Origin of the sequence: Breoghania corrubedonensis, assembly GCF_003053845.1 — a bacterium.
Taxonomy (GTDB): domain Bacteria; phylum Pseudomonadota; class Alphaproteobacteria; order Rhizobiales; family Stappiaceae; genus Breoghania; species Breoghania corrubedonensis.
In genome coordinates, this window is sequence record NZ_QAYG01000001.1 from 1,089,899 (window position 1) to 1,145,335 (window position 55,437).

At 64.1% G+C, this 55,437-nt stretch carries 58 protein-coding genes (2 of these 58 only partly in view); 13 read left to right on the forward strand and 45 right to left on the reverse strand.

Annotated features, from left to right (window positions below):
- From C8N35_RS04750 to C8N35_RS04760, 3 genes are all read left to right on the forward strand, one after another.
- Positions 1-332: the end of an NAD-dependent succinate-semialdehyde dehydrogenase gene (locus C8N35_RS04750; protein WP_107988414.1), read on the forward strand. 1,105 nt of this gene lie to the left of the window's left edge; 332 of the gene's 1,437 nt are visible here — the last part of the coding sequence; its start codon lies beyond the left edge, outside the window; its stop codon occupies positions 330-332.
- A 165-nt stretch (positions 333-497) separates the two neighbouring features.
- Positions 498-1,223 carry an HAD-IA family hydrolase gene (locus C8N35_RS04755; protein WP_210203383.1) on the forward strand — a complete coding sequence of 242 codons (726 nt, stop codon included), beginning with the start codon at positions 498-500 and terminating at the stop codon, positions 1,221-1,223.
- A 172-nt stretch (positions 1,224-1,395) separates the two neighbouring features.
- On the forward strand, positions 1,396-2,397 hold the full coding sequence (locus C8N35_RS04760; protein WP_170122023.1) for a CobW family GTP-binding protein: 1,002 nt from the start codon (positions 1,396-1,398) through the stop codon (positions 2,395-2,397).
- Positions 2,398-2,447: 50 nt separating this feature from the next.
- Here C8N35_RS04760 and C8N35_RS04765 read toward each other — a convergent pair whose 3' ends face one another.
- The 7 genes from C8N35_RS04765 to C8N35_RS04795 all read right to left on the reverse strand — a co-directional run bounded on the left by C8N35_RS04765 (position 2,448) and on the right by C8N35_RS04795 (position 10,473).
- Positions 2,448-3,326, reverse strand: coding sequence for an ABC transporter permease (locus C8N35_RS04765; protein WP_107988417.1), 879 nt, complete (start codon positions 3,324-3,326; stop codon positions 2,448-2,450).
- A 227-nt stretch (positions 3,327-3,553) separates the two neighbouring features.
- On the reverse strand, positions 3,554-4,615 hold the full coding sequence (locus tag C8N35_RS04770) for an ABC transporter substrate-binding protein (protein WP_107988418.1): 1,062 nt from the start codon (positions 4,613-4,615) through the stop codon (positions 3,554-3,556).
- 134 nt (positions 4,616-4,749) lie between these two features.
- The gene (locus C8N35_RS04775; protein ID WP_107988419.1) at positions 4,750-5,799 is read right to left on the reverse strand and encodes an ABC transporter ATP-binding protein; all 1,050 of its coding nucleotides are present in this window, start codon (positions 5,797-5,799) and stop codon (positions 4,750-4,752) included.
- 4 nt (positions 5,800-5,803) lie between these two features.
- Positions 5,804-6,661, reverse strand: a complete 858-nt coding sequence (locus C8N35_RS04780) for an ABC transporter permease (protein ID WP_245926655.1) — start codon at positions 6,659-6,661, stop codon at positions 5,804-5,806.
- Positions 6,658-7,911: a metal-dependent hydrolase family protein gene (locus tag C8N35_RS04785; RefSeq protein ID WP_107988420.1), complete on the reverse strand. Its 1,254-nt coding sequence runs from the start codon at positions 7,909-7,911 to the stop codon at positions 6,658-6,660. The genes C8N35_RS04780 and C8N35_RS04785 overlap by 4 nt, the downstream gene beginning before the upstream one ends.
- Before the next feature lie 44 nt (positions 7,912-7,955).
- On the reverse strand, positions 7,956-9,161 hold the full coding sequence (locus tag C8N35_RS04790; protein ID WP_245926656.1) for a metal-dependent hydrolase family protein: 1,206 nt from the start codon (positions 9,159-9,161) through the stop codon (positions 7,956-7,958).
- A gap of 94 nt (positions 9,162-9,255) precedes the next feature.
- Positions 9,256-10,473 carry a M24 family metallopeptidase gene (locus C8N35_RS04795; RefSeq protein WP_107988422.1) on the reverse strand — a complete coding sequence of 406 codons (1,218 nt, stop codon included), beginning with the start codon at positions 10,471-10,473 and terminating at the stop codon, positions 9,256-9,258.
- Positions 10,474-10,793: 320 nt separating this feature from the next.
- Between C8N35_RS04795 and C8N35_RS04800 the strand changes: the two genes are divergently transcribed.
- The 3 genes from C8N35_RS04800 (at position 10,794) to C8N35_RS04810 (ending at position 13,949) form a co-directional block, all read left to right on the forward strand.
- Entirely contained in the window at positions 10,794-11,561 is a 768-nt protein-coding gene (locus C8N35_RS04800; RefSeq protein ID WP_107988423.1) for an IclR family transcriptional regulator, read from the forward strand.
- 218 nt (positions 11,562-11,779) lie between these two features.
- A complete protein-coding gene (locus C8N35_RS04805; protein WP_245926657.1) occupies positions 11,780-13,558 on the forward strand; it encodes an ABC transporter ATP-binding protein in 1,779 nt (592 codons plus the stop codon).
- A gap of 91 nt (positions 13,559-13,649) precedes the next feature.
- Entirely contained in the window at positions 13,650-13,949 is a 300-nt protein-coding gene (locus C8N35_RS04810) for a hypothetical protein (RefSeq protein WP_107988425.1), read from the forward strand.
- Between the two features lie 126 nt (positions 13,950-14,075).
- Here C8N35_RS04810 and C8N35_RS04815 read toward each other — a convergent pair whose 3' ends face one another.
- The 4 genes from C8N35_RS04815 to C8N35_RS04830 all read right to left on the reverse strand — a co-directional run bounded on the left by C8N35_RS04815 (position 14,076) and on the right by C8N35_RS04830 (position 17,340).
- Positions 14,076-15,464 (reverse strand): DUF2254 domain-containing protein, encoded by a 1,389-nt coding sequence (locus tag C8N35_RS04815; RefSeq protein WP_107988426.1) that lies wholly within the window; start codon positions 15,462-15,464, stop codon positions 14,076-14,078.
- Positions 15,465-15,651: 187 nt separating this feature from the next.
- Positions 15,652-15,912 carry a DUF7218 family protein gene (locus C8N35_RS04820; protein ID WP_107988427.1) on the reverse strand — a complete coding sequence of 87 codons (261 nt, stop codon included), beginning with the start codon at positions 15,910-15,912 and terminating at the stop codon, positions 15,652-15,654.
- Positions 15,913-15,937: 25 nt separating this feature from the next.
- The gene (locus tag C8N35_RS04825; RefSeq protein WP_107988428.1) at positions 15,938-16,216 is read right to left on the reverse strand and encodes a hypothetical protein; all 279 of its coding nucleotides are present in this window, start codon (positions 16,214-16,216) and stop codon (positions 15,938-15,940) included.
- Between the two features lie 23 nt (positions 16,217-16,239).
- On the reverse strand, positions 16,240-17,340 hold the full coding sequence (locus tag C8N35_RS04830) for an AI-2E family transporter (protein WP_210203384.1): 1,101 nt from the start codon (positions 17,338-17,340) through the stop codon (positions 16,240-16,242).
- Positions 17,341-17,584: 244 nt separating this feature from the next.
- On the opposite strand from C8N35_RS04830, the gene C8N35_RS04835 reads away from it, so the two are divergent.
- The gene (locus tag C8N35_RS04835) at positions 17,585-17,782 is read left to right on the forward strand and encodes a CsbD family protein (protein WP_107988429.1); all 198 of its coding nucleotides are present in this window, start codon (positions 17,585-17,587) and stop codon (positions 17,780-17,782) included.
- Positions 17,783-17,908: 126 nt separating this feature from the next.
- On the opposite strand, the gene C8N35_RS04840 is transcribed toward C8N35_RS04835, so the two are convergent.
- Positions 17,909-18,706, reverse strand: a complete 798-nt coding sequence (locus C8N35_RS04840) for a response regulator (protein ID WP_107988430.1) — start codon at positions 18,704-18,706, stop codon at positions 17,909-17,911.
- 136 nt (positions 18,707-18,842) lie between these two features.
- Between C8N35_RS04840 and C8N35_RS24350 the strand changes: the two genes are divergently transcribed.
- Positions 18,843-19,055, forward strand: a complete 213-nt coding sequence (locus C8N35_RS24350; RefSeq protein ID WP_107988431.1) for a NepR family anti-sigma factor — start codon at positions 18,843-18,845, stop codon at positions 19,053-19,055.
- A 249-nt stretch (positions 19,056-19,304) separates the two neighbouring features.
- Here C8N35_RS24350 and C8N35_RS04850 read toward each other — a convergent pair whose 3' ends face one another.
- The 4 genes from C8N35_RS04850 to C8N35_RS04865 form a co-directional block, all read right to left on the reverse strand.
- Positions 19,305-19,820, reverse strand: a complete 516-nt coding sequence (locus C8N35_RS04850; protein WP_107988432.1) for a Dps family protein — start codon at positions 19,818-19,820, stop codon at positions 19,305-19,307.
- Positions 19,821-19,910: 90 nt separating this feature from the next.
- Positions 19,911-20,357, reverse strand: a complete 447-nt coding sequence (locus C8N35_RS04855; RefSeq protein ID WP_107988433.1) for a hypothetical protein — start codon at positions 20,355-20,357, stop codon at positions 19,911-19,913.
- Between the two features lie 5 nt (positions 20,358-20,362).
- Positions 20,363-20,698, reverse strand: coding sequence for an ElaB/YgaM/YqjD family protein (locus C8N35_RS04860; RefSeq protein WP_107988434.1), 336 nt, complete (start codon positions 20,696-20,698; stop codon positions 20,363-20,365).
- A gap of 203 nt (positions 20,699-20,901) precedes the next feature.
- Entirely contained in the window at positions 20,902-21,888 is a 987-nt protein-coding gene (locus C8N35_RS04865; RefSeq protein WP_107988435.1) for a PRC-barrel domain-containing protein, read from the reverse strand.
- Positions 21,889-22,478: 590 nt separating this feature from the next.
- On the opposite strand from C8N35_RS04865, the gene C8N35_RS04870 reads away from it, so the two are divergent.
- Positions 22,479-22,658: a DUF1328 domain-containing protein gene (locus tag C8N35_RS04870; protein WP_107989092.1), complete on the forward strand. Its 180-nt coding sequence runs from the start codon at positions 22,479-22,481 to the stop codon at positions 22,656-22,658.
- A gap of 257 nt (positions 22,659-22,915) precedes the next feature.
- Here the strand turns inward: C8N35_RS04870 and C8N35_RS04875 are convergent, their stop codons facing one another.
- The 5 genes from C8N35_RS04875 to C8N35_RS04900 all read right to left on the reverse strand — a co-directional run bounded on the left by C8N35_RS04875 (position 22,916) and on the right by C8N35_RS04900 (position 27,362).
- The gene (locus C8N35_RS04875) at positions 22,916-24,592 is read right to left on the reverse strand and encodes a sensor histidine kinase (RefSeq protein ID WP_107988436.1); all 1,677 of its coding nucleotides are present in this window, start codon (positions 24,590-24,592) and stop codon (positions 22,916-22,918) included.
- The gene (locus C8N35_RS04880) at positions 24,579-25,157 is read right to left on the reverse strand and encodes a sigma-70 family RNA polymerase sigma factor (RefSeq protein ID WP_107988437.1); all 579 of its coding nucleotides are present in this window, start codon (positions 25,155-25,157) and stop codon (positions 24,579-24,581) included. The genes C8N35_RS04875 and C8N35_RS04880 overlap by 14 nt, the downstream gene beginning before the upstream one ends.
- A gap of 1 nt (position 25,158) precedes the next feature.
- The gene (locus C8N35_RS04885) at positions 25,159-25,347 is read right to left on the reverse strand and encodes a NepR family anti-sigma factor (protein ID WP_245926658.1); all 189 of its coding nucleotides are present in this window, start codon (positions 25,345-25,347) and stop codon (positions 25,159-25,161) included.
- Positions 25,348-25,702: 355 nt separating this feature from the next.
- Positions 25,703-25,894, reverse strand: coding sequence for a PLDc N-terminal domain-containing protein (locus C8N35_RS04890; protein WP_107989093.1), 192 nt, complete (start codon positions 25,892-25,894; stop codon positions 25,703-25,705).
- Positions 25,895-26,471: 577 nt separating this feature from the next.
- Entirely contained in the window at positions 26,472-27,362 is an 891-nt protein-coding gene (locus C8N35_RS04900; protein ID WP_107988440.1) for an alpha/beta hydrolase, read from the reverse strand.
- A gap of 338 nt (positions 27,363-27,700) precedes the next feature.
- Between C8N35_RS04900 and C8N35_RS04905 the strand changes: the two genes are divergently transcribed.
- On the forward strand, positions 27,701-28,564 hold the full coding sequence (locus C8N35_RS04905) for a GNAT family N-acetyltransferase (protein ID WP_107988441.1): 864 nt from the start codon (positions 27,701-27,703) through the stop codon (positions 28,562-28,564).
- Positions 28,565-28,602: 38 nt separating this feature from the next.
- Here the strand turns inward: C8N35_RS04905 and C8N35_RS23825 are convergent, their stop codons facing one another.
- The 14 genes from C8N35_RS23825 to C8N35_RS24150 form a co-directional block, all read right to left on the reverse strand.
- Positions 28,603-28,749: a hypothetical protein gene (locus tag C8N35_RS23825; protein ID WP_170122024.1), complete on the reverse strand. Its 147-nt coding sequence runs from the start codon at positions 28,747-28,749 to the stop codon at positions 28,603-28,605.
- A gap of 275 nt (positions 28,750-29,024) precedes the next feature.
- A complete protein-coding gene (gene lpdA / locus C8N35_RS04910; protein WP_107988442.1) occupies positions 29,025-30,428 on the reverse strand; it encodes a dihydrolipoyl dehydrogenase in 1,404 nt (467 codons plus the stop codon).
- Positions 30,429-30,492: 64 nt separating this feature from the next.
- The gene (locus C8N35_RS04915) at positions 30,493-31,248 is read right to left on the reverse strand and encodes an SDR family oxidoreductase (RefSeq protein WP_107988443.1); all 756 of its coding nucleotides are present in this window, start codon (positions 31,246-31,248) and stop codon (positions 30,493-30,495) included.
- An 88-nt stretch (positions 31,249-31,336) separates the two neighbouring features.
- Positions 31,337-31,951 carry a LysE family translocator gene (locus C8N35_RS04920; RefSeq protein ID WP_107988444.1) on the reverse strand — a complete coding sequence of 205 codons (615 nt, stop codon included), beginning with the start codon at positions 31,949-31,951 and terminating at the stop codon, positions 31,337-31,339.
- 113 nt (positions 31,952-32,064) lie between these two features.
- A complete protein-coding gene (gene odhB / locus C8N35_RS04925; protein ID WP_107988445.1) occupies positions 32,065-33,297 on the reverse strand; it encodes a 2-oxoglutarate dehydrogenase complex dihydrolipoyllysine-residue succinyltransferase in 1,233 nt (410 codons plus the stop codon).
- 91 nt (positions 33,298-33,388) lie between these two features.
- Entirely contained in the window at positions 33,389-36,388 is a 3,000-nt protein-coding gene (locus tag C8N35_RS04930) for a 2-oxoglutarate dehydrogenase E1 component (RefSeq protein WP_107988446.1), read from the reverse strand.
- Between the two features lie 311 nt (positions 36,389-36,699).
- Positions 36,700-37,608: a succinate--CoA ligase subunit alpha gene (sucD, locus tag C8N35_RS04935; RefSeq protein ID WP_107988447.1), complete on the reverse strand. Its 909-nt coding sequence runs from the start codon at positions 37,606-37,608 to the stop codon at positions 36,700-36,702.
- Entirely contained in the window at positions 37,609-38,139 is a 531-nt protein-coding gene (locus C8N35_RS04940; protein ID WP_107988448.1) for a hypothetical protein, read from the reverse strand.
- 6 nt (positions 38,140-38,145) lie between these two features.
- The gene (sucC, locus tag C8N35_RS04945) at positions 38,146-39,339 is read right to left on the reverse strand and encodes an ADP-forming succinate--CoA ligase subunit beta (protein ID WP_107988449.1); all 1,194 of its coding nucleotides are present in this window, start codon (positions 39,337-39,339) and stop codon (positions 38,146-38,148) included.
- Positions 39,340-39,507: 168 nt separating this feature from the next.
- Positions 39,508-40,470, reverse strand: a complete 963-nt coding sequence (mdh, locus tag C8N35_RS04950) for a malate dehydrogenase (RefSeq protein ID WP_107988450.1) — start codon at positions 40,468-40,470, stop codon at positions 39,508-39,510.
- A 176-nt stretch (positions 40,471-40,646) separates the two neighbouring features.
- On the reverse strand, positions 40,647-41,792 hold the full coding sequence (gene zapE / locus C8N35_RS04955) for a cell division protein ZapE (protein WP_107988451.1): 1,146 nt from the start codon (positions 41,790-41,792) through the stop codon (positions 40,647-40,649).
- A 189-nt stretch (positions 41,793-41,981) separates the two neighbouring features.
- Positions 41,982-42,407 (reverse strand): carboxymuconolactone decarboxylase family protein, encoded by a 426-nt coding sequence (locus C8N35_RS04960; protein ID WP_107988452.1) that lies wholly within the window; start codon positions 42,405-42,407, stop codon positions 41,982-41,984.
- Positions 42,408-43,312: 905 nt separating this feature from the next.
- A complete protein-coding gene (locus C8N35_RS04970) occupies positions 43,313-44,143 on the reverse strand; it encodes a DUF7662 domain-containing protein (RefSeq protein ID WP_107988454.1) in 831 nt (276 codons plus the stop codon).
- Positions 44,144-44,424: 281 nt separating this feature from the next.
- On the reverse strand, positions 44,425-45,069 hold the full coding sequence (locus C8N35_RS24150; protein WP_107988455.1) for a protease inhibitor Inh/omp19 family protein: 645 nt from the start codon (positions 45,067-45,069) through the stop codon (positions 44,425-44,427).
- A 238-nt stretch (positions 45,070-45,307) separates the two neighbouring features.
- Between C8N35_RS24150 and C8N35_RS04980 the strand changes: the two genes are divergently transcribed.
- From C8N35_RS04980 to C8N35_RS04990, 3 genes are all read left to right on the forward strand, one after another.
- Positions 45,308-45,694: a VOC family protein gene (locus tag C8N35_RS04980; RefSeq protein ID WP_210203437.1), complete on the forward strand. Its 387-nt coding sequence runs from the start codon at positions 45,308-45,310 to the stop codon at positions 45,692-45,694.
- 105 nt (positions 45,695-45,799) lie between these two features.
- Positions 45,800-46,234 carry an arsenate-mycothiol transferase ArsC gene (locus tag C8N35_RS04985; RefSeq protein ID WP_107988457.1) on the forward strand — a complete coding sequence of 145 codons (435 nt, stop codon included), beginning with the start codon at positions 45,800-45,802 and terminating at the stop codon, positions 46,232-46,234.
- Between the two features lie 168 nt (positions 46,235-46,402).
- The gene (locus C8N35_RS04990; RefSeq protein ID WP_107988458.1) at positions 46,403-47,224 is read left to right on the forward strand and encodes a MipA/OmpV family protein; all 822 of its coding nucleotides are present in this window, start codon (positions 46,403-46,405) and stop codon (positions 47,222-47,224) included.
- 363 nt (positions 47,225-47,587) lie between these two features.
- Here the strand turns inward: C8N35_RS04990 and msrA are convergent, their stop codons facing one another.
- The 10 genes from msrA to C8N35_RS05040 all read right to left on the reverse strand — a co-directional run.
- A complete protein-coding gene (msrA, locus tag C8N35_RS04995) occupies positions 47,588-48,241 on the reverse strand; it encodes a peptide-methionine (S)-S-oxide reductase MsrA (protein ID WP_107988459.1) in 654 nt (217 codons plus the stop codon).
- A 112-nt stretch (positions 48,242-48,353) separates the two neighbouring features.
- The gene (locus tag C8N35_RS05000) at positions 48,354-48,728 is read right to left on the reverse strand and encodes a VOC family protein (protein WP_107988460.1); all 375 of its coding nucleotides are present in this window, start codon (positions 48,726-48,728) and stop codon (positions 48,354-48,356) included.
- Positions 48,729-48,858: 130 nt separating this feature from the next.
- Complete coding sequence (locus tag C8N35_RS05005) at positions 48,859-49,638, reverse strand: succinate dehydrogenase iron-sulfur subunit (protein ID WP_107988461.1); 780 nt, start codon at positions 49,636-49,638, stop codon at positions 48,859-48,861.
- Between the two features lie 43 nt (positions 49,639-49,681).
- A complete protein-coding gene (locus tag C8N35_RS05010) occupies positions 49,682-50,539 on the reverse strand; it encodes an FkbM family methyltransferase (protein WP_210203385.1) in 858 nt (285 codons plus the stop codon).
- A 36-nt stretch (positions 50,540-50,575) separates the two neighbouring features.
- Complete coding sequence (gene sdhA, locus C8N35_RS05015) at positions 50,576-52,435, reverse strand: succinate dehydrogenase flavoprotein subunit (RefSeq protein ID WP_107988462.1); 1,860 nt, start codon at positions 52,433-52,435, stop codon at positions 50,576-50,578.
- Positions 52,436-52,439: 4 nt separating this feature from the next.
- Positions 52,440-52,814, reverse strand: a complete 375-nt coding sequence (gene sdhD / locus C8N35_RS05020; protein ID WP_107989095.1) for a succinate dehydrogenase, hydrophobic membrane anchor protein — start codon at positions 52,812-52,814, stop codon at positions 52,440-52,442.
- A 25-nt stretch (positions 52,815-52,839) separates the two neighbouring features.
- The gene (sdhC, locus tag C8N35_RS05025; protein WP_107988463.1) at positions 52,840-53,238 is read right to left on the reverse strand and encodes a succinate dehydrogenase, cytochrome b556 subunit; all 399 of its coding nucleotides are present in this window, start codon (positions 53,236-53,238) and stop codon (positions 52,840-52,842) included.
- 249 nt (positions 53,239-53,487) lie between these two features.
- Complete coding sequence (locus C8N35_RS05030; RefSeq protein WP_107989096.1) at positions 53,488-54,162, reverse strand: sulfate transporter family protein; 675 nt, start codon at positions 54,160-54,162, stop codon at positions 53,488-53,490.
- 120 nt (positions 54,163-54,282) lie between these two features.
- The gene (locus C8N35_RS05035) at positions 54,283-55,206 is read right to left on the reverse strand and encodes a substrate-binding domain-containing protein (RefSeq protein WP_107988464.1); all 924 of its coding nucleotides are present in this window, start codon (positions 55,204-55,206) and stop codon (positions 54,283-54,285) included.
- A 40-nt stretch (positions 55,207-55,246) separates the two neighbouring features.
- Positions 55,247-55,437, reverse strand: partial view of a methyl-accepting chemotaxis protein gene (locus C8N35_RS05040; protein ID WP_107988465.1) — the 3' end only. 1,483 nt of this gene lie beyond the right edge of the window; 191 of the gene's 1,674 nt are visible here — the last part of the coding sequence; the start codon falls outside the window, past its right edge; the stop codon is at positions 55,247-55,249.

The window sequence follows — 55,437 nt, forward strand, 5'->3', positions numbered from 1 at the left end:
CGGGCGCGACCACGGACATGCGACTTGCGGGCGAGGAGACCTTCGGGCCGGTGGCACCGATCTTCCGGTTTGAGACCGAGGAAGAGGCGCTGGAGATCGCCAATGGCACGCCCTTCGGGCTCGCCGCCTATTTCTTCACCCGCGACATGGCTCGTGCCTTCCGCTTCGGCGAGGCGCTGGAATTCGGCCTTGTCGGGCTGAACACCGGCGTCGTCAGCCACGAGGTCTCGCCGTTCGGCGGGGTCAAGTCCTCGGGCCTTGGCCGCGAAGGCGCGCAGGAAGGCATTGAGGAATATCTCGAAACAAAGGCTTTCCATTTCGGCGGTCTGTGACCGACATGCTCCCGGCCCGCCTTCGCCTCGCTGCCGCAGCGTAGGCGGGCCGACGATCCTTGATCCGACGTCCCAAAGTGTCTGCCAGCTATCCAATTTGCGCGGCTCTCGTTAGGATCGGCGTTGTTTCGGCCGAGCCTGAAAGAGGGAAGAGACCAGATGCGGATGCCTTCGCATACGCGCGCGATCGATGCCGTGCTGCTGGATATGGACGGAACGATCCTGAATTCCATCAAGGCGGCCGAGCGCGTATGGCGCACATGGGCGGAGCGCCGCGGCATCGACGTCGACGCCTTCTTGCCGACGATACACGGCGTTCAGGCGGTGGAGACGATCCGGCGGCTCGGCCTTGCGGGCATCGATCCGCAGAACGAAGCCGCCGAAATCACGAAAGCCGAGATCGAGGATGTCGACGGGATCGAGCCAATCGCCGGCGCCGCCGCCTTTCTCGCCATGCTGCCGCACGACAAGTGGGGCATCGTGACCTCCGCGCCCCGAGTGCTGGCGCTGCGCCGGATCAAGGCCGCCGGATTGCCCCTCCCGCCGTTACTGATTTCAGCCGAGGACGTGAAGCGCAGCAAACCGGCCCCCGATGGTTTCATGCACGCGGCCGAAAGGCTCGGGACGCTCGCGCACAGGTGCCTGGTGATCGAAGACTCCCCGGCCGGAATCGCCGCCGCGGCGAGTTCCGGAGCCCAGGTTCTGGTCGTCACAGCGACGCACCACCGGCCGATGGAGATCCGGCACCCGGCGATAACGGACTATCGCGATCTCGCTCTGGAACGGCTGCCGGACGGTGCGCTCTCGATCAGCCATGCCGGTGGCCCCAGCGAGTTGCCGGACCGTCTGTCCTGTGTCCTTCCCCCCTGCGCACCGCACCCGGCCGCGTGACGCCGGAAACGCCCTGCCCCGGTGCGCGCAGGCGGAAGAAGCCATGCGTCGGCCAGGAGGCCAAAGGGGCGCCGGACTTGGAACACCGGAAAAGTCGTATAGAATTCATGCGATCAGGTGCGATGCGCGCCTCCCGCCAGATGCCTCCCCGCAAGCCCCTCCCGGAGACCTCATGACCCGATCGACATCGCCCGTTCCCGTCACCATCCTGACCGGTTTTCTGGGCGCGGGGAAAACGACGCTGCTGAAGCGCATCCTCGATGACCCGCAAGGCGTGCGCTACGGCGTGCTGGTCAACGATTTCGGCGCCATCAACATCGATGCCGATCTGGTGGTGGAAAGCGCCGCAGATCAGGTGTCGCTGTCGAACGGCTGCGTGTGCTGCTCGATCCAGTCGGATCTGGTCGAGGCGATCGACGGGCTTCTGGCGCGCGACCCGGCGCCGGAGCGCATCCTGATCGAGGCGAGCGGCGTCTCGCGACCGTTGCCCATCGCCGACACGCTGGAGGCGCCGGAACTCAAGGGCCGCGCCGTACTCGACGGCATCTTCTGCCTCGTCGACGGCGAGGGCTTTGCTGATCTGGATTTCGCGGCGACCGAACTTGCCATCGAGCAGGTGACGGGGTCCGACGTGGTGCTTCTCAACAAGGTAGATGCCGCGAGCGAAACACAGCTCGCCGCTGTCGAACAGACGCTGAAGGGCCCGCTACCGGCGCTTCGGCTCATCCGCACACGGTTTGCGGAAATTCCGCGCGAGGTGCTTTTCGGTGCGCATATGGGCGCGCGGACAGAGCCGCATCACGGGCACGAGCATCATCACGATCATGATCACTGCACCGATCTCCACTGCACGCACGAGCATCACCACCACGATCACGCCGACGAATTCGAGGCGTGGAGCTGGCAGAGCGCGCAGCCAGTGGATGCGGATCGGTTGCGCGCGAGCCTTCGCGCGTTGCCCGCAAGCCTGATGCGGGCCAAGGGCATCTTCCGCGCCGAGAGCGCGGGCGAGCGGCTGGTGTTCCATCTGGTGGGAAAGCGCGCGCGTACCACGCGCGAGAAGGAGACCCCGCCGGCGGTGAGCTCGCTTGTCGCCATTGGCCGGCGCGGCAGCTTCGACGGTGCGGAGCTGACGCGGCTGATGGATGCGTGCGTGGCGGCCCCCCGGCCCTGAATTCCCGTATTCGTCGGGAGCAAGCGGCCAAGACGCCGGGCGTCTCCGCCCTACCCCCGGAAGCGCTGCCGCGTGGCGAGGCCGGCGGCGACGGTGAGTGCCAGCGTCGTCACCGTCAGGATGAAGGCGACGGCGGCGGCGAACGGCCAGTTGTTGAGCTGGAACTGCGAATAGACCAGCGGCGCCATCATGTGGAAGTCGGGACCGCCGAGCAGGACCGGCGTCGCGTAGGCGTTCATCGCCAGGATGAAGGTCAGGATCACACCGGCGGCGATGCCGGGAAGCGCCATCGGCCACAGCACGCGGCGCGCCATCGTCAACGGGCCGGCGCCCAGTGAGAAGGCAGCTTCCTCCAGATTGCGGTCGATGCCCTCAAGCACGCTTTGCAGCGTCAGCACCATGTAGGGCAGGTTCACCGCGATGATGCCGACAATGACCGCGGTCTCGGTGAACATGATTTCGGTCGGCGCGTTCGTGATGCCGAGCTTCATCAGCATGACGCTCAGAAAGCCCCGGCTGCCGAACAGCGTCATCCAGCCGGCCGCGCGCACGGCGTTGCCGACAAAGAGCGGGATGACGACGCCGATGATCAGCAGGTTCTTGTAACGCACCCGCGTGCGCGCCAGCACATAGGCGAGCGGAAAACCCAGCACCAGACAGATGAGCGTACACAGCAGCGAGATACGCAGCGTCGTCCAGAAGATCTGGAGATAGAAGGGATCGGAGAAGAACTTCAGGTAGTTCTCGGGCGAGAACGCCTCGATCATCAGCATGCGCGGGTCGTAGCGATTGAAGCTGTAGCGCAGCAGAATGAGCATCGGCGCGATGACGCCGAAGGCGACGATGATCGTCGCCGGCCCGATCAGCGATGACGCGCTGATCAGAACCGGGCGGGAGCGGGTGGCGGGATTGGCCGCGGCGGCTGTCATCGCTCAGGTCTCCGAAACGCAGAAAAGCGGGTTACGTGCATGAGGGGAAAAGCGAAGGAGCGGGCAGGAGAAGCCTTTGACGCTCCGCCCTTTCCGCCGTCATCCCCCGGCAAAGTCCGGGGGATCCGCTCAGCCCTTGGCATGCTTGGCAGTCGGCCATGGATCACCCGGACTTCGCCGGGTGATGCCGATGGGGAGAATGGAGCAAGTGTCGGGATGCGATCCCGTCAGGCCTTGAACTCCTTGTCCCACCATTCCTTCATTTCCATGTCGTGCTCCAGGATGAAGCCGAAATCGGGCGTGATGAGCTTGTCGATCTCCGACTTGGAGAAGCCGATGCGCTTGTTGAGCTCTGCCGGAATCTCGGCATTGTCGACGGTCGGGTTGTAGCCCATGTCGTGCGCGAAGGCCTCCTGTGCGGCAGGCTCCATCATCGCGTTGATATAGGCGTGGGCGCCATCCACGTTGCGCGCGTTCTTCGGGATCGCAAAGCCGGTCACATAGGACAGGCCGCCTTCGGCGGGAGCATTGGAGGCGACGTTGATGCCCGCATTCTGCCACTGCACGGTGCGTGCCTTCCACATGATGCCTGCGGTGATCTCTTCGCTCTTCAGCCCCTGCGCGAACGATTCATTGGTCGGATAGATGCGCGCGCCGGCCTTGCGGCATTCCAGCAGCAGCTTCTTGCCCGGTTCCAGATCGGTCTGCGACCCGCCGGCGGCCAGCGCCGCGGCCAGCAGGGTGTACTGGTACTGGATGTCGATGAAGCCAAGCGCGGCGCCGAGTTCCGGGTTGAGCGCGTCCGCATAGCTCTTGGGCGGGGTCTTGGTCTTGTCCGGATTGAAGACCGGCACCATCGCCGAATAGATCTGGCCCGCGCCGTATTCGTATTTCATCGAAGGCAGCAGGTGCTTGGCGTTCGGGAGCTTGGAGTAGTCGAGCGCCTGCGTCAGTCCCTGCTGGTAGACCTGATACATGTTGGGGCCGGTGAGGGCCTGGAGATCGGTGGAGCCGCGCGGCAGGCGGCGCTCGGCCATCATCTTGGCGCGGCGTTCCGGATCGCCCTTCTGGTCCTGGATGACCTCCCATCCCTTGGAGATGAGGAAGGGCTTCTCGATGTTCTTGTTGAGCAGACGCGCGTAGTCGCCGCCCCAGGTGCCAACGACGATCGTGCCGGCGGCACGCGCCACCGTCGGCATGCCGAGAGCGGCCATGCCGGCGACGCCGGCCATTGCCTGAAGCACGTGGCGGCGGTCCATGCCGCCGGCCTTGCGGATCTTGTCACTCATGTGTCGATTCCCTCTTGTGTCGGCTTAGCGCCTTGAAGGCTGGTGCAGGTGAACGCCCCCATCGGCTTGTGGCGGGGGCCGCGGCGGGGGGTGCACCGGTCCGGCCCGCCGGTCCTCCCCTCTCGTTTTCGTATCTATTGAGCCGGAAAGACGGAGGCTGTGGACGACCAGCCGACATGGACGGCCTCGCCCACGTCGGGCAGTTCGTGCCCCTCGTGATTGGGAAGCTGGGCGATGACCTGATCAGCCTCCGACAGCTTCACGTGAACGTCGATCAGGCTGCCCATGTAGGAGACGAAGGTCACCTGGCCGGGGAAGACGTTTTCCATACCCTGAAGCGGCTGTTTGGACAGGTGAACGCGCTCCGGCCGTAGCGCCACGACCGCATCGCCGACGATCTCGCGGCCGCAGACGATCTCCAGCCCGCCGGCGCTTTTCAGCGTGGTCCCGTGCATGCGACCGCGGATGAAGGAGGAGCGGCCGACGAAATCGGCGACGAAGCTGTCGGCCGGATGCTCGTAGAGATCGCGCTGGGAACCGACCTGGCGGACCTGGCCATCCTTCATGACGACCAGTCGGTCGGCCATGGTCAGCGCCTCTTCCTGGTCGTGGGTGACCATCACCGTGGTGAGGCCGAGGCGCTGCTGCAGCGAACGGATCTCCACGCGCACGTCATGGCGCAGCTTGGCGTCGAGGTTCGACAGCGGTTCATCAAGGAGCAGTACGTCGGGATGGAACACCAGCGCGCGGGCGAGCGCGACGCGCTGCTGCTGGCCACCCGACATCTGGCGCGGCAGGCGGTCCGCCAGATGCTCGAGCTGGACGAGTTGCAGCGCTTCGCTGACGAGGCCCGGGATCTCGCTCTTCGGGGTGGAGCGCATCTCCAGCCCGAAGGCGACGTTCTGCGCCACGCTCATGTGCGGGAACAGCGCGTAGTTCTGGAAGACCAGCCCCGCGTTGCGCTTCCACGGCGGCAGGCGGGTGACATCGCGACCACCGATATGGACGGAGCCTTCGGTGGGATCGATGAAGCCCGCGATCATGCGCAGCGTCGTCGTCTTGCCGCAGCCCGACGGCCCGAGCAGGACCAGGAATTCGCCATCGGCGATATCGAGCGAGACCTCGCGGGCCGCGTGAAATTCGCCGTAGCGCTTGGAGACGGATTGAAGTTCTAGGCGCGCCATCGATCTAAACCACCCGGCTGAGTTTGACGAAACGGTCGGTGATGATCATCGCGACCGCGATGACGAGGATCTGCAGGACGGAGATGGAGGCGATCGTCGGATCGATCTTCCAGCGCAGGTACTGCAGGATAGCGATGGGAAGCGTGTTGCTGCCCGGCCCCACCAGAAAGAGGCTCATTTCCAGATTGCCGAAGGAGGAGACGAAGCCGAACATGCCGCCGGCGACAATGCCGGGCAGAATGCCGGGAAGCGTCACCCTGCGGAACGTCGTGAAGCGGTCGGCGCCCAGATTCTGGGCTGCTTCCTCAAGCGTGCGGTCAAAGCCGGCAAGGCTCGCCGTGATGAGGCGCACCGCCCAGGGAATGACGAGCAGAACGTGACCCCACACGAGGCCGTAGAACGAGCCGATGATCGGCAGGCCGGTATTGATCTCGATCTCGACGTGAAAAATGTAGAGCGCGATGCCCAGCACGATGCCGGGCACGATGAGCGGCATCAGCATCATGTTGCCGAGCCCGTCGCGGCCGCGGAATTTCAGTCGCGTCAGGCCGAGCGAGGCGGGGATCGCCAGCACCAGCCCGATCAGCGTGGAGACGATACCGAGTTCCGCCGACAGGATGAACGCGTCGATGAAGCGGTCGTTGCTGATCGCTCCCGCATACCATTTGAGCGAATAGCCCTCGGGCGGGAAGGAGGGGATCTCCTGCGAATAGAAGGAGAGCCAGGTGACGAAGATCAGCGGCGTCAGGATGTAGACGAAGGCGAGCGCGGAGACGGCCAGCAGGGCCCAGCGTCCGAGCTTCCGCCGATCGAAGGACTGGCGCGGCAGGGGCGTCGAAGGGGGGAGAGCGGTCGTCGTCACACGGAACCTCCCAGTGTGTTCTTGTGGAACGAGCCGCCCTTCATGATGGCGGCAAGGTGGCGGCCCTGGCCTTCGAGCAGCGTGATGTCCTTGAGCGGATCGTCATCGACCACGATGAGATCGGCCCAGGCGTCGGCCGCGACGGTGCCGAGCCGGCCCGGCCTTCGCACGACCTCGGCCGCGATGGTGGTTGCGGAGCGGATGACCTCAATGGGGGCCTGAACCTCGGTGCGAATGGAGAATTCGCGGCTCTGATCCTCGATCAGATCGCCCAGCAGATCCGAGCCGTAGCCGACCTTGACCCCGGCCTCCTTGCAGATCTCCAGCGACTTGTAGCCGCCCTCCAGCACCACGGCGTTCTTTTCCAGCATGGTATCGGGCATGCCGTAGCCCTTCGCCCGCTCGCCCATGGCGACATAGGCGACGAGATTGGCGACCAGATAGGCGCCCTTCTCGGCCATCAGCCTGGCGGCGGCCGCATCGATCAGGTTGCCGTGCTCGATGGTGCGCACGCCCGAGGTGACGGCGCGGGTGATGGCTTCGGCCGAATAGGCATGGGCGCAGACATAGCGGCCGAAGGCTTCCGCCTCCTCCACCGCCGTCTCGATCTCCTCCAGCGAGAACTGCAGGCTGTCGAGCGGATCGTTGGGCGATGCGACGCCGCCCGACACCATGATCTTCACCTGGTCCGCGCCCTGACGCATCTGCTCGCGCACGGCGGTACGGACCTCGTCCGGCCCGTCGACGACGACGCGCAGATAGGCCTGGCCGTTGCAGCACGGGCAGGCGAAGCCCTGGTTGGTGCGCGCGCGACCATCGCTGTGGCCGCCGGTCGGGCCGATGGAGCGGCCGGCGATGAACAGGCGCGGCCCGACAATCAGACCGGCTTCCACCGCCTGCTTCATGCCCCAGTCGGTGCCGCCGGTGTCGCGCACGGTGGTGAAGCCGCGATCGAGCATGCCCTTCAGCCGCTTCGCGCCACGCGCGGCCGCCAGGGTCAACGGCACGTCCTCCATGCGGCGCATGTAGACTTCGGAGTGCATGGAATGGACGTGGCAGTCGATGAGGCCGGGCATCAAGACCTTGCCGCCGCAATCGATCACGGTGGCGGTGTCGGACGAGATCGGCCTGTCGGAGACCTCGCGGATGCGCTCGCCTTCGACGAGCACCTCATAGCCGCCGCGCGGCTCGTCGAAGGCGGGATCGAGAAGACGCAGGTTGCGGAAGAGAAAAGCCTGTTGGGCGGTCATAGCGCAGTCCGTCTCTTGAATGTCGGTCAGGGCCCGGGCCCGGCTCAATGCAGCGTGTTCTTGTGGAAGCGGCCGGCCTTCATGATCGCGGCCATGTGCCTTCCCTGATCGCCGAAGAGCTCGAGGTTCTTCGTCGGATCACCGTCGATGAGGAGGAGATCGGCAAAGGCGCCGGGCTTCAGGCAGCCGAGTTCGCCCTCCTTGCGCAGCACCTTCGCGGCAATCGTGGTGGCGGAGCGGATGATCTCCATCGCAGAGAGCACCTCTGACCGGATGACGAATTCGCGCGACTGGTCAACCTGAAGCTGACCCAGAAGATCGGACCCATAGGCGACCGGCACGCCGGCGCGCTTGCAGATCTCCAGCGAACGCAAGCCCCCCTCGATGACGACGTCGTTCTTGGCCAGCATGTCGCCGGTCATGCCGAAATCGGCGGCGCGTTCCTTCATCGCGTAGTAGGCGACGAGGTTGGCGATGAGGAACATGCCCTTGTCCGCCATCAACTTGGCCGAGGCCTCGTCGATCAGGTTGCCGTGCTCGATGGTGCGGACACCGGCATTGGCGGCCCGGGTTATGGCCTCGGGCGAATAGGCGTGGGCGCAGACATAGCGGCCGAAGGCCTCCGCCTCCTCCACCGCAGCCTTCACTTCACCAACAGAGAACTGAAGGCTGTCGAGCGGATCGAAGGGCGAGGCGACGCCGCCCGACATCATGATCTTCACGTGGTCGCAGCCCTGACGCATCTCTTCGCGCACGGTCTTGCGCACGCCGGACTGGCCGTCGGCCACCGCCATGGAGAACGCCAGCGCATCGCAGCACGGGCAGCGGGTGCCTATATCGGTGCGCCGGCGGCTGTCGGAATGCCCGCCGGTCGGCCCGATGGCACGGCCCGCGATGAACAGGCGCGGGCCCGCGATCAACCCCTCGTCCACGGCCTGACGCAGGCCCCAGTCGGCGCCGCCGGTGTCGCGAACGGAGGTGAAGCCGCGATCGATCATGCCGCGCAGGAGCGACATGGCATGCGCCGTCATCAGCGTCAGCGGCATGGCCTCCAGCTTCGGGATCACCACCTCGCACAGCACCGCATGGACGTGGCAATCGATCAGGCCCGGCATCAGCGTGCGGCCGCCGCAATCGATCACGTCGGCGCCCTCGGCCCTGATCGGCTTGTCGGAGACTTCGCGGATGCGGTCGTCCTCGATCAGGATCTCGTGGCCGCCCACGGGGGCGTCGAGATCCGGATCAAGCATGGAAAAGTTCCTGAAGAGAAGCTGGCCCAAGGCGGCCTCCATAGAAATTGGGAACTGGGCCCGGCAGGCGGCCGGGCCGGACGCGTTGCGTGGCTCAGACGTCGAGCGCGAACGGATCGTCGATGCTTTTCGCCGGTTCGGTGAACCAGTGAGCGCCGTCGGCGGCCATGTAGGCGCAGTCCTCCAGCCGGATGCCGAATTCGCCGTAGATGCAGATCGTCGGCTCCACCGAGAAGCACATGCCCTCGGCCAGCGGCGTCATGTTGCCCCTGACCATGTAGACTTCCTCGTGAACGTCGAGGCCGATGCCGTGGCCGGTGCGGTGCGGCAGGCCGGGCAGCGCGTAGTCCGGCCCGAAACCGCCGCCCACGACGGCGGCGCGCGCCGCCTTGTCGACGTTCTCGCAAGGCGCGCCGAGCGTTGCTGCCGCGAAACCGGCGGACTGCGCCTGCTTCTCCAGATCCCAGACCTCGCGCTGGCGGGCGTTCGGCTCGCCGAAGACATAGGTGCGGGTGATGTCGGAGCGGTAGCCCTTCACGAAGGTGCCGAGATCCATCAGCACCATGTCGCCGTCCTTGAGCGTCTGCGGATAGGGCACGCCGTGCGGATAGGCGGTGGCCTCGCCGAACATGATGAGCGGCTTGCCGGCCGGGCGCGTGGTGCCGAAGCGCGTGTAGGCCTCCTGCACGAAGTCCTCGACCTCGGTGGTGGTGATACCCTCGCGCAGGATGGCGGCGGCCGCCTTGTGAACCTCGATGGTGATCTCGTTGGAGCGCTTCAACAACGCGATCTCGGCCGCTGTCTTGCAGGCCCGGCACGGCGTGGTGATCTCGGTTCCGTTGACGAAATCGTAGCGGTTGCCCGCCTTGCGCAGGCCGTCGAAGGTGAAGAACGGGGTTTCGGGATCGACCGCCACCGTGCCGTCCTCAAAACCGAGACTGGCGATCGTCTCGATGACGAGCGCGGTCGGGTCCTCGTGTTCCTCCCAGCCGCGAATATCGTCGCCGAAATTGAGGAGCGTGCGGGTCTTGGGCTCCTCGAAGACGGGGCTCAGGTAGGTGACCGGCCCTTCCGCGGGAATGACGGCGCCGTGCAGGCGCTCTGTCCGCTTCAGGTTGATGCCGGTGAAATAGAAGAGATTGACGGAGCTATCGAGATAGAGCGCGGAAATGCCCTTTTCGCGCATCAGCATTTGCGCGCGTTCCACGCGAGCGCGCCACTCCTCCACTCCGATCGCGGGAACGTCGGCCGTCAGATCGCGCATGCGCGCGAATTCGGCTTCGGCGGTGGAACCGCCAACACCAATCGTCATGGGTGGTCTCCGGAAGATGCAGGATGGGAAGGCCGTCTTGTGCACGAAACGGCGCGTGCGCTTTATGCGTCACGCTTTCACCGCGACGGGAAAAGGAGAGATCCACCAGCTCATTTGAAACAGGCTGCGTCTTCGACATCGGTCCCTGCGGTTCCCTCGATGCGGCATTTCGTCGATGCGAGTTTATTATATTATGATACTTTGCATCGTATTGTGTTCTACCGTATTGGTTTGATACACATCGAGTCAAGCAGCTAAGCGCGCCAATTCGGACCACCGATGACTATTTTTTGGCCTCGCCTATTTCGTGAGTTTTTTCAGTGCCTTCAAAAAAGCAGGACACCCTTTTCGTCGCCTCCCTCGCCAAGGGGCTGACCATTCTCCATGCCTTCGGGCAACCCAATCCGGAGATGAGCCTTGCCGAAATCGTGCGGGTGACGGGCCTCGACAAGAGCGCCTGCCAGAGGCTCACGAACACGCTCTTTCGCGAGGGATTTCTGCTGAAGGATCCGATCACGCGGCGCTTCCGCCCCTCGCTCAAATGCCTGGAAATGGCGGCCGCCTACGCCTGGGCCGACCCGCTGGTGCGGCTGATGATGCCGAAGCTGATCGATCTCGGCCACGCGTTGGGCGAACGCGTCAACGCCGCCCGTCTCGACGGCCCCGATATCGTCTACATCATTCGCATCCCGACCCAGCTCACCAGTTTCGGCGGCATGATCGTCGGTCGCAGGCTGCCCGCGCTGACGACGTCGGCCGGCCGCGCGATGATCTCGCGTCTTGCCCCCGATGCCCGGCGCGAGGCCATCGAGACATGGCCGCTTGCCGCCAACACCCACGCGACGGAACTCGACCGGGGCCGGATCGCGGAGAGGATCGAGGAGGCTGCGGGGGCGGGTTTTGCGGTGGCGGTGGGGCAGAACATCATCAACGAGATCGCGGTAGCCGCCCCTGTCATGGCGCGTGACGGCACTCCGGTGGCGGCCGTGCAGTGCTCCGTCTCCGCACCGAAGTGGACGGCCGAGAGGGTCACCGCCGAACTCGCGCCGCAGGTTCTGGACGTGGCGAACTCGTTCAATTTCGGATAGGTCCGAAAGATCCGGGGCGTGCCCGCCGAAGGCGCCAGGATGCGGGCTCGGATTGATTGTTGTCCGGGAATATGCTCTTAAGCACTCCGCGTTCGGGCCAAAGCACCAAGGTCGCTCCGGCCGGCGATACGCGTGCGGATTTCCGCTGCCGCTCCCGCACTTGCGGGACCTTTCGGCGTCGACCCGCAGTTCATTGACAGATGCCCCGTGAGGCCTCGGTGCCCCTTCTTCGCCTTCTCGCCCAGTGGTTGTTCAAGGATCCGGAAAGCTCGCTGTCGCTGATCCGACGGCTGCTTGCGGAAAACGCGCGACGCTATGTCTGGCAATACGCCGTCGCCTTCGCGCTGATGGGTCTCGTCGCCGCGACCACGGCCGGCAGCGCCTGGATCATGCGCGACATCATCAACGAGATCTTCATCGAGAAGCGCGAGGGCATGATTTTCGTCATCGCCGGCGTGGTGGTGGGCCTCTATTTCCTGAAGGGTGCGGCGACCTACGGCCAGAATGTCATCATGACGCGGATCGGCAACAACATCGTTGCCATCAACCAGCGCCGGCTGTTCGACCACATCCTCGGCCAGGGAATGAACTTCTTCGACCGCCATGTGCTCGGCGATCTGTCCACCCGCATGTCGCACAACGCCTCGGCCGCGCGCAGCGTCATCGACCTGATCGTGGTGTCGCTCGGGCGCGACTTGCTTTCGCTTGTCGGACTGCTCTTCGTCGTCATCTACATGGATCCGGGCATGGCGACACTGGCGCTGCTGGTCGGCGGGCCGGCGGTTCTCGGCGTGAACGCGCTGATCAAGAAAACGCGCAAGGTGGCCAAGGCGCAGTTCGTCTCCATGACGCAGATCGTTTCCACCATGCAGGAATCGGTGCTGGGCGCGCGCGTCGTGAAGGCGTTCACGGCTGAGGATTCCATGCGCGGGCGCATGCGCAAGGCGATCGACGACGTGGAGCGGCAGTCGAACCGGATGGGGCTGCTGCGGGCGCGCACGAGCCCGATGATGGAGACGCTGGGCGGCATCTCGGTGGGCCTCGTGATCATCTGGGGCGGGTTCTCGGTCATTCACCGGGGATCGGACCCCGGCGCCTTCTTCGCCTTCCTGACCGCGCTGCTGATGGCCTACGAGCCGGCCAAGCGGCTGGCGCGCATGCAGGTGCAGCTTGAAAACGGCATGGTCGGCGTGAAGATCATGTACGACCTACTCGACATGGATCTGACAATCGACGAGAAGGACGGCGCGCAACCGCTCAGCGTGCCGCACGGCGAGGTCCGCTTCGATGATGTCCACTTCGGCTACGCGCACGACCAGAAAGCATTGAACGGGCTCGACTTCGTCGCGGAGGCCGGAAAGACGACGGCGCTTGTCGGCGCCTCGGGAGCGGGCAAGTCGACCGTGCTTGCGCTGATCGAGCGGTTCTACGATGTCAGTGCGGGCAGGGTGCTGATCGATGATCAGGACATCCGCGACGTCACCGTCGCCTCGTTGCGCGGCAGTATCGCGCTGGTCACCCAGGACACTTTCCTCTTCGAGGGATCGGTACACGAGAATATCCTGCGCGGACGGCCGGGCGCCACGCACGAGGAGGTACGCCAGGCCGCGCGCGACGCCAACGCCGAAGAGTTCATCGTGGAACTGGCGAGCGGCTATGACGAACCGGTCGGCGAGAACGGCGGCCGGCTTTCCGGCGGCCAGCGCCAGCGCATCGCGATCGCCCGCGCCATGCTGCGTGACGCGCCGATCCTGCTGCTCGACGAGGCGACCAGCGCGCTTGACGCGGAATCCGAATCCAAGATCCAGGTGGCGCTGGAGCGGCTGATGCAGGACCGCACCACCATCGTCATCGCGCACCGGCTTTCCACCGTGCGCAATGCCGACAAGATCGTGGTGATGGATCACGGCCGGGCCGCGGAGGAAGGGAGCCACGCGGACCTGATGCAAAAGGATGCGCTCTACCGCAAGCTCCACGATCTGCAGTTCAAAGTATAGACCGGTCTTCCGATACCATATACCTACAGGCCGGCAAGTTTTTTGGAACCTGCGAGGACTCCCGCGCATTTATCTGGCGGAGGTACTCGTTATGGAACGCATCTCGACACATATCGGCGTCGTCGTCATCTCGTTTGCCTTGGCGCTTACCGTCACGGTCACCGCCTCGCGACTGACCGGCGATTTTGCAAGCGACGCGCGCGCCGAACCCGTTCTTTCCATCGATCAGAGCCGGGTCGTCACAAACACCGCCAAGAAGGGCGACCGCATCGCGCTTGATGAGAGCTCGCGCCTGGTGAACGGTGCGCCGAAGAGCGATTGCGTGAGCCGTGGCACGACCACCATCTGCAAGGCGGTAACGCCTTCGGACCGGGTGGCACAGCTCGACTAGAGCCTGTTCCGACCGGGTCTAATCGATCCGGTCGACAAGAATAGGCTCCAGCCAGCTGTCTTGAGCCTGTTCTTTTCGATCGAACGGGTTCGTTTGATCGAAAAGCGCTCTGGCGCAAAGAAAGCCTCAGGCCGCGTCACTTTCTTCCAGAATGCCGAGGACCTTGGCGCAGCCCTCCAGCACCTCGTCGCGGTCGACGGCGTTGCCGCCGGCAGCCCCCATGTCTTCGGCGATGAGGCGGACGTGATAGGAGAGAAAGTCGCGATATTCCGGCCGGCTCACCAGCGCGAGACGATGCAGGGACGCGACAAGGCGCAGGATCACCGTGATGTTTCCGGCGGATTCACGCCGCAGCGGGTGATAGGCGCTGTTGAGAAGCTGGTCGATCATGGCCGTCTCCAGCCAGACGCGCGGATGATCCTTCTCGTCGCGGGCAAGCGGCGAGGGGGCGCGACGGCGCAGAATGCGTGCGAAGGCTGAGGAGAGATGGTCGATCACCGCGATCGCGGTGAAGCTGTCATTGACGCCCGGCGAAAGCGCGCGTTGCGCGATCTCGACCATCAGCAGAATGGAGAAATCGAGATCCGCTTCCGGCGTACGCTGGCGCCCGACCAGGAAAGCGCGGCGCAGCGCCGTGTTCGCCGCCTCGTCGGCTTCGCCCACATAGTTCGCGAGCGCACAGCCCTCGACGATGAATTGTCCCGGCGTCGCCTCCACCTCGACGAAAAGATCGTACTTGGCGGCGGTACCCACGAGCGCCCCCAGATCGACCGCTTCGATATAGCCGCTGCGCGCGGCAATGAGCCGGCGGCGTTCGCCGTGCGGGCGGAAGCGGGCGATATCCCGCGCCTCCGAGCCGCTGCCCTCCTCTTCCGCCTCTTCCAGAATCTCGTCAATATAATCGGCAAGCGTCGCGCCGATACGGCCGATCTCCTCATCGATGGTGATCCGCGTCGCCACCTTGTGGATGAAGAAGATGAGCACGCTGATCGACCCGATACTCCACAAGACGGCAACGCCGGTGGACAGGGCTGGCGGAATGGTATCGGCGCGCTGCAGCACGATCACCGCATAGAAGAAGGTCGCCGCGAGAACGCCGGCCGTCGTCTGGATCAGCTTGTCCTCGGCAAAGCGCGTGAGAAGACGCGGGCTGATGTTGCCGGCGGCAAGCGTGAAGACGACCAGTGTCAGCGAATAGACCAGCGACAGAACGGTGAGTGCCGAACCGGCGATCGTCGACAGAACCGAGCGGACGGTCTGGATATCGGGAGCGGGAAAAACGAGACGCGCCGCGTCTTCCAGATAATGCCCCAGGGCGATGACCAGGATCGCGCATATCAGTCCCGCCAGACTGACGACCATGGGCAGCAGCAAAAAGGACCGGTTGAGACGCGCGGTGATGATGCGCACCAGTGTCGATTTCCTGCGGGTTTCGGCGGTCTGCATCCCGTGCGCCTCGCTGAAGGGGGCCGACGAAAGGCCGTCGATCGTCAGGCGATCGTCGTGCGCCTTCATTCGTTTCCCGCCGATTGTGCTTCGTGCGGCCAATCAAAAAAAGGAGAGACTTGTCGGGGGCCAAGTCTCTCCTTCGCGTGCGTGGGTGTTGTGCACTTGACGTCCAGGCGTTCGGGGGAAGGAACGCCTGTCGTGCTTCGTCAACCCGCCTCCGCACGTTTGGTTCCGGTGCGCCTTGAAGAAAAAATCAATGGCTTCGCAAGGCGTCGATCAACTCCGACTTGTCCATCTGCGAACGCCCCTCGATGCCGATCTCCCGGGCGCGATAGTAGAGATCGTCACGGTTCCATTTCTCGTAAGGGGCCGACCTGCCTCCCTGCCTGGAGGGCTTGTCGCCGTTGGCGCGTGCATTGGCGATGCGCGCTGCCTTTTCCTTCGATGCGCCTTCCTCGCGCAACGCTTCGTACGTGTCCGCGTCCTTCACGGACGGACCGTGTCTGGAAGCCATGGAATCCTCCTTCGGTTGGTGCGGATCATGCCTTGGGCAAGCGTGCCAAAGTGCGGTCGATTTCGTCGATCAACGGCTGAAGATCACCGTGGCCGGCATCGCGCCGCGCAACGAGTTCGGCTCGCATCTCGCGCAGCCGCAGCCGGCGTTCGCACAGCGGTGCGGCGCTGACCGCAACCGCCTCGATCTCTCCCGAACCGATCTGCTGCGCGGTGGCCCTGGCATCGTCCGCGCCGCCCACGTGATCATTGACGGGATGATCGAGCTGATGTTCCGGCACATTTTCCTGTTCTTCCGGTTTCATCGGATTTCCCTTCCCTTTTGAGGCTAACGCACGGCCTTGCGCTTTGGTTCACCCGCGCCGGTTCCGACCGGCAGGATGTTGCTGATGATCGCGTAGACAATGAGCAGACAGGGAACGGCGATGAAGCCGCCGATCGGCCCCCAGAGCCAGATCCAGAAGGCGATGGAGAGGAACACCACGAAGGGGTTGAGCGTCATGGTACGCCCGAGCACGTGCGGCGTGACGAACTGCGCCTCTGTGAGATTGACGAGCAGATAGACCCCGGGCGGGATGAGGGCGCCCACCAGGCTGGGGTAGCTCGCGAGGCCGACGCCGAAAAGCAGGAAGGCCATGATCGCCGGGCCGATATAGATCACGTAGTTCAGAACACCCGCGAGCAGCCCCCAAAGCAGCGGCGAGGGCACGCCGAGCCCCCACATGGCGAGCGACACCACCACGCCCAGCGCGATATTGACCGCGGTGATCGACAGCAGATAACGCGACACCAGCATTTCGATATCGCGAAACGCATGCGCCACACGCCAGCGCAGCCGGCGCGAAAAACACAGCGACAACACCGACAGGCGGAAACGCTTGCGCGTGGCGATGTAGAAATAGAGCCCCGCCAGAAACAGCAGCACCTGCGCGACGATTGCGGGCGCCAGATAGGCGACGCTTTCCACCGTGCTCTCGCCTTCGACGTTGACGCGCATCGCCGCTTCCTGGCCGAGCGCATGGCGCAGCTTCTCGCCAAGCCCGGCGATGGAGGCGATGACACCCTGCCAGTGGGTGAGGCCCGACTGCAGCTTCTGCCACATGGCCGGAAGCTTATCGAGCCAGTCGGAAAGCGGCACGGCGAAACCCGTCATCGCGGCCGCGATGAGCGCGATGAACAGCACCACGATGGCGGCCGCGGATATCCACGGCGGAATGCCGAGCCACTCGATGCGGTCGGCCAGAGGCCCCAGCATCAGGCCGATGATGATGGCGAGAGCGATCGGCGCGAGGATCATTTGCGCGAGATCGAGCACCGCCACCGTGACGATGCAGCCGAGCACGATCATCGACAGGCGCGCGCCGGTGCGGATCGTCGCCTCGAAGTCAGTGTGCCGGACACCACGCCGCGGCGGTTGAGTGGATTGCATCAGTGAACCTTGCGTTGCCATGCACGAGAAAACGCCGCAGCGCGGGGAACGTTCCTGCCGCAAGGCGAGGCTGAGGGGAAGGCGCGCCCTCGGTACGCTTGCGTACCGGGTTCCACCGGCGGCGGGACGGGGGAACCAACCGCGCCAAGGGAACGTTCTATTGGGGAACCGCGACCGGACTTCCCTCGCGGATTTAACCCGTTAGGGGCCGTCCGCGGCCCCTGTGTCATGAAAGGAAATTCGGATGAACTGGAATCAGGTCGAAGGCAACTGGGAACAGGTCAAGGGCAAGGTTCAGACCCAGTGGGGCAAGCTGACGGGTGACGACCTCGACGTCATCGCCGGCAACCGCAAGCAGCTGGCCGGCAAGCTCCAGGAGCGCTACGGCAAGGCGGAAGATGCGGCCGAGCGCGAGATCGACGACTGGCTGAACAACCACTGATCGCGCGCATCGGCCCCCCCGCCTCAGCGCGGGTGCAGCCGAATGGCGGGACGAGCGACAAAAGCCGGCGCGCGACGAAATCGCGGCGCCGGCTTTTTCGTGGGTCGCATGGCGGGACGAGGCGCCTCAGGCGGTGGTCGCACCGACGTTTTCGTTGAAGAACAGCGCCTGGTTGATCAGCGCCTTCACCATGTCGGGATTGAACGGCTTGGTGATGAGGAAGGTCGGCTCGGGGCGCTCACCGGTAAGCAGGCGCTCGGGAAAGGCGGTGATGAAGATCACCGGCAGCGAGTTTTCCTTCAGGATGTCGTTCACCGCGTCGATACCGGAGGAACCGTCGGCGAGCTGGATATCCGCGAGGATCAGCTTGGGCGCGGTGCGCTGGAACAGATCCACCGCCTGGGTGTGGGTGCGCGCGACGCCCGTGACCTTGTGCCCCAGTTCCTCCACAATGTATTCGAGATCCATCGCGATGAGCGGTTCATCCTCGATGATCATGATTTCCGTGGCGATGCGCTGCGACAGTTCGCGCCCGGCCTCGGTGAGAAGATCACCGATACGGCTTTCCTCGACACCCAGGATTTCCGCCACTTGTGAGGAGGAGAACCCTTCCACCGAAATCAGCAGGAAGGCCTGGCAGGCAAATGGCGGGATCGCCTGGAGATTTGCCGACGCCTTGCGCTCCCATGCGAAGGGGGAGTCGACTTCCGGCACGTCGATCCGCGTGGAACCGAAGATGGTCGAGAAGAGTTTGTAGAGCGAAACACGATCACTGGACGTTTCAGGAAAAGCCGAGACATCGGCGATCAGCGCTTCGAGCACCGCCGCGACATAGGCATCGCCTGAACTCTGAGATCCGGTTACAGCCCGCGCGTAGCGCCGCAGGTACGGCAGATGAGAGGCCACCCGAGTGGATAGCGACATGAGAAACTCCCCGATTGCAGGCAAGTGTTATCTTTGACAGCATGCCAACGAACATGGGCTAAAAAGGTTCCGCAGTTCGATTGTTTTTTGTAATCGCACTGCGGTGTTCAGAATTAGGACCACGGATCTGTGTAACATGAGCGGCAAGAAGAAAAACCCCCTCCCCCCCGAAAGCGCCGCAGCGCGCGAAACGACAGAGGACGGCGGAACCCAGGCTGCCCAACTGCAGATTTCCGAGCAATTGCGCGGGCTCTACCAGTCGGTTCAGGACGAGGGCATTCCCGATCGTTTCCTCGATCTGCTGAACCGGCTCGACGCGGCGGAAAAGGCCCAGAACGGCAGGGACTGATCGCACAGGACGGCTTCAGCGACATCGAAGGGGTGATCGGTGGCATGCGGGCGACAGCCCGCTTTTTTCGTGTTTCGCGGCCGCCCGCTTTCGCAGCCGCGTTGCGGATCCGGTCCGCTCTTCACAATATCCGCACAAGACGCCCCGCGCGGAAAAGCTCCGCGTGGGGCGTCTTTCTTGTTTTCTCGGCCGAAAACCCGCGCTTGCAGCCGCGCCTACACGGCCCCCGCCTTGTGGCGCGGTGCCTGTTTACTGGGTGATGATCGCACGCAGCATCCACAGGGCCTTCTCGTGGAAGGTCATGCGGGCGGTCAGCATGTCGGCGGTGACCAGGTCGCCGGCCTCATCGGCCTTCACGCCGGCCTTGCGCATTGTGCGTACCGCCGTTTCGTGATCGGTGATCAGGTCCTTGACCATCTCGATCGCGGAGCCGTGGTCGACATCCTTGCCCTTGGGCGAGAAGCCGGACGTCTCGCCGATCGTCGCCGGCGCCAAGTGCCCCAGCGCACGGATGCGCTCGGCCACGATATCGGCGGCCTCGAACAAGGCGTTGTAATGTTCCTCGGTCAGCTCGTGCAGCGACTTGAAAAGCGGGCCGACGACATTCCAGTGATAGATCTGGCTCTTGATCGTCAGCTGGTAGGTGGAGATGAGAACCTGCGACAGCAGCTCCGCCATCTCTTCGCGATACTTGGCATCGAGCCCGGTATTGAGCTGTTCGTCATGGGCAACAGGCTTGAGAACAGAAGCGGCAGCATTGGCCATTTCAAAACTCCTTCGAAATTTCCGGCGGGTTCCCGCCGTACTGGTTGAGCAAACTCTGCAGCGCTTTCCCGCTGCATTGGGGGAAAGAAATCACTCGCCCTGCGGCCCCGCATCGTCATCCCCGCCCGAAAGCATGCTGAGGATGACGAAGGCCAGCCCGCCGGCAACGGCTGTCGCCATGAGCGGTCGCGAGCGAACCACGACCGGCAGCAGCGAAAGCGCCAGCGTCGCGGTCATCGTGCGGGATCGGTCACGGGCGGCATGTCGACGCCGGTCGATCCGGTTCGCGATCATCACCACCAAAAGGACGAGAACCGCCAGCGCGATCATTGCAACGGCAATGGTGAAGGCGGCCTCCAGAGCACCGTACGCCTCGCCGATCCAGATGCCCAGCGCAATCACCAGCGCGCCATAGCCGGTCAGGGCGAACACCGCGCAAAGACCGTAGAGCACCGTGTTGCGTCTGGCCCGGCGCAAGGCCGGCGCAACATCCGAGAAAAGCGTGGAGGCGATGAGGGGACCCAGTCGCGAGAACACGGGGATCAGCGCCTCATCAGAAAGGCGGCCAGAAACCCGATGCCGGCGGCGATGCCGAGCGCCTGCAGGGGATGGCGGCGAACCTGACCCTGCAACTGACTTTCCAGCCCCTCGAACTCGCGACGCACCTGTTCGAGCGCATCCTGCGAGGCCGCGGCTATATCATTGCCAGCCTTTGACGCACGGGATTTGACCTCGTCGGTCTTGGCCGTGCCGTAGGACTGGATAGAGCGCGCGAGTGCGGCGATATCCTCGCGAACGCGGGCAAGCTCGGCTTCGATATCCTGGGCATTGGCCCCGGCGGTGTCGGCCGTGGCGGTTGACTTTGCGGCGGTTGCCATTGGGATCTCCTTGTGTTCTGACGGGAAACGCCCGAACAGCGGCCGCGTTCCGGCATTTTCATAAAAAAGGTGGCGGTGCGGGAAAGAACTCGCGCAAGCGGAAAGCCGCGCGGAACAAAAAACGCCGGCCCACGGCCGGCGTTTTTCCTGCGGGCGAGGGAAGGCTCCTTCAAAGGACCCTCTCCCCGTTCCCACGGTTACTGTCAGCGCACCAGAACGGCGTCCGGATTGGCCTTGTAGGCTTCCTCCGAATAGGTCGGATAGGACTTCAGCTCGTCCTGCGTCAGCGTGGTGTGGATCTGCATCTCACCATTGGCGTTCTTGGTGACGTTCAGCTTGCTGGCGTCGAGTGCGACGGGCTTTTCGCCAAGGCCCAGGAAACCGCCGACATCGATGACGTAGCCAACGAGCTTGCCGTCGGGCGATACGATAACGTCGTTGACTTCGCCAAGGTCGCTGTCGTTGGCGCCGTAGACCGCGGTGCCGATCATCTCGTCAGCACTCAGTACGGACGGATCGACGCTTGTACCGGCCATATCGCCGTTCTCGGCGCTCTTCATGGCATCGTCGGAGGCGGCCACGGACCCGGCGGCCGAGGTGGTGTCGCTGTCCATCGTCTGGCTGTTCATCGTCTTGTCGTTGGCAGCCATGTCACCGGCCACGCTGGAGCCATCCGCCGTCGCAGTGTCGTCGGACATCGACGTCTTCATGTCTTCCTGGCTCGGCTCGAAGACGGAGCGGTCGAAGGCCGGCGCCGATTCAAGATCGTCCTTGGTCGCGTCGATGGTCAGATAACGGTCGCCGTCTCGCTCCGCCCAGGAAACGCGATCGAAATTCACGGCGACTTCTTTCTCGCCGACGCCGAGGAACCCGCCGACACCGATGACGATCGCCTCGGCATCGCCTTCCGGCGACATCACCACATCGTTCACGTCGCCGATGGACTCGGCGTTTTCTCCGGCGCTGTTGTAGACGGTTTCACCCATGACCTCGGATGCGAGAAGCTGCCCCTTCGCGGCGCGCACATAGCGCTCGCCCGACATGGTGTCGGCGGCACCTGTCTTGGTCGTGTCGGCGGAATAGGAGGTCGCGCCGGCCGCGTCGTTGGTCGTCTTGGCCGGCTCGGCGGCGAAGGCACCTGCGGTCAGCATGGCCGTCAGGGCAGTGGTCGTCAAAAGTGTGCGGATCATGATACAATCTCCCGGTATGTCTCAGTGGCATACTGGCCGCGCCGGACGAAACGTTTTAGCGGACCGCTCGTCCCGGCGTGGCCGTCAGATGCCACAACAACGGGCGGATGATCACAAAGTTCCCATCAGTTCTTCAAAACGTTTTTCTGTGCGGCAACCGGATACAGGTTCGCGCGGCCCCATATTATAAAGTGTAGATTGGCGGATAAATTTGCAGCGCTCTTTCTTCACTGCCTCACATCATTCGTCCCTGGTAGCGGATGAGGGTAGTGGCTACCGGTCCCGGGAAGAGACTTCCGGAAGCTCCGTGCCTTTCCGGTGCACCGTTTAATTCGTTGTTCGATATTGCTAATTCGTTTTTCGATATTGATTTTCAGATCATCTGCGAACACAAGGCCGGACAATACCCCACCGCCAGCCCAGGGCATCCGGCCGCCTCCCGCCTCTTCCGTAAATGCGTTTTCTCTTTTCTTCGCTTTTCGCGCTTTTCCCGCGAACCAAACCGGCCTGACCGCGTTTACTACCCGAAGGCGCACACGACGCTGAACGTCTATCTTGTCATGAATGCATGGAAACCACAGGAGTTTATCATGTTCGGTTGGGCCATTACCTTTCTGATTATCGCGATCATCGCCGCCGTTCTCGGTTTTGGCGGAATCGCCGGCACCGCGATCGGTATCGCAAAGATCATCTTCTTCGTCGCTCTGGCGCTTCTGGTCATCTCTCTCGTCTATGGGCTCGTCACCGGTCGCCGGCCGCCGGTCTCGTGACGCGCCGCCCGGCGTAGTATTGCGGAAATAAAACAAAGAAGACTCTAAACGCGAAAATCGCCCCGCCTTTCCCGACCCCTCAGGGTCGCCGGAAGGCGGGGCGATTTCTTTTGCGCGGGGCGCGAGGCGGGCTGCCCTGCGGTGTCGCGAATGTTCGGGCGGCAGGCCCCATACGGCCTGGACAGCCAGGCCGACAGGAGTGCGAGCCACGCCTTTCGCGTAGCGCGCCAAGGGCCAGAGCCACGCAGCGCGCGCGGTCAGCGAACGACGGTGGTGGTGGGCGAGGGCCGAGGCGGGGTATGCGCAAAGGGCGCGCGCTCGGGTGCAGCGGCGTCCTTCACGGGGATCAGCAGCGTGGTGGCCGTACCCTCAACCTCGAAATCGGCGGAGAGCTGGCCAAGATAGGCGCGCATCAGCCGCGTGGTGAGGGGAGATTCGGGGTCCCCGTACGTCACCTCCGCGTAGCCCGGTGGGCCGGAAATATGCAGTCGAGCGATCTGGCCGCCGACAATGGAGACCGAGACGGCCTCGCCCGGCAGCAGCACATCAAAACGCGGCGGCAGAAGTTCGGCCAGAATGAAGGCGAGCGGGATAGCCTTGTCGAGCACGATCGTGGTGCGATGCGGATCATCGACGGAAAAGCGGACGCGGCTGGCCGTCAGCCGGCACGGTTCGCGCAGCGCGTCGACCACCTCGCGTACGAGATCCTCCAGCCCCACATCCGTCCCCTCGTTGGTGGCGTAGGACACGCGGAAGGCGGCGGAAATGCCCTGGACGCGCTCCAGCGCCACGCGCAGCACCGCCTTGTCGCTGGCACGCTTCGCCTCGCGACGCTGCATGCCGAGCAGACTGGCGATCATTTGCAGGGTGTTCTTGATCCGGTGATGGAGTTCGCGCGTCAGCCGTTGCTGTTCGGCGAGCGAGTTTTCCAGATCCCGCGTGCGGTAGGCGATGCGGTCGGCCATCATGTCGAAGGTCATGCCGAGAAGCTGAATCTCGGCCGGCGCGCGCTCCAGCCGCCCGACGCGCGCATCCGTATCGCCCGCCCCGTACTGGCGGAAGGTTCCGTAGATATGACGCAGGTAGCTCAGCAGGAAACGCTGCACGCCGAAACGCAGCACGACAAAGACCGCCGCCAGCAGTGTGACCGGCAGCAACAGGGCCTTGGCGACGGACAGCCATGGCTCGAAGGCGGCCTGCGGCGGCAAAACACCGGTGGCGATGCGGAAATCGGTCCCCGTTATGGGAACGACAGCGATAAGCCAGCCATCGCTGGCTCGCACCCCCCGGCTGGGGGCCGCGGCGGAAAAATCACCGTCATCCAGCAGCTTGAGGAAATCGGCCTTCTCTTCCTGGCGGTCGGAATAGTCGGCGAGCACGCTGCCATCGGGCGACAGGAGTGCGAAACTGGCGTGGCTCGATGTCGTTGCGGCAATGGGAGCGGTGAGGACGGCGCGCGGCCGCAGGCCGATGGAGACGGATACCCGATCGTCGTCAGACGTCCGCGTGACGACAATGGCCTGATGTTCGCTTTCGCGGATTTCCTTGAGCACGGAGGAAACGGTATCGCCCTCGCGGAAACGCACACGCGCACAGACCTGTTCGCCGCCGACCGCGACGCGGATGCTCATGGCCTGGCGCAACTCGCCCTGCAACGCGCCGAAAACGGCATCGCAGTCGACAGCGCTCGCGTCCTCGCGCGCGGTCAGACCGGCCGCGAAGCCTTCCGCGCGCGCAATGATCTTGGCGCTCGACTGGCCGATCAATCGCGCGTAATCGATAAAATCGGACCGTTCCGTATCTGCCCTGCGCACGTGATCGGCGTAGGAAAAGGCGAAGGCGAGCGCTGCAAGAGGAACCAGGGCGCCCGCTATGTAGCCGAACAGACGGCGATCGATTTTCGAGCTTGTGGTGGGTAGCTTAGCCCATGGCACGACTTTTTGCCGTCGGTACAGAGGTTACGGAAAGGACTGCCTGGGCAGAGCCGTCGGGGCCGAAATCGTCGGCCGAGGAAACGCTGAGCATTTCCGCCAATTTAGCCCGGGCGCGATTGACGCGGCTTTTTACCGTACCGATCGCACATCCGCAAATTTCCGATGCCTCCTCATAGGAAAAGCCCGACGCGCCGATAAGAATGAGCGCCTCGCGCTGATCGTGAGGAAGCTTGTCGAGGGCGATGCGGAAATCGGCGAAATCGAGATGACCGTGCTGTTGGGGATGTTCCGCCAGATTGGCGGCATAGGTTCCGTCCGTATCCTGCACCTCGCGCTTGAGCTTGCGGCAGTTGGAATAGAACGTATTGCGCAGGATGGTGAACAGCCAGGCACGCATGTTCGTGCCGGCGGTGAAGGAATGCAGGTTCGCCCACGCCTTCATCAGCGCTTCCTGAACGAGATCGTCGGCACGGTCGCCGGCGCCGGTCAGGGAGGACGCGAAGGCACGCATGCTCGGGATGCACGCAATGAACTCGTTGCGAAGATCCGGGGTCACTTCAGCCATGCTATTCCCTACCCCGGTTCTTGCTCGTCTCGCCCGCCTGTTCCAGCTGCTTCAGCAGGCCCGCGATGCGATCGGGCACAGGTTCGTCGAGCACGCTATCGTAGATCGACTTGAGCTGATTTCCGATCTTGGCCTGAATATCTTCGCTAAATCCGGAACGCTCCGACCGGCCGTCATCACCATCTGCCATGATGTCTCTTTTCATGGTTACTCCCTCGCCGGCCCTGGCACGGCTTGTCAGGACTGACTTTACTCAACGGCCCGATACGCAGGGCCGCCCGCCTCAACCGTACCGGGTACGGCCGTGCGGTGGACTTTCTTACGCCTTTCAACGGGCGTCCGGCAGGATATCCTGTCGATTTGACGCGGATCGTTCAGACAACGCTACGAAATGAACGCGGCGAACGACAGTCGGTTCCACAGGCATCCAATAAATTTTGAAGCTCCGGGGAACCGCCTTTCCCCCCCGCTCGCGTCAACTGCGGCTTGACGATACGGCGCGGAGCGGTTCTCACGCCCGGCCGTATCGAGACCGCGGGACGCCATCAGGCGTAGGATGCCCGGGAAGGCCCGGCCAGCAGCCACAACAGGAATCCCAGCAGCGGCAGCAGAAGGATCAGCACGACCCACAGGACCTTGGATGCCGTGGACGCGCCTGAGCCCACGATCTTGACGATCGCGTAGACGTCAAGGACGAGAATGACCAGGCCCAGCAGGCCACCAACTTCGATTCCCATCTTCATTCTCCTTATACTTGAAACGGCGCATGCCGGCGAAAACCCGCTCTTGCATCACGCAGGCCCAAGCCCGGCCTTGAGCCCCGGTCCGCGAACGCGTGGCCAAGCCACGGTCACGAATCGTTCCGATCCGGTCGGAATATGCTCTAGCGGGCCAGCGGTTCGCCCCGAGCCCCGTCGGTATGCGTGGGCGCCTCGAGTGAAACGAGCATCGGCCGGTCGCGGGCCGTCGACATATTTGCGGTAAGTGCCCATAAACTCAGCGAAACGAGATAAAGAAGGCACATGACCATCCCGGCTGCGAGCGTAAGAATTACCGGCTGCATACGCTTCCCGTCTGGGGTGCTTTTGTTCGGCAATTCGTCTTTCATCGCTCTCGTGCCTCGCTTCAGGTGCCTTTCATTCGCTTCTCACGGAGCAAAATCCTCGATTTCATGGATTGTTGTTCCGATTTATCGGGCATTCGGCAAGACAACTCTGCGTAGCGCAGGATAGTTCCAGACAATTTTTTTCGAAAGACGCGCGACCGCCGCCGAGAGATCCCGACCGGGCAGAACCAGAACTGCAAGGAAAAGCGTCAGCGACCCTGCGCCAGCATCCAGTTGAGCAGCCGCCACCAGTCCGTCATGCGGATCGGCGTGCCGTGGGAACCGGTGGCAAACAGCGTCAGCCGCGTCGGATATCCCGTTTCATGCAGGGAGCGGAAGAAGGCGATCTGCTCGTTCGCCGGATAGACGGGATCGTCGCCGCCGTGGGTGAAATAGACGGGAACGCGCCGACGATAGGCAATGGAGCGCGAAAAATCGAGATCAGACGCCCCGCCCAGGATGGCAAGCCCCGCCAGATGCGAGACGACGCCCGCGTCCCTGGCGACGCCCCAGCAGATGAAACTGCCCATCGAGGCACAGGCGAGGATCACCGGGCGGCCGCGATCGCGCTCGGAAACCTCTCCGATCAACCTGCCGATCGCGTCGATCCCGCCCGCGCCGAAATCGCGGATGGTGGGGGAATAGTAGCTCCCGCCGTTCTGGACGACGAGATTCTTCAGCCGGTTGAAATTGCCGCCGAACGTGTAGTCGTTGACGCCGAGCGTACGGTCGCCGCCGCGCCCGTGAATGAAGATCACGGAGAACGCGGCACGGCGCTTGGGGCCGACGCGGGTGAAGGCCACCCGATGATCTCCGAGGCTCAGCGTCTCTTCGGCCTGATGACGGGAGACCAGCGTGGAAACGTAGGCCTCGCGCACGCGCTTTTCCGGCACCGTGTCGCGGCCGTAGAGATCGCGCTGTTTTTTGTAGTCGATCACGACGAGCGCTCCGTCGTCGGAGACCTCGATGATCGGCTGGTCGGAGAAGAGATCGTTCTTGAAAGCCTTGAGCGGAAGGTCGAGCGCCCGGGCGGGAGCCAGCGAGAGCGCGGCGAAAAGCGCCGCCGCCACGACCGCAGGCAGGAAAGATGTGTATCGCATCGCGCTCGCTGGTTTCATAAGAGCCCGAAGCGACTCCGGCGCCACTTTGGCGTGCCGCGATAGCGATTGCAACACCGCCATACCGCCCCCGTCAGCAAGCCCGGCGCGGCCCGTCTTCACGCATCCCGGGGTCGCAACAGAAATGACTGAATGTCAAATATCCTTTTTTATCAGCTCTTTACGCCTGTTCGATCCGCCCGCTTTCGCTGGAGCATAGTCTTGTCGATCAAACCGGGCCGTTTGATCGGAAAGCGCTCCAGTCTTCATCGAAATGCACTCTGGGCGCGGGCACGTCACCGCGCTACGCTTTGCAAAACACCACAGGACCCGAACAGCTCATGACCGCCCCCGTGACCGTCCGCCCGATGACACTCGTTGATCTGAAGCTGGCGCTTGAATGGGGGCGTGAGGAGGGATGGAATCCGGGCCTGGACGACGCGGCCGCCTATCGCATCGCCGATCCCGACGGCTTCCTGATGGGTTTTGCGGGCGACGAGCCGGTCGCCGCGATCTCGGCCGTCGCCTACAGCCGGCAATTCGGATTTCTGGGGCTGTACATCTGCCGCCCGGACTATCGCGGCCAGGGCTACGGCTGGCCCGTGTGGCAGGCCGGCCTGAACAGGCTCGACACGGTGATGCCACGTGGCACGGTGGGGCTTGACGGAGTTGTCGCGCAGCAGGCGAATTACGCGCGCTCCGGCTTCGAGCGCGCTCACCGCAACCTGCGTTACGGCGGGATCTCGACGCTCGACACGCCGCCAGATCCACGGCTTGCGCGCATCGGCCAGGGGCTCTTTCCCACGGTACGCGACTACGACCTCGAGAATTTCGGGGCGCCGCGCGAGAACTTCCTGAAAAACTGGCTTGCCCCCGGTGTCGACAGCCGGGCCAGCTTCTCATTGGTGGAAGACGGCAACCTGCTGGGATACGGCACCATCCGCGCCTGCGTGGAAGGCTTCAAGATCGGCCCGCTCTTCGCCGAGGACGAGGCAGCCGCGGACGTGCTGCTGCGCGCGCTGGCCGGCCAGGCAAAGGGCCGGATGGTGTATCTCGACCTCCCCGAGCCCAACGAGGCGGCGACACGGCTTGCCGAGCGATACGAATTCTCGCCGATTTTCGAAACGGCGCGCATGTATCGCGGCAAGGCTCCCGATCTGCCACTCCATCGCATCTTCGCGATCACGGCCTTCGCACTGGGATAATACGGCCACCCGCTACGGCAAGGCGGGAGGGGGAAGGCCTACTTCGTCTCCACGGAGAGCCCGTCATTGCCCATTTCGATCTGGATACCGGTCTTCTGCTGGCGCTCCTGATAGTAGAGATAGCCGAATGTACCGGCCGCCACGGCGAGGACGGCGACGAGCGCGACAAGTGCGTTGCGGTTCATGGATTTCAGGCCCCCTGGGGTTTCTTGCGGAAGGCCCAGACGGTATCCGGAGCCCTTGTGCCTGCAACAAACGTCCCGACGGCCTGCAAGTTCCCGCTGGAGCATATTCGTATCAAACGGGTCCGTTTGATCGCAAAGCGCTCCAGGCACGAGGGAGATGGGGGAAAGGAAAACCAGCGCCCGCAGACGCTCTCCGTTGCCCTTCCGGCCTGAACAGAAAAAGGCGCGCCCGGTTCCCCGCCGGACGCGCCTTGTATAGTCAAGCGATCGCAAGATCAGATGTGAATCGGCTTGTCGTAGGTCGCCATCGCCGCCTCGCGCACGGCCTCCGACAGGGTCGGGTGGGCGTGGCAGGTGCGGGCCAGATCCTCGGACGAGCCGCCGAATTCCATAAGAACGGCCAGTTCGTGGATCATCTCGCCGACGCCGGCGCCGATCATGTGGGCGCCCAGCACCTTGTCCGTCTCGGCATCGGCCAGGATCTTCACGAAGCCGTCCGTGTGGCCCATGGCGCGGGCGCGGCCGTTGGCGGAGAAGGGATACTTGCCGGCCTTGTACTTGATGCCGGCCGCCTTCAGCTCCTCTTCGGTCTTACCGAGCGAAGCGACCTCCGGCATGGTGTAGACCACACCCGGAATGACGTCGTAGTTCACGTGGCCGGCCTGCCCGGCGAGGATCTCGGCCAGCGCTGCGCCCTCGTCCTCGCCCTTGTGGGCGAGCATCGGGCCGACGATGACATCGCCGATCGCATAGATGCCGTCGATGTTGGTCTTGAAGTGGCCGTCGGTCTTGACGCGCTTACGCTCGTCCAGCTCCACGCCGACCTCTTCCAGGCCGAGGCCCTCGGTGAAGGGACGGCGGCCGATGGCGACCAGCACCACATCCGCATCGAGTGTTTCGGCGGCCGCGTCACCCGAAGCGGGTTCGACGGAGACCGCCAGGCCCTTGCCCTTCTTCTCCACGCCCGTGACCTTGGAGGAGAGCTTGAACTCGAAGCCCTGCTTCTTGAGGATGCGCTGGAAATTCTTGGCGACGTCACCATCCATGCCCGGCAGGATGCGGTCGAGGAATTCCACCACCGTCACCTCGGCACCGAGACGGCGCCAGACAGAGCCGAGCTCCAGGCCGATCACGCCCGCGCCGACGACGATCATCTTGCCCGGCACCTTGTCCAGCGACAGCGCGCCGGTGGAGGAGACGACCTGCTTCTCGTCGATCTCGATGCCCGGCAGCGGCGTGACCTCGGAGCCGGTGGCGATGACGATGTTCTTCGCCTCCACCGTCTGGGTCGTGCCGTCCTCGCCCGTGACCTCGACCTTGCCGGGCGCCGCGATCTTGCCGGTGCCGTGGAACGCGTCGATCTTGTTCTTCTTGAACAGGAACGCCACGCCGCCAGTGTTGGCATCGATGACGTCTTCCTTGTGCTTCATCATGGCGGGGAGATCGAGCTTCGGCTTGCCGACCTTGATGCCGAAGCCCTCGAAGCTGTGGCCGGCTTCATCAAACATCTCGGAGGTGTGCAGCAGCGCCTTGGACGGGATGCAGCCGATGTTCAGGCAGGTGCCGCCATAGGTTGCGCGCTTCTCGACAACGGCGACCTTCAGGCCGAGCTGAGCCGCCTTGACCGCGCAGACGTAACCGCCGGGGCCGGAGCCGATAATGCAGAGATCGTAGGACATCGGAGCCTCTTTACACGTTGATTTCCCGCCCGGCCGCGGGAGGCGCCGCCGGACCGCTTGATTTCTAGATGGCGCGCCCGCCGGAGACGTCCACCACCGCGCCGGTGGTGTAGGACGCCGCATCGGAGGCGAGCCACAAAATGGCGCGCGCGACCTCGTCAGCCGTGCCGGCGCGCCCCATCGGCAGGCTTGCGCCGACCCGCGCCACCCGGTCAGGGTCGCCGCCGCTGGCGTGAATGTCCGTATCGATGATGCCGGGCCTGACCGCATTCACGCGGATGCGGTCCGCCACCACCTCCTTGGCCAGCGCCATGGTGAAGGTGTCGATGGCGCCCTTGGCGGCAGCATAGTCGATATATTGCGCGGGGGAACCGATACGGGCGGAGGCGGAGGAGACATTGACGATCGCGCCGCCGCGCCCGCCATGGTTCACCGACATGCGCGAGACCGCCTCGCGCGCGCACAGCATCGAACCGATCACGTTGACATCGAACATGCGGTGCAGGCGCTCCGCACTCATGTCCTCAAGCCGGGCGACCTCGTCGACGATACCGGCATTGTTGACCAGAACGTCCAGCCGCCCCAGGCGGCCGTCGAGTTCATCGTACATGGCGAGGATGGCGTTCTCGTCCGAGATGTCGGCGCGCACGGCATAGGCCTTGCCGCCATCGGCGATGATGTCGCCGACGACGAACTCGGCCGCGGCGGCATCGGACATGTAGTTCACGACGACATGGTAGCCGCATTCCGCAGCGAGACGCGCCGTGGCGGCACCGATGCCGCGCGAGCCGCCGGTGACCAACATGACGGGCGCGCTCATCTCGGTGCCCTCCTTGAGGCAGGCGTCCGTCGTTTCATATCTGCTGGGGTCATGTTGTCATTGGCCACGTCTTCCAGGGGCCTCCCGTTCAGCGGCTTGCCAGCGCCAGCTTCACACCGAAGCCGGCGAAGGCCAGCGCGACGGAGCGGCGCATCCAGGTGACCACGGTCTCGCGCTTCAGCACCGCCTCACCGAAGAGGGCCGCGAACGCACCGTAGACGACGAAGACCGCGAAGGTCATCGCCATGAAGACCGCGCTCATCGCCAGCATCTGCGCTGTCGCGGATGCCGATCCGTGCGAGACGAATTGCGGCAGAAAGGCGAGGAAAAAGACGGTGAGCTTCGGGTTGAGAACGTTGATCAGGCAGCCCGTGCGCGCGATGGCGGCAAGCGACTTGCGCCCGCCTTCGGGCCGTCCGATGGCGACCGGGCCGGTTTCCCGCAACGTCTGCCAGGCGAGATAGAACAGGTAGGCTGCGCCGGCATATTTCAGCACCTGGAAGGCGAGAGCGCCGGCATGCATGAGCGCCGAAAGCCCCAGAATGGCGGCCGCGATGGATGGCACGATACCGAACGTGCAGCCAAGCGCCGCGGCGACCGCCGCGATCCGCCCGCGCGAAAGCCCGATGGCGACGGTGTAAACGACACCGGTCCCAGGCACGAGCACGACGATGAGTGCAGTGATCAGGAATTCCAGGCTCATCTCCGCAGCCCCCACGCTCGGGTCGCGCTTTGCGGCCCCGTCTTCATTGTCCCATTGCCGACCCGGACCGCGCAAAGGCCGCCTCCACAGGGAAGCGGCCTCATGTGACGCGATCAGAGATCCAGCACGAGGCGCTGGATGTCCTCGAGGCTCTCCTTGACGCGCACCAGGAAGGTGACGGCTTCCTTGCCGTCGACCACGCGGTGATCGTAGCTGAGCGCCAGGTACATCATCGGGCGCGCCACGATCTGACCGTTCACGACCATCGGCCGCTCCTGGATCTTGTGCATGCCGAGAATGCCGGACTGCGGCGCGTTCAGGATCGGTGACGACATCAGCGACCCGTAGACACCACCGTTGGAGATGGTGAAGGTGCCGCCCTGCATCTCGTCGATGCCAAGCTTGCCGTCACGTGCCTTGCGTCCGAACTCGCCGATCTTCTTCTCGATCTCGGCGATCGACATGGCGTCGGCATCGCGCACCACGGGCACAACAAGGCCCTTGTCGGTGCCGACCGCCACGCCGATGTGGCAGAAGTTCTTGTAGATGAGGTCGGTGCCGTCGATCTCGGCGTTGACCGCGGGAACTTCCTTCAGCGCGTGGCAGACCGCCTTGGTGAAGAAGCCCATGAAGCCGAGCTTGACGCCGTGCTTCTTCTCGAAAAGATCCTTGTAGGTCTTCCGAAGCTCCATCACCGGGCCCATGTCCACCTCGTTATAGGTGGTCAGCATGGCGGCGGTGTTCTGCGCGTCCTTCAGGCGGCGGGCGATGGTCTGGCGCAGCTTGGTCATGCGCACGCGTTCCTCGCGCGTCTCGTCCTCTACCGCGACCGGGCCGCGTGCGGCGGCTGGCGAGGCGGCGGGAGACGACGCGGACGTCTTCTCCATGGCGGCCATCACGTCGCCCTTCAGGACCTGGCCGCGCTTGCCGCTGCCCTCGACCTGATCGGCGGAAACGCCCTTCTCGGCCATCATCTTCTGCGCGGAAGGTGCCGGCGGCATGTCGGTGCCGGCGGACTTCGCGGCCGGGGCTTCCGCCTTGGCGGGCGCGGCGGCGGCGGGCGCCGGCTTTTCGGCCTTTGCCTCGGCGGGCTGCGCGGAGCCGGAAGCGCCTTCGGCCAGCGTGGCCAGAAGCGCGCCGACCTCGACGGTCTCGCCTTCCTGCACGAGGATGCTCTCCAGCGCGCCGGAGGCGGGCGCGGGAACCTCGATCGTCACCTTGTCGGTTTCCAGCTCCACGAGCGGCTCGTCGGCCGCGACGGCTTCGCCCGGCTTCTTGAACCACTGCGCGATGGTGGCTTCGGTCACGGATTCGCCCAGGGTGGGAACGCGGATTTCCGTTGCCATTTTATTTCGTCTCTTCGATTGGCAGACCAGCTGCGGTTTAAACGGTCTAGATGCGGAGGTCGGCGGGGGCTCGTGGCGCCCGCCGGGATATTCAGGCCTCGGCGTAAGCCTCGTCGAGGAAGGCACGAAGCTGAGCCTGATGCTTGGACATCAGGCCTGTGGCGGTCGCGGCCGAAGGCGGGCGGCCGACATAGCGCGGCCGGGCACATTGCGCGCCGATCTGGCTCAGGGCCCATTCCACATAGGGCTGGATGTGGTTCCACGAGCCCATGTTCTTGGGCTCTTCCTGGCACCAGACCATGTCGGCGTCCTTGAAGCGCGTCAGCTCGTGTACCAGCGCCTTGGTGGGGAACGGGTAGAGCTGTTCCACGCGCAGCAGATAGACATCGTTGATGCCGCGCTTCTCGCGATCTTCCAGCAGGTCGTAATAGACCTTGCCCGTACACATCACCACGCGGCGGATCTTCTCGTCCGCGACCAGCTCGGTGCTGGTGCCTGTACCTGTGCCGGAGGAATTTTCCGCATCGTCCCACAGGATGCGGTGGAAGGAGGAGTCGTCCGCCATCTCCGACAGTTTGGAGACGCAGCGCTTGTGCCGGAGCAGCGACTTCGGCGTCATCAGGATGAGCGGCTTTCTGAAGTCGCGGTTAAGCTGGCGGCGCAGGATGTGGTAATAATTGGCCGGCGTCGAGCAGTAGGCGACCTGCATGTTGTCCTCGGCGCACATCTGTAGATAGCGCTCCAGACGGGCGGAGGAATGCTCCGGCCCCATGCCTTCATAGCCGTGCGGCAGCAGGCAGACGAGACCCGACATGCGCAGCCACTTGCGTTCGCCCGACGACAGGAACTGATCGAAGATCACCTGCGCGCCGTTGGCGAAGTCGCCGAACTGGGCTTCCCACAGCGTCAGCGCGTTGGGCTCGGCCAGCGTGTAGCCATATTCAAACCCAAGGACCGCCTCTTCCGAGAGCATCGAGTTGATGACCTCGTAGCGCTCCTGGTTCTCGCCCACGTGGGCGAGCGGGATATAGCGCTCCTCGGTTTCCTGATCGTAGAGCACCGAATGGCGCTGGGAGAAGGTGCCGCGCTCCACGTCCTGGCCCGACAGGCGCACCTTGTGGCCTTCGCGCAGGAGCGAGCCGAACGCCAGCGCCTCCGCCGTCGCCCAGTCGATGTTCTCACCCGTCTCGATCATCTTGGCGCGGTTTTCGAGGAACCGGCGGATGGTGCGGTGGGCGTTGAAATCGTCGGGCACGGTGGAAAGCCGCATACCGATCTCGCGCAGGTCGCCGAGCACAACGCCGGTCTTGCCGCGACGCGGATCGTCGCTGTCGGCGGCCTGCTTGAGGCCCGACCACTTGCCGTCGAGCCAGTCCGCCTTGTTGGGCTTGTAGGCCTGCCCGGCTTCGAACTCCTGATCGTTGCGATGACGCCATTCGGCACGCAGCGCCTCGACCTCGTCCTTGGTGACGGTGCCTTCGGCGATCAGCTTGTCGGCGTAGATCTGCAGCGTGGTGGGGTGCTGACGGATCTCGCGATACATGATCGGCTGGGTGAAGGCCGGCTCGTCCCCCTCGTTGTGACCGAAGCGGCGGTAGCAGAACATGTCGATGACGACGGGCTTGCCGAAAGCCTGACGGAATTCCGTCGCGACCTTGGCGGCGTAGACCACCGCCTCCGGGTCATCGCCGTTCACATGGAAGATCGGCGCCTCGATCATCTTGGCGACGTCGGAGGGGTACGGCGAGGAGCGCGAGAAGCGCGGGTTCGTCGTGAAGCCGATCTGGTTGTTGATGATGAAGTGGATCGAACCGCCGGTGCGGTGACCGCGCAGCGCCGACAGGCCGAAGCATTCCGCCACCACGCCCTGGCCGGCAAACGCCGCATCGCCGTGCAGAAGAAGCGGCAGCACCTTGGAGCGATCGACATCGATCGTCTCGACCCAGTGGCCATCCTTCATCGAATGCTGGTCCTGCTTGGCGCGCGCCTTGCCGAGCACCACCGGATTGACGATTTCCAGGTGGGAGGGGTTGGCGGTCAGCGACAGGTGGACGTTGTTGCCGTCGAATTCGCGGTCGGAAGACGCACCAAGGTGGTACTTCACGTCACCTGAGCCTTCCACGTCGTCGGGCGCGTAGGAGCCGCCCTTGAACTCGTGGAAGATGGCGCGAAGGGGCTTGCCCATCACCTGCGAGAGCACGTTCAGGCGGCCACGGTGGGCCATGCCGAGAACGATCTCCTTCAGGCCGAGCTGGCCGCCGCGCTTGATGATCTGTTCGAGCGCCGGCAGCAGAGCCTCGCCGCCATCAAGGCCGAAGCGCTTGGTGCCGGTGTACTTCACATCGAGGAACTTCTCGAAGCCCTCGGCCTCCACCAGCTTGTTGAGGATGGCCTTCTTGCCTTCCTGGGTGAAGGTGATCTGCTTGTCCGGGCCTTCGATGCGCTCCTGGATCCAGGCCTTTTCGGCCGGATCGGAGATGTGCATGAATTCGACCGCAAGCGTGGAACAGTAGGTGCGCTTGAGGATCTCCAGCATCTCGCGGATGGTGGCGAATTCAAGCCCCAGCACGTGGTCGATGAAGATCGGGCGATCCCAGTCGGCGTCGGTGAAGCCGTAGGTCGCGGGATGAAGCTCGACGTGGTCCTTCGGCGGTTCCAGCTTCAGGGGATCGAGATCGGCATGGAGATGGCCGCGCATGCGGTAGGCGCGGATCATCATCAGCGCGCGGACGGAGTCGCGGGTCGCCTGCTGGACCTGCGCCTCGGACATCGGCGCGCCCTTGGCCTCCGCCTTGCCCTTGATCTTCTCCGCGATCTTCGGCTCCAGCGCGCCCCAGTTGCCGTCCATCGCGGCAACGAGCTCGCCATTGGCCGTCACCGGCCAGTCGGAGCGCTTCCAGCTCGCGCCGCGTGCTTCCTTGACGACGTCGGAAGGATTGTCCTGAAGCTTGGAGAAGAAGTCCCGCCAGACCTCGTCCAGCGACGCCGGATCTTCCTGGAAGCGTGCGTAGAGATCTTCGATATAGGCTGCGTTGGCGCCGTAAAGGAACGACGTCAGTGCGAAGGCTTGGTTCGCGTCCTGCCGTGCCATGATGTGTGTCAGCGAAGGGTCTTGACCTCCGCCCCGCTCGTGACGGCACGCCCGATGGGCCGTGCCTTGTGCCCGTTTTGAGAACGCCGGGGGCGTCCCCGATGATCAACGAGGGCGGCCTATGCGGCCGCGCTCCGTCTCGTCAGTGTGCGTCACCATGCCGCAAAGGCATAAGGCCCAGAAAACCTTGCTAAACCCGTAACGCTCTTTGGCGCAAGCGCTTACGCATTTCCACGCAGTGCAGCTCGCGCATGTTCATTCCCCCCTGGGGGAGCGGACCGGCAGCATCGCCGCCGGCCCGCGAAAAGGCATCAGCCCTTGAGGACCTCGACCAGCGTCTCGCCGAGCTTGGCGGGAGACGGCGAGACCTTGATGCCGGCGGCTTCCATCGCCGCGATCTTGTCTTCCGCACCGCCCTTGCCGCCGGAGATGACGGCGCCGGCATGGCCCATGGTGCGGCCCGGAGGCGCCGTGCGACCGGCGATGAAGCCGGCCATCGGCTTGGAGCGGCCCTTCTTCGCCTCGTCGGCGATGAATTGCGCGGCGTCTTCCTCGGCCGAACCGCCGATCTCGCCGATCATGATGATCGACTTGGTCTCATCGTCCGCCAGGAACATCTCCAGCATGTCGATGAACTCGGTGCCCTTGACCGGATCGCCGCCGATGCCGACGGCCGTCGTCTGGCCGAGACCGGCATTCGATGTCTGGAACACCGCTTCGTATGTAAGCGTTCCCGAGCGAGATACGATACCGACCGAGCCCTTCTTGAAGATCGAGCCCGGCATGATGCCGATCTTGCACTCTTCCGGCGTCAGAACGCCCGGGCAGTTCGGGCCGATGAGCCGCGACTTGGACTTGTCGAGCTTCGCCTTGACCTTGACCATGTCCATCACCGGGATGCCCTCGGTGATGCAGACGATGAGCGGCACTTCCGCCTCGATCGCCTCGATGATCGCGGCGCCGGCGCCTGCCGGCGGCACGTAGATGACGGAGGCATCGGCCCCGGTCGCGTCCTTCGCATCGGCGACGGAGGCGTAGATCGGCAGCTCGGCCGCACCATCGAGACCGGAGGTCCAGCTCTCACCGCCCTTCTTGGGGTGCACGCCGGCGACCATCTTCGTGCCGTAATAGGCGAGCGCCTGCTCGGTGTGGAACGTGCCGGTCTTGCCGGTCAGGCCCTGGACGATGACCTTGGTATCTTTGTTGACGAGAATGGACATTCATTCGTCTCCTGCGCGGAGCTGGTGGCTCCAGATTTTCGTAAGACGGTGTTCCGCGTTGTAAGCAACTGAAATGAAGACAGTCGGCAAGTCTTCATCGGCCATAACCCAACCCACATCTTCCCAGCCATTGTTGTCCCCTGGGAAATTTAAGGTGTCGGCATCTGAACGGTTCAGTTTCTTTCCAAGCAAGGCGACTGCCTGAGCTACAAATTCCCTGTCGGTCTTATACGTTGAAACCGACATATAGAGGTTGTTTGCTATCGGCGGAAACAAATGCTGCTCCAGAATAACAAACAACGTCTTAGACGGATCTGCATACTCGAGATAGCGTTCGTCTTTCGCCTCGCTCTTTGAAACGATCTTGAACCCGTTACCGACGAAGTAGGCTTCTGCTGCGTCGGCGTCCGGAACAAGCTTGCGGAACTCCCAAAAAATATTAGCGACATATTCCGGCGTATGCGCACTGCCGGAAATCGCAGCGGAAGGCGCCAGTAGACTCAGCGTTACTGCCAGCACCATCCGCAACATGCGTCGCTACCCCTTCACGGCCTTGACGATCTTCTGCGCGGCGTCGTCGAGGTCATCGGCGGCGATCACGTTGAGACCGCTCTCGTTGATGATCTTCTTGCCGAGCTCGACGTTGGTGCCCTCAAGGCGCACGACCAGCGGCACCTTGAGACCGACTTCCTTGACCGCCGAAACCACGCCTTCCGCGATCACGTCGCAACGCATGATGCCGCCGAAGATGTTGACCAGGATGCCCTTCACGTTCGGATCGGCGGTGATGATCTTGAACGCCGCCGTGACCTTCTCCTTGGACGCGCCGCCGCCGACATCGAGGAAGTTCGCCGGCTCCGCGCCGTAGAGCTTGATGATGTCCATCGTCGCCATGGCAAGACCGGCGCCGTTGACCATGCAGCCGATGTCGCCGTCGAGCGCGACGTAGGCGAGATCGAACTTGGAGGCCTCGATTTCCTTCTCGTCCTCTTCCGACTTGTCGCGCAGCGCCATGATGTCGTCGTGGCGGAAGAGCGCGTTGCCGTCGAAGGAGACCTTCGCATCCAGCACCCGCACGTGGCCGTCGGTCATGACGATCAGCGGGTTGATCTCCAGAAGGCTCATGTCCTTCTCGGTGAAGGCCTTGTAGAGGATCGGGAACAGCTTCATGCCGTCTTCGCGGGCGTCGCCGGTCAGCTCCAGCGCGTCGCAGAGCCTGGTGGCGGCGGCGTCGGTCACGCCGGCATCCGGATCGATCGGCAGGGTCAGGATCTTCTCGGGGGTCGAAGCGGCGACCTCCTCGATGTCCATGCCGCCCTCTGTGGAAACGACGAAGGCCACCTGACCGACCGTGCGGTCGACGAGGATCGAGAGATAGAGCTCGCGGTCGATGTCGGCGCCGTCCTCGATGTACAGACGGTTGACGACCTTTCCGGCCGCGCCCGTCTGCTTGGTCACCAGCGTGTTGCCGAGCATTTCAGCGGAGTTGGCGACGACCTCCTCGATCGACTTCGCCAGCCGCACGCCGCCCTTGGCGTCCGGGCCAAGCTCGGTGAACTTGCCCTTGCCGCGGCCGCCGGCATGGATCTGCGACTTGACCACATAGAGCGGGCCGGGCAGCTTCTTTGCTGCGGCTTCGGCTTCGTCGGCGGAGAAAATCGGGACACCGGAGGCAACCGGCGCGCCGAATTCCTTCAGCAGCGCCTTGGCCTGGTACTCGTGGATGTTCATGGTGACTCCCTCGAGAGGATTCTCGTTTCAGGATCGGGCGTGCCGGCCGTGGCTTGGGTGCATGAAACCGGCGCACCTTCGAAGAAAGACCGCGATCCGGACATCGTTCCTCCCGATCGCGCCCCTTAAAACAACAAAGGGGAGCCCGTGGGGGCTCCCCTTGATCACTTACGCAAGTGCCGGTTGGATCTTCTTGCACGCTTGGACGAGACCGTCGACGGCGGCGACGGACTTGTCGAAGTTCGCCTTCTCGTCGGCGTTCAGGTCGATCTCGATGATGCGCTCGATGCCGCCGGCACCGATCACGGTCGGCACGCCGAGATAGGTGTCGGAGAGGCCGTACTGGCCGTCCAGGTGCGCGGCGCAGGGCAGCACGCGCTTCTTGTCCTTCAGGTAGCTCTCGGCCATGGAGATGGCGGAAGCGGCCGGCGCGTAGAAGGCGGAGCCGGTCTTGAGCAGGGAGACGATCTCGGCGCCGCCGTCACGGGTGCGCTGCACGATCTCTTCAAGACGCTCCTTGGTGCACCAGCCCATCTTGACCAGATCGGGCAGCGGGATGCCGGCGACGGTGGAGTAGCGGATCAGCGGCACCATGGTGTCGCCGTGGCCACCCAGCACGAAGGCGGTGACATCCTCGACGGAGACGTCGAACTCGGAGGCCAGGAAATAGCGGAAGCGGGAGCTGTCCAGCACGCCGGCCATGCCGACGACCTTGTTCGCCGGCAGACCGGAGAACTTCTGCAGCGCCCAGACCATCGCGTCGAGCGGGTTGGTGATGCAGATGACGAAGGCGTCGGGGCAGTATTTCTTCAGGCCCGCGCCAACCTGCTCCATGACCTTGAGGTTGATTTCAAGGAGATCGTCGCGGCTCATGCCAGGCTTGCGGGGCACACCGGCGGTGACGATCACGACGTCGGAACCTTCCAGCGCCTCATAGGTGTTGGTGCCGACCAGCTTCGCGTCGAAGCCATCGACGGGCGAAGATTCCGCCAGGTCCAGGGCCTTGCCCTGCGGGACGCCTTCGGCGATGTCGAAAAGGACGACGTCGCCGAGTTCCTTCAGGCCTGCGAGATGAGCGAGCGTGCCACCGATCTGGCCCGACCCTACGAGAGCGATCTTGTTCCGCGCCATGCTGTTGGTTTCCCTTTACGTAAACGTCAGCTACGGCCATAGGTCATATGGTCGCGGGTTCGATACTCCCTTTGCCGGCGCCGCGCAACCGCCCGGACAATTCTTCGGCAAATGTACGAGGTAAATTTTTCGCAATGGACGCGGCAATCGCCCTGACGGACGCTCCGGCAGCACGCCTATCGGGCGACTTCAGCCAGATATTCCTGCGACCGCATCTCCGTCAGGCGCGAGATCGTGCGATCGAACTCGAACTTTTCCGTGCCAGACGTCGCAACGTAGAGCCCGTCCGGCTCGCTCTCGGCGGAGATCACCAGCTTGATGCGCTGGTCGTAGAGCGCATCGATGAGATTGATGAAGCGCTTGGCCTCGTTGCGCCGGTTCTGCTGCAACACCGGAACGCGCTCCACCATGACCGTGTGGTAGGCGTGCGCGACGCGCAGGTAATCGGCGGCCGAATAGGGCCGCTCGCACAGGTCGTGAAACGAAAAGCGGGCGACGCCGCATGCCGTTTGCGGAACCTCGATCCAGCGCCCCTTGACCTCCAGCCGGTCGGACCTCGGCTTGGTGCCTTGCGTCAGCGCTTTCCAGATGCGCTCCATCTCCCTGTCCGCCGCCTCGCCAAGAGGCGAGATGTAGACCGGCGCACCGGCCAGCTTTTCCAGACGGTAGTCGGTCGGGGAATCGAGGTTGAAGACCTCTACCTGCCGTTTCAGCAGCTTGATGAAGGGCACGAAGTGGTCGCGGTTGAGGCCGTCCCTGTAGAGGTCGTCCGGATCGACATTGGAGGTGGCGACGACCACGACGCCGGCATCGAACAGCTTCTCGAACAGCCGCCCCAGCAGCATCGCATCGGCGATGTCGGTGACGGAAAACTCGTCGAAGCACAGAAGCCGTGTCTCTTGCGCCAGTTCCGCCGCGACGGGCGCGATCGGATCGCTTCCCTTGATCGTGCCGGCCTTGATCTTCTGGCGCACGGCGTGAATGCGCTCGTGCGCATCGTTCATGAACTCGTGAAAATGCGCGCGGCGCTTGCGCTTGACCACGGCGTGCTCGAAGAACAGGTCCATCAGCATGGTCTTGCCACGCCCGACCGAGCCCCAGACATAGAGTCCCTTGAGCGGCTCCTTCGGCTGCTTCTTGCCGAACAGCCAGCCGAGCGGCGAATGCTTGCTCGCCAGCCTGCGCTCCGCCAACGCCTCGTTCAACGCATCCAGCTTGTCGATGATCGCACGCTGGGCCGGGTCGGCATCCAGTTCGCCGGCGGTGACCATCGCCTCGTAACGTTCGCGTACGTTCGGCGAAAGCGACTGGGAAGCAGGCATAGGCAGGGTTTCCAGATATTCGACAAGTTCACAAGGCAGATACGCGCGCGGGCAACGGGCCGAATGGAGCCCGCACCCCTTGAGCGCGCATGGACGAAAGGTCGCACGGCGGGCCAGCGATACAGTCTGCGCCCCAGGATGACAAGCGCGCGCGAGACCGAAGGGTTTCCGCAAATCGCGGCAGGACGCTCAATCGTCTGAGAACGCTGCGGCAGGCGGCGCGCCCTTGAACACGTCGTCAACCGGCACCTGAAGGCCGATCGCCAGCCGATTGGTCTCGCTCGCCATTGCGACGACGGATTGCAGTTCCATCAACTGCGCCTCGCTCATCCCCCTGGCGCGCGCGGCCGCGGTGTGCGAGCGGATGCAGTATTCGCAATTGTTGGCGATGGAAACGGCGACATAGATCAGCTCCTTGGTGAGCGGATCGATTGTGCCCGGCCCCATCACCTCGCGAAGGCTCTCCCATGTCCGCTTCAGCGCGGCGGGATCATTGGCAAGCACTCGCCAGAAATTGTTGACGAAATCGGTCTTCCGCGTGGAGCGGATATCGTCGATGACGGCGAGAGCCTCCATGCTCATCGCGTCATCCCCCAGAACCGGTACAAGACTCATGCGTCCTCCTAGCGTTGGAACAAACCTCATTCCGGACGCCGGGGGCGCCGAGGGTCAAGGCCAATCGGTCTCGCAACCCCGTCCCGCCCGGCCTTCGATCTTCTCAGCCGGAACCGGAACATTTCCGCGCCAAGGCACTGATGATGCTCGGACACGTGCGACAATGTTACGTGTCCATTTTACCACATCATATTTTAAATGATCATTTTTGAGGGACCGCATTGTGGTGCGCCCGCCAAGGGTGAAAACGTGAGGGCTCAAATGCGAAAATTGCCGTTCCGGCTTTTCGCCGGATCCGGAAAGGGGGCTTTCTCGATGGCGCGTATTTTCTGCGGGTTTCGGTTTTCCGCAATCACCAGACGGAAATGGCGGCGCAGGGCGGCCTTTCTCGCGGGCGCATGCGCCGCAGCGCTGGCTCTCGGTCTGATGAGCACGTCAGCCTCCGCAGGATAGCCGCTCCGCCGACCCCGCCTTCGGGCAGCATCGACACGGCGAAGCACGTGAGGCGGCGACAGCGCGGTCGGCATGCAACAGCCGACGCGGCGGCTTCCTGTCTTCCTGTCTTCCTGTCGACCGCGCCGAACCAGGCGATGCCGCAGCGCCAGATGCCGACTGTCAACCGGCACGGCCCCCATTAGGCAACCCGCTTGGCCACGCCGACAATCGATCCGCAATTCCCGACGATGGGAAATCGGCATGTGCCATCGCCCTTCACGGCAAACCCGACACCGTGAGCAGACCGGTCATCGTGCGGGGCTCGGGCTGGACGGCGATAACCCGGAATGGCGACGACCGCTCCACCGACGACAGTCAGACAAGGAGCGGGGCACCGCGCGCACTTTGCCGGCCCTAGTCGCAGCGCCGTCCGTGGTCGCGGTCAAGCCATCCGGCGAGGGGCCGAACGTTCAGCTTGCGATCAGCACCGATTCCAGTCCCGCCTGACGGTTACCGACGTCCGCCGCCCAGGCGACGAGCCAGCGCTCGCCATCGTCGCCGAGATCGGCCTTGTGGCCGCGTCCATCCACCAGGATCCAGGCCTGGCCCGGCGTCGCGGCGTCGACCACCACATGATCCGCGCCAGCCATGGCTGCTGCGACTTCGCGCACGCGGGCCGTGCCGCCGCCGTCTTCCTCACCAGCCTCCACCGCACGCAACAAGGCGTCGAGATCGCGGGTGATGACGACCAGCACGCGATGGCCGTCGCCGGAGAAGATGTGAAAGCGGCACAAGGCGGGAACCTGCCCCGCATCGGGCAGCTGCCAGCCCGCGCCGTCGCGACGGCCGGGCCCGATTTCACTCCAGTCGATGCGGGCGGACAGGTTGAGCGGCTTGCGGCTGGTTTCCAGCGCCTTGCGCATGGCCGCCGGCAAGACCGCCGCGCGTCCGGCCTGGGATGCCGCCTCGGAGCGGGACACCAGCGCCGAACCGGAGTGCGCGCCCGTTCGAGAGCGGGAATTGGATTCCGGCGCGTGCCGCATGATCGCAGCACCCAGCCGTGTACGCTGGAAGGTCACGTTGCGGCGCGAGATGTCGACCTGCCTCACCCGCCAGCCGGCGGTCAGCCACGCCTGCTGGTGAACCAGAAGACCGCCCGAATTCGCCCACCAGGTGCGATGGGCGGTCGCGCTCGCGGGAAGGGCCGAGCCGAGAATTCTCTCGATCTCATCGAACCCCGCCGTCCATTCGAAATCCTGCAATCCGGCGAGATGCAATTTCAACGGATCGTACTTTGCCATGGCAATATTTTTCCCCCAAATGACGTATGGTTACATTTCCGGAGGCGCTGGTCCAGCCGGTTTTAAACCTCAGGTAGCGTGGGGGGGCGACGTCCCGCGGCGTGGCGCGCGCGGTCCGTGCGAGGGATTGGCAAGACACGGAAAATACGCCCGAACGGCCGGATTGCGGGCCGGCCCGGGGCGAACGCGCGTCAGACGCGCGCACGAACGCCAGGGAAATCGGCGCGGAGGAAATCGGCATATGGAAACGGCGCGGGACGTCGCTGCGCCGTCACGTCCGTTCAGCGCGAGACGGTAATCGGTTGGCCCGAACCGGTGCGCCCGTCATAACGCTCGGTCCCGCTCTTGTAGAGCGTTGCGAGCTGGGTGCCGTCGCCATCCTTGAGGATGATCTGCGAGCCGTTCAGATCCCACGCGGAAATCGCACCGAGCGGAGGCCCGCCGCATCCTTGCGTGTTGGCGCGGTAACCGCCGCTCCAGGTGGTGAGGGTCATGAACAGCTTGCAAGCGTTTCCGCCCGATGCGATCGTCCACCCGCCGAGAAGCTCCGTGCGGCCGATTTCCGGCGCACCGGCCGGCGGCGCGGGCTGGGTGGGGGCGGCGCCATCGCCCGGGTTGGCCGAGGCCATGTCCGTTCCCGGCTGCGGCGGCTGGCCATTGGGATTGTAATAGGGTTGACCATCCGCACCGATCGGACGTCCGTCGGGGCCGAGCGTTCCGCCCGAGGCATAGGGACCTGAGCCGTAGCGGCCGGCTGGATCCTGGTTGGGGGCGACCACAAGCGGCTGCAAGGCGCCGCCTTCCGATACGGGCTGGCGCGGCGCACTGACAGCCGGCGCCGGGCCTCCGCCATAGTCGAAGCGCGAGCACCCGGCGGCGAGGGCGCCCAGGCACAGCACTGCTGCGATCGATGCCGCTTGGTTCATTCCGAATCGTCCCTTGATCTGTTTTGGCCAATCTAGCCGTACGCTACGGCCGCGTGAACCGTGAAACCGCGTTCGCAGATACATGGCCGGCGAGCCATGATCCACGGACCGACGCCATCACGCCATCGGGGTGTGGCAACTCTCCCGCTTCTCCTCGCATCGCAATGCGGGTGAAATATGATCTGATACGCGACGCGAGATTCGCAAGCGGCGCGCAAGGAGAAGCATCGTCATGAGCATTATCGATCATATCGGCTTCGCGGTTTCCGATTTCGCGCGATCACGCGCTTTCTACCAGGCTGCGCTCAAGCCCCTCGGCATCGGAGCGATCATGGAGGTCACGGCCGAAGAAACGGGCGGCGCGGCCCATTGCGGGTTCGGGGTCGCCAAACCGGAATTCTGGATCACCTCCGGCGCGCCGTTCACAGGGGTGCTGCACGTTGCCTTTTGCGCTCCCGATCGCAAGACCGTGGACGCTTTCCATGCGGCTGCAATCGAAGCGGGCGGGCGGGACAATGGCGCGCCGGGCCTGAGGCCGCACTACCATCCCGACTACTACGGAGCCTTCATTCTCGATCCGGACGGGCACAACATCGAAGCCGTCTGCCACAGCCCCGCCGCATAGAAGGCGCGGGTGGGGCACGATCGTCACACGCTCGTCGGAAAACTCCTCTATCCGCCTATGCCGGGATGAGGGGACGATTCGTCGAACGACGTGAGGTGAAGGCCCGTGTGCAACGTGCTTTTCGTGTGTCCTGACAATGCGGTGCTCGGCCCGATGGCCGAAGCCTGCCTGAACCGTGCCGCATGCGGCGAGATGCGGGCCTTTTCGGCCGCGGTCCATCCGGCCGGCCGGCTACATCCCAGGGTGGAGCGGTTGCTGCGCGGACGGGGCCACGCCACCGACGCCCTGCAGCCCAAATCCTGGGAAATTTTCGCCTTGCCGCATGCCCCCGCGCCCGACCTGCTGATCGGGCTCGGCCTGCGGCTGCCGTTCGTCGAGCCGGAATGGAACGGCCACCCGCAACGCCGCCACTGGCACCTGACCGCCCTCGACGGCGATCCGGCGGCGGGCGATATTCCCGCGCTCTACCAGGCGATCAAGACCGCGGTGAGCGACTTCCTGCTCGATGAAAACGGGCCTCCGATGCGGCGCGCCGGCTGAGCGGCGCGCCCACACTGTGACGCTTTGGCAACCTGGGGAAGAAAACGGCCCCGTATTTTCATTCTCTTCACAAGCGCGTGCGAAAACGGACGAAACCGGTTTTCCTTATCGTGATCACGGCTTACTGTCCGAGCCTGATGAGATGTTTGCCCAAGGGGTCGAGTGAATATGCGGCATGGTTTCAAACGCGCGGGTCTTGTCTCGCGCGCTGTATTGGGGTTCGGCCTTTTGGCGGGGGCGAGCGCTCCGGCTCTGGCGGGTGAGACCACGCCTGCGCCCGGCACGGATGTTGTGCTGGAACTCGGCGCCGGAGGCCGGGTCGCGCCGGCCTATCCGGGCGCGGACAACTACACGCTGTCTCCGGTCCCCATCATCAAGCTGCGCTTTCTGGTGCTGCCGGTCTTTGGCACGGTGGCCGATTCCAGCAAGAACGTCGGGCTCGGCTTCTATCCGGCCTTCAATTTCGAGGGCGAGCGCAACGCCAACGATCATTCCGAACTCAGAGGGATGAAGAAGGTCGACTGGGCGGTCGAACTGGGTGCGGGCGTGCGCTACACCGGCGACTTCGTCGAAGCCTTCGCCGAACTGCGACGCGGCTTCAACGGCCACCACGGCTTTGTCGGAGAAGCGGGGATCGACGCCGTCATGCATCCGACGGACAAGCTGAAGCTGAAGTTCGGCCCGCGCGTGAGCTTCGCCGATTCCGAATACATGTCGACCTATTTCGGCGTCACCTCCGGCGAGGCCACCGCCTCGGGCGGGCGGCTCTCGGCCTATGACGCGGGCGGCGGGTTCCGCGATGTCGGGCTCGAGTTCGGCGCCGAGTACGCCTGGAGCGACAAGATCACGCTCTATGGCGATGCCGGCTACCGCCGGCTCGTCGGCGATGCGGCGGACAGCCCCGTCGTCAAGCGGGCGGGCAGCGAGAACCAGTTCACCGCCGGCCTCGGTCTCACCTACAAGTTCTCCTGGAACGTCGACGGGAAATAGGCACGCGGCCGACCGGGCGGCCTCACGTCATTTCGCGGTCAAGACCTCCCCTGCTCGCGCGTCCGTCCTTGCTCGCCCCCATCGAGGAGGAGCGAGAGACGCGTTTGCGCGCGCGGAAAAGCCCGCCGTCTTCCATCAAGGCACGAACGGAAGCGGCCTGTGCCGGTAGCTTCCCCACTCAGTGCCGGGATCGTCGCGTCCCGGCCATTTCAGCAAATCTCTTCAGTGTCATCGCGGATCCGGCCTCGGCATCTGCGGCTCCAGATCCCAGGTCTGCGCGGGAGGACGCCGGAAAGGCCGCGCATCGGCTGAGGCGGCCGGATCTCGCGCGCGTCGGCCGGCGGGCGCGCGCCCGCGCCTTTCTCACGACCCTTCGTGACCGGCGATGCCCTTGTAAGCGCTCGCGCCCCAGACGTCGCGCACGCGCGCGTCGCGGCCACAGCCCTTGCGGTAGCCCTTGTAGGCATCCGCCCGGGTCACGTAGCCAAAGCGCGTCAGCGTGCGTTTCTGGCTCTTGTAGTAGTTCTGGTGGTAATCCTCCGCGGCCCAGAATTTCACGGGGCCCTCCACCGGCGTGACGATCTTTGAGCCCAGCTCCTTCTCGTCCGCGGCCCTCACGGTTTCCGCCGTCTTCTTCTGCTGGTCATCAAGCGCGTAGATCGCGGTCGTATAGGCATGGCCACGGTCGCAGAACTGACCACCGCCATCCGTCACATCGACCGAATGCAGGAAGATGTCGACGAGTTTGCCGTAGCTCACCACGCCGGGGTCGAAGGTCACCTTCACGACCTCGCGATGACCGCCGGAGCTGTAGTCGTCATAGGTCGGATTTTCCGTCGTTCCTCCGGCATAGCCCGAGATCGTCTCGCTGACGCCGGTGACGTGGTCCATGTCCGATTCCAGGCACCAGAAACAGCCACCGGCAAACAGCGCGGTTTCGGCCGAAGCCGGACTTGCGGCAAAGCCGGCTCCCGAAAGGGCGAAGGCAAGAACGGCGGTGAGGGCAAGGCGACGCATCGGTTTCCTCCATGTCGGATGTTGCCTTCCGACATAGGGCCATGCGCCATGCCCGTCACGTCACGCTCGCGTGTTTCGCGCGAAGGTGATGGGCGCGTGAGCCCGCAGTCACTCACATCCACATGTTTGCGTTTTCCTCGAAATCGGGCCGCTGGGGCGCCACCACGCAGAAACGGTGGCCGCTCGGCGCCTCCATCACCACCCAGCCCTTGCAGTCGCCGACAACGTTTGCCCCCAATCCGGTCAGCCGCTCGACCTCGGCGGGAATATCATCCGTCTCGATGTCGAGATGGACGCGCGGCGGATGGTCGACCGACTGCAACAGCACGCGGGCCTCGCTGGCCGGCCCCTTCAGATCGCGGTATTTAGGATCGATCGGATCCGCTTCCCTCCGGCGTCCCAGTGCCTCGGCCCAGAATTCCATTTCCCGATCGAGATCATCGCTCTTGCAATCGATCACCACCACTGCCATCCGACTCTTGTGCATTGTCGCCCCTCCTGTCAAATCGAACAAAACAGGAACGTAATGCCACATCGCGCGTGGAACAAGCATCCGGAACGCAAAAAGGCCGCCCCATGGGACGGCCTTTCGACATTCGGGATGAAGGCAGGGGCAATCACACCCGCCGTTCCACCATCATCTTCTTGATCTCGGCGATCGCCTTGGCCGGGTTCAGCCCCTTGGGGCAAGCCTGCGAGCAGTTCATGATGGTGTGGCAGCGGTAGAGCCGGAAGGGGTCTTCCAGTGCATCCAGACGCTCGCCGGTCGCCTCGTCGCGGCTATCGATCAGCCAGCGGTAGGCCTGAAGCAGCACGGCGGGACCGAGATAACGGTCGCCGTTCCACCAGTAGCTCGGGCACGAGGTCGAACAGCAGGCGCACAGGATGCACTCGTAGAGGCCGTCGAGCTTGGCGCGATCCGCGTGGGACTGCAGCCACTCGGTCTCCGGCGTCGGCGAGACGGTCTTCAGCCAGGGCTCGATGAAACGGTGCTGGGCGTAGAACAGGTTCAGGTCCGGCACCAGATCCTTCACCACCGGCATATGCGGCAACGGGTAGATCTTGATCGTGCCCGACACCTCGTCCATGCCCTTGGTGCAGGCAAGCGTGTTGGTGCCGTCGATGTTCATCGCGCAGGAGCCGCAGATGCCCTCACGGCACGAGCGGCGGAAGGTCAGTGTCGGGTCGATCTTGTTCTTGATGTAGATCAGCCCATCGAGAACCATCGGCCCGCAATCGTCGGTATCGACAAAGTAGGTGTCGGTCGACGGATTCTCGTCGTCGTCCGGGCTCCAGCGGTAGATCTTGTACTCGCGCACGTTGGTCGCGCCGGCGGGCTTGTCCCAGACTTTACCCGTCTTGACCTTCGAGTTGCGGGGAAGCGTCAGCTGCACCATTTCTCATGCTCCGCTTGAACCGGGGATCCGCGTCCCGGCCGTGTCAGGTTGCATCGCTTTCGCGGTCGACCAGCAGGACATTGTCGTCCGTCCGGCCTTCAACCGCAAAGCCATGTGCCGTCAAGGTCTCGCGCGGGTCCCGCTTCCAGGCCGCGCTGCAGTTCGTTTCCATCAACACCGCGCGCGGCCATTGCCCGCGTGGTGTTGCTTCGAGATAGGGCATCAGGACCCGGTCCTCGAAGCCCTCGACGTCAATCTTCATCACGTCCGGCCGGTCGATGCCGGCCTCAATCAGAACGTCGGCAAGCGGACGCACCGGAACCTCCTCGGCCGTCCAGATGCCCGCCTGACCATCGGCGAACTCGCCCGCAAGCGTGGCGAAGCCGCAATTGGTGGCCGACGACCACAAAGTCAGCATGCCCGGCTCCTCGCCCACCGCGGTGTGCGCCACGTGGATCCGGCCCGCCGGCCCGGCGGCCTCGTTGGCGGCGATGTTGAAGGCGAGCTTCTCGGCCGTGGCCGGAGCCGCCTCGATCGCCAGAACCCGCGCGCCGCGCCTGGCGGCGAACAGCGCATAGGTGCCGACATTGGCGCCGATATCGACGAAGATCGCGCCGGGGCGCAGCAAATCGCCGATCAACGCGTGCTCGTTCTGCTCGGGCAGACGCGCGCGCGCCAGAATCTTGCGGTCGTCGTAGTTCTCGCCCGGATAGAGGCGGAACTTCAGCCCGTCGACCTCGGCGTCGTAGGGGCCGGGAAACATCCGGCCGATCAGCCGCCCTGCCCTGTGCCGCAACGTGGCGCGAAAGCCGCCGCCGTCAATCAGCCGCCAGGCCAGCCTGTCGACGCCGCCGGCCGGGTAGGTCCCGAACGGCGACAACGTATCGATCTGAGCGGCCACCGTCGATATCTCCTGTGGCGTCACCTCTTGCCGACCCTAGTAGACACGCGCCTTGGGCGCGATCTTCTTGGGGTCGATGCCGCCGTCCTCGAACTTCGTCAGCGGCTCGGTCACGACAGGGCGATAGCCGAGCTTGACGTCGCCCGCCTCGTTCACCCAGGCGATCGAGTGCTTGCGCCAGTTCTCGTCGTCGCGACCGTCGAACGGGCCGTCCTTGAAGTCCTCGCGCGCATGGGCGCCGCGCGACTCCTTGCGCGCCTCGGCGGAGTAGACGGTGGTGATGGCGTTCGCCATCAGGTTTTCCAGCTCCAGCGTTTCCACCAGATCGGAGTTCCAGATCAGCGAACGGTCGGAGACCTTCACGTCCGGCATCTCCTTCCACAGCGCAGAGACACGCTCGCAGCCCTGTTCCAGGCTCTCCTGGGTACGGAAGACGGCCGCGTCCTCCTGCATCGTGCGCTGCAGCTTCTCGCGAAGCTCCGCCGTCGGCTGGCTGCCGTTGGCATGCCGCAGGCGGTCAAAGCGCGACATGATCTTGTCGAGCACGGCGTCGCTGGCGGTCGGTATCGGGGCCTTGCGATCGATCACCTGGCCGGCGCGGATCGCGGCCGCACGGCCGAAGACCACGAGGTCGGTGAGCGAGTTCGAGCCCAGACGGTTGGCGCCATGCACGGACGCACACGCCGCCTCGCCGACAGCCATCAGGCCGGGCACGACATTGTCGGGGCCGACGCCCTCGCCGCGCTGCACTTCGCCCCAGTAGTTCGTGGGGATGCCGCCCATGTTGTAGTGGACGGTCGGCAGCACCGGGATCGGCTCCTTGGTCAGGTCCACACCGGCGAAGATCTTGGCCGATTCGGAAATACCGGGAAGCCGCTCGTGCAGCAGCGCGGGATCGAGGTGGTCGAGGTGCAGGAAAATGTGGTCCTTCTTCGGACCGACGCCGCGCCCTTCACGGATCTCGATGGTCATGCAGCGCGAGACGACATCGCGCGAGGCCAGATCCTTGGCCGAGGGCGCATAACGCTCCATGAAGCGCTCGCCTTCGGAATTGGTCAGATATCCACCCTCGCCGCGCGCGCCTTCGGTGATGAGGCAGCCCGCGCCGTAGATGCCGGTGGGGTGGAACTGCACGAATTCCATGTCCTGCAGCGGCAGGCCCGCACGGGCCACAAGGCCGCCGCCGTCACCGGTGCAGGTGTGGGCGGAGGTGCAGGAGAAATAGGTGCGGCCGTAACCGCCGGTCGCCAGCACCACCATCTTGGCGTTGAAGCGGTGGATGGTGCCGGTGTCGAGATCCCAGGCCACCACGCCCTGACACACGCCGTCATCGGACATGATCAGATCGAGGGCGAAATACTCGATGTAGAACTCGGCGTTGTTCTTCAAGGATTGGCCGTAGAGCGTGTGCAGGATGGCATGACCGGTGCGGTCGGCCACCGCGCAGGTGCGCTGTACCGGGGGGCCGTCGCCGAAATTCTGCATATGGCCGCCGAAGGGCCGCTGGTAGATCTTGCCTTCCTCGTTGCGCGAGAAGGGCACGCCGTAATGCTCAAGCTCGTAGATGGCGGCCGGCGCCTCGCGGGCGAGATACTCCATGGCGTCGGTGTCGCCGAGCCAGTCGGAGCCCTTCACCGTGTCGTACATGTGCCACTGCCAGTTGTCCGGCGTCATGTTGACCAGCGAGGCGGCGATACCGCCCTGGGCGGCGACGGTGTGGGACCGCGTCGGGAAGACCTTGGAGATGCAGGCCGTCTTCAGGCCCTGCTCGGCCATGCCGAGCGTTGCGCGAAGGCCCGCACCGCCGGCGCCGACGATGACCACGTCGTGGTGATGGTCGACATAAGTGTAGGCGCGGCCACCCGTGGCGGGGGCGCTCGTTTGGGATGCGGACATGGACTCAGACCCCGAAGCTGATCTTGAGAAGCGCAAAGACCGAGGCCAGCGCGACGATCGTGCAGAAGAAGATGTTGGCCATCAGCCAGATGACCTTGGCCATCTCGCCCTGAACGTAGTCCTCGAGGATGATCTGCATGCCGAGCTTCATGTGATAGACCACCGAAAGGATGGCGAGCAGCATGAAGACGGTGACGACCGGAGATCCGAGAACCGCGACGGCGGTGGCGTGATCGGCGCCCTGCAGCGAGATCAGCAGAACGACGAAGAAGATGGTCAGCGGCACATTGGCGACCGCCGTCAGGCGCTGGTGCCAGAAATGGGCGGTGCCTTCGCGGGCGGAGCCGAGCCCGCGGACCTGGCTGAGGGGCGTACGCATGCTCATGAGCTGGGTCCTTTGCGTGTCAGGCGACGGCGAGAACGATGATCCACACCACGACGGTGAGGAGGATCGAGCCGATGACGTTGGCGAGAGCGATCTTGTCGCGGGTTCCCTTCTCCATGCCGCGCGCGGTATCCCAGAGGAAATGGCGCAGGCCGCCGAGGAGGTGGAACATCAACGCCCAGGTGAAGCCGAACAGCACCAGATAGCCGATGATGGATCCGAACAGACCGGAGACGAAATCGTAATAGGCGGGCCCGCTGGCGACGGCAACCAGCCACCAGGCCACGAGAAGCATGCCGAAATAAAGCGCTGCGCCGGTGATCCGTTGCAGGATCGACGTGACCATCGTCAGGATCGGCTTGTAAATCTGGAGATGAGGCGATAGCGGCCGGACGGCCTTGACGTCGGATTGCGACATACAAAGATCCTTTCCGCTTACGTAAGCGTAAGCAAATTCAGGATTATTTCGCTGGTCGTTCTAGCCCCATAGTACGCGCACGTCAAAGCCTGCGTTCGTCTTAGGCGAACATTCTCCGAATTCGCGCGTCCTCGGGGCGCCTTGAAACCTTACCTCGCGGATCGGGGGATTCGCACGATCCGCACAAACCCGCAGGCTCGCGCGGGTTACCAAGGGGCGCAAGAATAACCGTCCGCGAGCCCCAAAGCCTTACCTTAGCGGAATACGACCGGAAATGCGCTTTTGCAGGTGAACCATCAAGACCGTGCCGAAAATCGGCGCCAGCAGGTTGACGATGGGAATCGCCAGGACGCACGCAACGATCAGGCCTGCCACGAAGACTTCCGCGCCGTGTGCCTTGCGAAGGCGCTTCGCATCCGCGGGAGTCATGAACCGCATGGCGGCGAATTCGAAATATTCGCGCCCGATCAGGTAGCCGTTGACCAGAAAGAACGCGACGACGTTGACGCCCGGGATCAGCAGCAGGAAGAGCGCGATGATATTGCCGAGAATGACGATACCGAGAAACTTGACCGACAAGAGCACCGAGGGGATCAGCGGCATCGGGCGACCCGGCGGATCTTCCCGATAATCCGCCCGCTCGACCTTCTCCGCGATTTCGTCCTGATAGAGGGCGACGAAGACGGTGGCGACGGGCGCGATCAGAAAGCCGAGACCGATGAAGGCGCCGATGCCGGTCACAACGCTGAAGGCCGTATCCGCCCAGGGGTAGGCGGATATGTCGACCAGATACGTCACCGCCCATTCGATGGCGAGCCAGATGACGACCAGCAGCGCGATCGTGATGCCGAGCGACTTCCACAGGATGGCGCGGAAGGGCTGCGAAAGGACTTGCGCGATGGAGCGCATGGCAAGGGAGAGCATTCGGGACCCGTCATCGGAGAAAGATGTCAGGTTCACATAGGGGGCGGCATGCCCGCGCACAAGCGCGAAGGCCGCGGGCGCGCCCGCCACATTCGCGCAATACGGGGATAGCAGACGGGCTCAGTTCCGTGCGTACTGGCCGAGGTTCGAGGGCAGAATCAGTTCGTAGGGCACCCAGTCGTAGAGCTGGGCGAAGTCGCCCTTCGCCATCACGACCGCATCCTTGACCGCCTGCTCCGCCTGTCTTGGCGCACTTTGAAGCAGGGAAACCTCGAGATTGCCGGCCTTCATCTCGTCAAGAGCGGCCGGCGTGCCATCGACCCCGCCGATCACAACCGCATCCAGCGAAACCCCTGCCTTTTCATAGGCGCGGATGGCGCCGATCGCCATCTCGTCGTTGTTGGCGGCGATGACGTCGATGCGCGTGCCCCTGGAGAGCAGGCCGGCAATGATCGTTTCTGCCTTTTCCCGGCTCCAGTCGCCCGTCTCCTCGTGAACCACGGTCAGACCCGGGTTCTGGGCGAGCACTTCCTTGGCCCCTCGCGTGCGGCCCTTGGCGGCGGGATGGGAGTCCGCGCCACGCAGGATCACGACGTTGCCCTTGCCGCCGGCGAGCTCGGCCAGCATGCGCATCTGCGCGCGACCCGCGACCAGTTCGTTGGAGGACACGATGGCGACATTGCCGGGAAAGGAGATCTGCGGCGGGGTGCGGTTGACGTAAACGAGCGGCACCTTCGCATCGGCCATCATCTGGTTCACGGTTTCCGTGACATCGTCATCAACCGGCTGGAAGATGATCGCGCCGACGCCGTCGGCCAGGAAGGTACGGATCTGGTCCAGCTGAACGTCGCGTTTGTCGTCCGCGATCACGATCTTCAGGTTCACGCCGTCCATCTTGTCGGCCGTGTCCTCAAGCGCCGTGCGCAGCAGCGCGAGAAAACCCTTGTCCAGATGCGCCATCGCGACGCCAACCTCGGTCGCGCCCGCGGGAACGGCGCCGAAGCCCAAAAGCGCGGTGACGAGGATGCACAACCGTTTCATCATGCCATATCTCCTAAAATCGTGGTCGATCCGCGTCGGGCCGTCAGGCCGCGCGCACCGTCGCCAGAAACTTGCGCATCTCCGAACGCAACCGTTCGGCCTGGGTCGCCAGCTCGTTGGCGGATTCGTTCACCTGCGCCGCGGCACTGGCGGATTGCTGGGCAGCGGAGGAGACGTAGGCGATCGTGCTTGTCACCTCCTGGGTGCCGGTCGAGGCCTGATGGATGTTTGCGG

Excerpts from the sequence above, each read along its gene's own strand:
- zapE (WP_107988451.1), bottom strand. The coding sequence starts at position 41,792 with ATGCCTGCTTCCCAGTCGCTTTCGCCGAACGTACGCGAACGTTACGAG.
- C8N35_RS05035 (WP_107988464.1), bottom strand. The coding sequence starts at position 55,206 with ATGATGAAACGGTTGTGCATCCTCGTCACCGCGCTTTTGGGCTTCGGC.
- C8N35_RS04915 (WP_107988443.1), bottom strand. The coding sequence starts at position 31,248 with ATGAGCGCGCCCGTCATGTTGGTCACCGGCGGCTCGCGCGGCATCGGT.
- sucD (WP_107988447.1), bottom strand. The coding sequence starts at position 37,608 with ATGTCCATTCTCGTCAACAAAGATACCAAGGTCATCGTCCAGGGCCTG.
- C8N35_RS04890 (WP_107989093.1), bottom strand. The coding sequence starts at position 25,894 with ATGGGAATCGAAGTTGGTGGCCTGCTGGGCCTGGTCATTCTCGTCCTT.
- C8N35_RS04840 (WP_107988430.1), bottom strand. The coding sequence starts at position 18,706 with ATGTCGCTATCCACTCGGGTGGCCTCTCATCTGCCGTACCTGCGGCGC.
- sucC (WP_107988449.1), bottom strand. The coding sequence starts at position 39,339 with ATGAACATCCACGAGTACCAGGCCAAGGCGCTGCTGAAGGAATTCGGC.
- C8N35_RS04790 (WP_245926656.1), bottom strand. The coding sequence starts at position 9,161 with ATGCTTGATCCGGATCTCGACGCCCCCGTGGGCGGCCACGAGATCCTG.
- C8N35_RS04860 (WP_107988434.1), bottom strand. The coding sequence starts at position 20,698 with ATGGCAACCGCCGCAAAGTCAACCGCCACGGCCGACACCGCCGGGGCC.
- C8N35_RS04765 (WP_107988417.1), bottom strand. The coding sequence starts at position 3,326 with ATGACAGCCGCCGCGGCCAATCCCGCCACCCGCTCCCGCCCGGTTCTG.
- C8N35_RS04835 (WP_107988429.1), top strand. The coding sequence starts at position 17,585 with ATGAACTGGAATCAGGTCGAAGGCAACTGGGAACAGGTCAAGGGCAAG.
- C8N35_RS04770 (WP_107988418.1), bottom strand. The coding sequence starts at position 4,615 with ATGAGTGACAAGATCCGCAAGGCCGGCGGCATGGACCGCCGCCACGTG.
- C8N35_RS04905 (WP_107988441.1), top strand. The coding sequence starts at position 27,701 with ATGACCGCCCCCGTGACCGTCCGCCCGATGACACTCGTTGATCTGAAG.
- C8N35_RS04940 (WP_107988448.1), bottom strand. The coding sequence starts at position 38,139 with ATGTTGCGGATGGTGCTGGCAGTAACGCTGAGTCTACTGGCGCCTTCC.
- C8N35_RS04885 (WP_245926658.1), bottom strand. The coding sequence starts at position 25,347 with ATGGCAGATGGTGATGACGGCCGGTCGGAGCGTTCCGGATTTAGCGAA.
- C8N35_RS24150 (WP_107988455.1), bottom strand. The coding sequence starts at position 45,069 with ATGAACCAAGCGGCATCGATCGCAGCAGTGCTGTGCCTGGGCGCCCTC.
- C8N35_RS04900 (WP_107988440.1), bottom strand. The coding sequence starts at position 27,362 with ATGCGATACACATCTTTCCTGCCTGCGGTCGTGGCGGCGGCGCTTTTC.
- lpdA (WP_107988442.1), bottom strand. The coding sequence starts at position 30,428 with ATGTCCTACGATCTCTGCATTATCGGCTCCGGCCCCGGCGGTTACGTC.
- C8N35_RS04870 (WP_107989092.1), top strand. The coding sequence starts at position 22,479 with ATGTTCGGTTGGGCCATTACCTTTCTGATTATCGCGATCATCGCCGCC.
- C8N35_RS04960 (WP_107988452.1), bottom strand. The coding sequence starts at position 42,407 with ATGAGTCTTGTACCGGTTCTGGGGGATGACGCGATGAGCATGGAGGCT.
- C8N35_RS05005 (WP_107988461.1), bottom strand. The coding sequence starts at position 49,638 with ATGGTGCAGCTGACGCTTCCCCGCAACTCGAAGGTCAAGACGGGTAAA.
- sdhD (WP_107989095.1), bottom strand. The coding sequence starts at position 52,814 with ATGCGTACGCCCCTCAGCCAGGTCCGCGGGCTCGGCTCCGCCCGCGAA.
- C8N35_RS04825 (WP_107988428.1), bottom strand. The coding sequence starts at position 16,216 with ATGAAACCGGAAGAACAGGAAAATGTGCCGGAACATCAGCTCGATCAT.
- C8N35_RS24350 (WP_107988431.1), top strand. The coding sequence starts at position 18,843 with ATGAGCGGCAAGAAGAAAAACCCCCTCCCCCCCGAAAGCGCCGCAGCG.
- C8N35_RS04785 (WP_107988420.1), bottom strand. The coding sequence starts at position 7,911 with ATGACCGCCCAACAGGCTTTTCTCTTCCGCAACCTGCGTCTTCTCGAT.
- C8N35_RS04760 (WP_170122023.1), top strand. The coding sequence starts at position 1,396 with ATGACCCGATCGACATCGCCCGTTCCCGTCACCATCCTGACCGGTTTT.
- C8N35_RS23825 (WP_170122024.1), bottom strand. The coding sequence starts at position 28,749 with ATGAACCGCAACGCACTTGTCGCGCTCGTCGCCGTCCTCGCCGTGGCG.
- C8N35_RS05000 (WP_107988460.1), bottom strand. The coding sequence starts at position 48,728 with ATGCACAAGAGTCGGATGGCAGTGGTGGTGATCGATTGCAAGAGCGAT.
- C8N35_RS04930 (WP_107988446.1), bottom strand. The coding sequence starts at position 36,388 with ATGGCACGGCAGGACGCGAACCAAGCCTTCGCACTGACGTCGTTCCTT.
- C8N35_RS05030 (WP_107989096.1), bottom strand. The coding sequence starts at position 54,162 with ATGCTCTCCCTTGCCATGCGCTCCATCGCGCAAGTCCTTTCGCAGCCC.
- msrA (WP_107988459.1), bottom strand. The coding sequence starts at position 48,241 with ATGCGTCGCCTTGCCCTCACCGCCGTTCTTGCCTTCGCCCTTTCGGGA.
- C8N35_RS04850 (WP_107988432.1), bottom strand. The coding sequence starts at position 19,820 with ATGGCCAATGCTGCCGCTTCTGTTCTCAAGCCTGTTGCCCATGACGAA.
- mdh (WP_107988450.1), bottom strand. The coding sequence starts at position 40,470 with ATGGCGCGGAACAAGATCGCTCTCGTAGGGTCGGGCCAGATCGGTGGC.
- odhB (WP_107988445.1), bottom strand. The coding sequence starts at position 33,297 with ATGGCAACGGAAATCCGCGTTCCCACCCTGGGCGAATCCGTGACCGAA.
- C8N35_RS04795 (WP_107988422.1), bottom strand. The coding sequence starts at position 10,473 with ATGACGATTGGTGTTGGCGGTTCCACCGCCGAAGCCGAATTCGCGCGC.
- C8N35_RS04815 (WP_107988426.1), bottom strand. The coding sequence starts at position 15,464 with ATGAAGGCGCACGACGATCGCCTGACGATCGACGGCCTTTCGTCGGCC.
- C8N35_RS04820 (WP_107988427.1), bottom strand. The coding sequence starts at position 15,912 with ATGGCTTCCAGACACGGTCCGTCCGTGAAGGACGCGGACACGTACGAA.
- C8N35_RS04775 (WP_107988419.1), bottom strand. The coding sequence starts at position 5,799 with ATGGCGCGCCTAGAACTTCAATCCGTCTCCAAGCGCTACGGCGAATTT.
- C8N35_RS04880 (WP_107988437.1), bottom strand. The coding sequence starts at position 25,157 with ATGGCTGAAGTGACCCCGGATCTTCGCAACGAGTTCATTGCGTGCATC.
- C8N35_RS04970 (WP_107988454.1), bottom strand. The coding sequence starts at position 44,143 with ATGGCAAAGTACGATCCGTTGAAATTGCATCTCGCCGGATTGCAGGAT.
- C8N35_RS04810 (WP_107988425.1), top strand. The coding sequence starts at position 13,650 with ATGGAACGCATCTCGACACATATCGGCGTCGTCGTCATCTCGTTTGCC.
- C8N35_RS04830 (WP_210203384.1), bottom strand. The coding sequence starts at position 17,340 with ATGCAATCCACTCAACCGCCGCGGCGTGGTGTCCGGCACACTGACTTC.
- C8N35_RS04755 (WP_210203383.1), top strand. The coding sequence starts at position 498 with ATGCCTTCGCATACGCGCGCGATCGATGCCGTGCTGCTGGATATGGAC.
- sdhC (WP_107988463.1), bottom strand. The coding sequence starts at position 53,238 with ATGTCGCAATCCGACGTCAAGGCCGTCCGGCCGCTATCGCCTCATCTC.
- C8N35_RS04920 (WP_107988444.1), bottom strand. The coding sequence starts at position 31,951 with ATGAGCCTGGAATTCCTGATCACTGCACTCATCGTCGTGCTCGTGCCT.
- C8N35_RS04990 (WP_107988458.1), top strand. The coding sequence starts at position 46,403 with ATGCGGCATGGTTTCAAACGCGCGGGTCTTGTCTCGCGCGCTGTATTG.
- C8N35_RS04865 (WP_107988435.1), bottom strand. The coding sequence starts at position 21,888 with ATGATCCGCACACTTTTGACGACCACTGCCCTGACGGCCATGCTGACC.
- sdhA (WP_107988462.1), bottom strand. The coding sequence starts at position 52,435 with ATGTCCGCATCCCAAACGAGCGCCCCCGCCACGGGTGGCCGCGCCTAC.